Annotated in this window: 51 protein-coding genes and 1 pseudogene (1 of these 52 running past the window's edge); 15 read left to right on the top strand and 37 right to left on the bottom strand. The window is 70.7% G+C overall.

The annotated features are described in order from the left end of the window. Positions 1–881, top strand: partial view of a TDT family transporter gene (locus EST92_RS06950; protein ID WP_129280058.1) — the 3' portion only. It extends 268 nt beyond the left edge of the window; only the last 881 of its 1,149 coding nucleotides appear in the window; its start codon lies off the left edge, out of view; the stop codon is at positions 879–881. 72 nt (positions 882–953) lie between these two features. Here EST92_RS06950 and EST92_RS06945 read toward each other — a convergent pair whose 3' ends face one another. The 3 genes from EST92_RS06945 to EST92_RS06935 all read right to left on the bottom strand — a co-directional run bounded on the left by EST92_RS06945 (position 954) and on the right by EST92_RS06935 (position 5,532). Next, positions 954–1,418, bottom strand: a complete 465-nt coding sequence (locus EST92_RS06945; protein WP_129280057.1) for a hypothetical protein — start codon at positions 1,416–1,418, stop codon at positions 954–956. A 297-nt stretch (positions 1,419–1,715) separates the two neighbouring features. Then, the gene (locus EST92_RS06940) at positions 1,716–4,316 is read right to left on the bottom strand and encodes an ABC transporter permease/substrate binding protein (protein WP_129280056.1); all 2,601 of its coding nucleotides are present in this window, start codon (positions 4,314–4,316) and stop codon (positions 1,716–1,718) included. Beyond that, positions 4,309–5,532, bottom strand: a complete 1,224-nt coding sequence (locus EST92_RS06935; RefSeq protein WP_129280055.1) for a glycine betaine/L-proline ABC transporter ATP-binding protein — start codon at positions 5,530–5,532, stop codon at positions 4,309–4,311. Before EST92_RS06935 ends, EST92_RS06940 begins: the two co-directional genes overlap by 8 nt. 226 nt (positions 5,533–5,758) lie before the next feature. Here EST92_RS06935 and EST92_RS06930 point away from each other — a divergent pair, with 226 nt between their 5' ends. From EST92_RS06930 to EST92_RS06915, 4 genes are all read left to right on the top strand, one after another. Then, positions 5,759–6,673, top strand: a complete 915-nt coding sequence (locus EST92_RS06930; RefSeq protein WP_129280068.1) for a 5'-3' exonuclease — start codon at positions 5,759–5,761, stop codon at positions 6,671–6,673. A gap of 48 nt (positions 6,674–6,721) precedes the next feature. Beyond that, positions 6,722–7,588: a siderophore-interacting protein gene (locus EST92_RS06925; protein WP_129280054.1), complete on the top strand. Its 867-nt coding sequence runs from the start codon at positions 6,722–6,724 to the stop codon at positions 7,586–7,588. Positions 7,589–7,891: 303 nt separating this feature from the next. Next, a complete protein-coding gene (locus EST92_RS06920) occupies positions 7,892–8,530 on the top strand; it encodes a helix-turn-helix domain-containing protein (RefSeq protein ID WP_129280053.1) in 639 nt (212 codons plus the stop codon). 2 nt (positions 8,531–8,532) lie between these two features. Further along, a complete protein-coding gene (locus EST92_RS06915) occupies positions 8,533–9,267 on the top strand; it encodes an SRPBCC domain-containing protein (RefSeq protein WP_129280052.1) in 735 nt (244 codons plus the stop codon). Positions 9,268–9,368: 101 nt separating this feature from the next. On the opposite strand, the gene EST92_RS06910 is transcribed toward EST92_RS06915, so the two are convergent. After that, entirely contained in the window at positions 9,369–9,725 is a 357-nt protein-coding gene (locus EST92_RS06910; RefSeq protein ID WP_129280051.1) for an L-rhamnose mutarotase, read from the bottom strand. A 77-nt stretch (positions 9,726–9,802) separates the two neighbouring features. Then, entirely contained in the window at positions 9,803–12,619 is a 2,817-nt protein-coding gene (locus tag EST92_RS06905; protein WP_129280050.1) for a DEAD/DEAH box helicase, read from the bottom strand. Between the two features lie 268 nt (positions 12,620–12,887). Between EST92_RS06905 and EST92_RS06900 the strand changes: the two genes are divergently transcribed. Further along, the gene (locus EST92_RS06900; protein ID WP_129280049.1) at positions 12,888–13,175 is read left to right on the top strand and encodes a hypothetical protein; all 288 of its coding nucleotides are present in this window, start codon (positions 12,888–12,890) and stop codon (positions 13,173–13,175) included. 169 nt (positions 13,176–13,344) lie between these two features. Here the strand turns inward: EST92_RS06900 and tatC are convergent, their stop codons facing one another. From tatC to EST92_RS06850, 10 genes are all read right to left on the bottom strand, one after another. Continuing rightward, a complete protein-coding gene (gene tatC, locus EST92_RS06895) occupies positions 13,345–14,304 on the bottom strand; it encodes a twin-arginine translocase subunit TatC (protein ID WP_129280048.1) in 960 nt (319 codons plus the stop codon). 60 nt (positions 14,305–14,364) lie between these two features. Beyond that, the gene (gene tatA / locus EST92_RS06890) at positions 14,365–14,652 is read right to left on the bottom strand and encodes a Sec-independent protein translocase subunit TatA (protein WP_129280047.1); all 288 of its coding nucleotides are present in this window, start codon (positions 14,650–14,652) and stop codon (positions 14,365–14,367) included. A 213-nt stretch (positions 14,653–14,865) separates the two neighbouring features. Further along, on the bottom strand, positions 14,866–15,069 hold the full coding sequence (locus EST92_RS06885) for a hypothetical protein (RefSeq protein WP_129280046.1): 204 nt from the start codon (positions 15,067–15,069) through the stop codon (positions 14,866–14,868). Positions 15,070–15,085: 16 nt separating this feature from the next. Next, the gene (locus EST92_RS06880) at positions 15,086–15,346 is read right to left on the bottom strand and encodes a hypothetical protein (protein ID WP_129280045.1); all 261 of its coding nucleotides are present in this window, start codon (positions 15,344–15,346) and stop codon (positions 15,086–15,088) included. A 41-nt stretch (positions 15,347–15,387) separates the two neighbouring features. Further along, a complete protein-coding gene (locus EST92_RS06875) occupies positions 15,388–16,338 on the bottom strand; it encodes a WYL domain-containing protein (protein WP_129280044.1) in 951 nt (316 codons plus the stop codon). Positions 16,339–16,359: 21 nt separating this feature from the next. Beyond that, positions 16,360–17,328: a WYL domain-containing protein gene (locus EST92_RS06870; protein ID WP_129280043.1), complete on the bottom strand. Its 969-nt coding sequence runs from the start codon at positions 17,326–17,328 to the stop codon at positions 16,360–16,362. 139 nt (positions 17,329–17,467) lie between these two features. After that, complete coding sequence (locus EST92_RS06865; protein ID WP_129245379.1) at positions 17,468–17,842, bottom strand: FKBP-type peptidyl-prolyl cis-trans isomerase; 375 nt, start codon at positions 17,840–17,842, stop codon at positions 17,468–17,470. A gap of 68 nt (positions 17,843–17,910) precedes the next feature. Continuing rightward, complete coding sequence (locus EST92_RS06860; RefSeq protein WP_129280042.1) at positions 17,911–18,900, bottom strand: FKBP-type peptidyl-prolyl cis-trans isomerase; 990 nt, start codon at positions 18,898–18,900, stop codon at positions 17,911–17,913. A gap of 135 nt (positions 18,901–19,035) precedes the next feature. Continuing rightward, positions 19,036–20,397: a Pup--protein ligase gene (gene pafA, locus EST92_RS06855; protein ID WP_129280041.1), complete on the bottom strand. Its 1,362-nt coding sequence runs from the start codon at positions 20,395–20,397 to the stop codon at positions 19,036–19,038. Positions 20,398–20,406: 9 nt separating this feature from the next. Beyond that, on the bottom strand, positions 20,407–21,666 hold the full coding sequence (locus tag EST92_RS06850) for an MFS transporter (protein WP_129280040.1): 1,260 nt from the start codon (positions 21,664–21,666) through the stop codon (positions 20,407–20,409). 121 nt (positions 21,667–21,787) lie between these two features. On the opposite strand from EST92_RS06850, the gene EST92_RS06845 reads away from it, so the two are divergent. Beyond that, complete coding sequence (locus EST92_RS06845) at positions 21,788–22,897, top strand: LacI family DNA-binding transcriptional regulator (RefSeq protein ID WP_174243942.1); 1,110 nt, start codon at positions 21,788–21,790, stop codon at positions 22,895–22,897. A 45-nt stretch (positions 22,898–22,942) separates the two neighbouring features. On the opposite strand, the gene prcA is transcribed toward EST92_RS06845, so the two are convergent. The 6 genes from prcA to arc form a co-directional block, all read right to left on the bottom strand. Then, positions 22,943–23,788: a proteasome subunit alpha gene (prcA, locus tag EST92_RS06840; protein ID WP_129280039.1), complete on the bottom strand. Its 846-nt coding sequence runs from the start codon at positions 23,786–23,788 to the stop codon at positions 22,943–22,945. A 66-nt stretch (positions 23,789–23,854) separates the two neighbouring features. Further along, positions 23,855–24,700, bottom strand: a complete 846-nt coding sequence (gene prcB, locus EST92_RS06835) for a proteasome subunit beta (protein WP_129280038.1) — start codon at positions 24,698–24,700, stop codon at positions 23,855–23,857. Then, the gene (locus tag EST92_RS06830) at positions 24,652–25,059 is read right to left on the bottom strand and encodes an endonuclease VII domain-containing protein (protein ID WP_129280037.1); all 408 of its coding nucleotides are present in this window, start codon (positions 25,057–25,059) and stop codon (positions 24,652–24,654) included. Before EST92_RS06830 ends, prcB begins: the two co-directional genes overlap by 49 nt. 35 nt (positions 25,060–25,094) lie before the next feature. Beyond that, positions 25,095–25,313, bottom strand: a complete 219-nt coding sequence (locus EST92_RS06825) for a ubiquitin-like protein Pup (protein WP_129245392.1) — start codon at positions 25,311–25,313, stop codon at positions 25,095–25,097. A 189-nt stretch (positions 25,314–25,502) separates the two neighbouring features. Further along, entirely contained in the window at positions 25,503–27,014 is a 1,512-nt protein-coding gene (dop, locus tag EST92_RS06820; protein WP_338059680.1) for a depupylase/deamidase Dop, read from the bottom strand. A gap of 276 nt (positions 27,015–27,290) precedes the next feature. After that, entirely contained in the window at positions 27,291–29,057 is a 1,767-nt protein-coding gene (gene arc / locus EST92_RS06815; protein WP_006607621.1) for a proteasome ATPase, read from the bottom strand. 249 nt (positions 29,058–29,306) lie between these two features. Between arc and EST92_RS06810 the strand changes: the two genes are divergently transcribed. Beyond that, positions 29,307–29,600 (top strand): ferredoxin, encoded by a 294-nt coding sequence (locus EST92_RS06810; protein ID WP_129245397.1) that lies wholly within the window; start codon positions 29,307–29,309, stop codon positions 29,598–29,600. Positions 29,601–29,645: 45 nt separating this feature from the next. Here EST92_RS06810 and EST92_RS06805 read toward each other — a convergent pair whose 3' ends face one another. From EST92_RS06805 to EST92_RS06795, 3 genes are all read right to left on the bottom strand, one after another. After that, positions 29,646–30,221, bottom strand: a complete 576-nt coding sequence (locus EST92_RS06805) for a hypothetical protein (RefSeq protein ID WP_129280066.1) — start codon at positions 30,219–30,221, stop codon at positions 29,646–29,648. 249 nt (positions 30,222–30,470) lie between these two features. Next, positions 30,471–31,439, bottom strand: coding sequence for a tRNA (adenine-N1)-methyltransferase (locus EST92_RS06800; protein ID WP_129280036.1), 969 nt, complete (start codon positions 31,437–31,439; stop codon positions 30,471–30,473). A gap of 91 nt (positions 31,440–31,530) precedes the next feature. Continuing rightward, positions 31,531–32,790, bottom strand: coding sequence for a site-2 protease family protein (locus EST92_RS06795; RefSeq protein ID WP_129245401.1), 1,260 nt, complete (start codon positions 32,788–32,790; stop codon positions 31,531–31,533). Between the two features lie 176 nt (positions 32,791–32,966). On the opposite strand from EST92_RS06795, the gene EST92_RS06790 reads away from it, so the two are divergent. Further along, positions 32,967–33,962, top strand: coding sequence for a RecB family exonuclease (locus EST92_RS06790; RefSeq protein ID WP_129280035.1), 996 nt, complete (start codon positions 32,967–32,969; stop codon positions 33,960–33,962). A gap of 68 nt (positions 33,963–34,030) precedes the next feature. After that, positions 34,031–34,702: a response regulator transcription factor gene (locus tag EST92_RS06785; RefSeq protein ID WP_129280034.1), complete on the top strand. Its 672-nt coding sequence runs from the start codon at positions 34,031–34,033 to the stop codon at positions 34,700–34,702. A gap of 93 nt (positions 34,703–34,795) precedes the next feature. Here the strand turns inward: EST92_RS06785 and EST92_RS06780 are convergent, their stop codons facing one another. From EST92_RS06780 to metH, 5 genes and pseudogenes are all read right to left on the bottom strand, one after another. Further along, a complete protein-coding gene (locus EST92_RS06780) occupies positions 34,796–36,394 on the bottom strand; it encodes an ABC transporter substrate-binding protein (protein WP_129280033.1) in 1,599 nt (532 codons plus the stop codon). Positions 36,395–36,484: 90 nt separating this feature from the next. Next, complete coding sequence (locus EST92_RS06775) at positions 36,485–38,092, bottom strand: ABC transporter substrate-binding protein (RefSeq protein WP_129280032.1); 1,608 nt, start codon at positions 38,090–38,092, stop codon at positions 36,485–36,487. A 362-nt stretch (positions 38,093–38,454) separates the two neighbouring features. Next, positions 38,455–38,670 (bottom strand): annotated as a pseudogene (locus tag EST92_RS06770) (HAD hydrolase-like protein); the annotation flags it as partial. Positions 38,671–38,672: 2 nt separating this feature from the next. Continuing rightward, entirely contained in the window at positions 38,673–39,332 is a 660-nt protein-coding gene (locus tag EST92_RS06765) for an HAD family phosphatase (protein ID WP_129280031.1), read from the bottom strand. Between the two features lie 216 nt (positions 39,333–39,548). Then, a complete protein-coding gene (metH, locus tag EST92_RS06760) occupies positions 39,549–43,058 on the bottom strand; it encodes a methionine synthase (protein WP_129280030.1) in 3,510 nt (1,169 codons plus the stop codon). A gap of 261 nt (positions 43,059–43,319) precedes the next feature. On the opposite strand from metH, the gene EST92_RS06755 reads away from it, so the two are divergent. The 5 genes from EST92_RS06755 (at position 43,320) to EST92_RS06735 (ending at position 49,176) form a co-directional block, all read left to right on the top strand. Next, entirely contained in the window at positions 43,320–44,084 is a 765-nt protein-coding gene (locus EST92_RS06755; protein ID WP_129280029.1) for an IclR family transcriptional regulator, read from the top strand. Between the two features lie 230 nt (positions 44,085–44,314). After that, the gene (locus EST92_RS06750; RefSeq protein WP_129280028.1) at positions 44,315–45,103 is read left to right on the top strand and encodes an MIP/aquaporin family protein; all 789 of its coding nucleotides are present in this window, start codon (positions 44,315–44,317) and stop codon (positions 45,101–45,103) included. 49 nt (positions 45,104–45,152) lie between these two features. Next, positions 45,153–46,715, top strand: a complete 1,563-nt coding sequence (glpK, locus tag EST92_RS06745; RefSeq protein ID WP_129280027.1) for a glycerol kinase GlpK — start codon at positions 45,153–45,155, stop codon at positions 46,713–46,715. A 2-nt stretch (positions 46,716–46,717) separates the two neighbouring features. Continuing rightward, positions 46,718–48,322: a glycerol-3-phosphate dehydrogenase/oxidase gene (locus tag EST92_RS06740; protein ID WP_129280026.1), complete on the top strand. Its 1,605-nt coding sequence runs from the start codon at positions 46,718–46,720 to the stop codon at positions 48,320–48,322. Between the two features lie 182 nt (positions 48,323–48,504). Beyond that, positions 48,505–49,176, top strand: coding sequence for a FadR/GntR family transcriptional regulator (locus EST92_RS06735; protein WP_129280025.1), 672 nt, complete (start codon positions 48,505–48,507; stop codon positions 49,174–49,176). Between the two features lie 58 nt (positions 49,177–49,234). Here EST92_RS06735 and EST92_RS06730 read toward each other — a convergent pair whose 3' ends face one another. The 8 genes from EST92_RS06730 to EST92_RS32005 form a co-directional block, all read right to left on the bottom strand. Continuing rightward, positions 49,235–50,026, bottom strand: a complete 792-nt coding sequence (locus tag EST92_RS06730; RefSeq protein ID WP_129280024.1) for an SDR family oxidoreductase — start codon at positions 50,024–50,026, stop codon at positions 49,235–49,237. A 174-nt stretch (positions 50,027–50,200) separates the two neighbouring features. Beyond that, entirely contained in the window at positions 50,201–51,058 is an 858-nt protein-coding gene (locus tag EST92_RS06725) for an amidohydrolase family protein (protein ID WP_129280023.1), read from the bottom strand. A gap of 23 nt (positions 51,059–51,081) precedes the next feature. Then, a complete protein-coding gene (locus EST92_RS06720) occupies positions 51,082–52,083 on the bottom strand; it encodes an aldo/keto reductase (RefSeq protein WP_129280022.1) in 1,002 nt (333 codons plus the stop codon). Between the two features lie 8 nt (positions 52,084–52,091). Next, positions 52,092–53,126, bottom strand: coding sequence for an ABC transporter permease (locus EST92_RS06715; protein ID WP_129280021.1), 1,035 nt, complete (start codon positions 53,124–53,126; stop codon positions 52,092–52,094). Next, a complete protein-coding gene (locus tag EST92_RS06705) occupies positions 53,123–54,811 on the bottom strand; it encodes a sugar ABC transporter ATP-binding protein (protein WP_216849078.1) in 1,689 nt (562 codons plus the stop codon). Before EST92_RS06705 ends, EST92_RS06715 begins: the two co-directional genes overlap by 4 nt. Further along, the gene (locus EST92_RS06700) at positions 54,811–55,842 is read right to left on the bottom strand and encodes a sugar ABC transporter substrate-binding protein (protein WP_129280020.1); all 1,032 of its coding nucleotides are present in this window, start codon (positions 55,840–55,842) and stop codon (positions 54,811–54,813) included. The genes EST92_RS06705 and EST92_RS06700 overlap by 1 nt, the downstream gene beginning before the upstream one ends. A gap of 52 nt (positions 55,843–55,894) precedes the next feature. After that, positions 55,895–56,563 (bottom strand): ABC transporter, encoded by a 669-nt coding sequence (locus tag EST92_RS32010; protein ID WP_254068578.1) that lies wholly within the window; start codon positions 56,561–56,563, stop codon positions 55,895–55,897. Beyond that, positions 56,560–57,567 carry an ATP-binding cassette domain-containing protein gene (locus EST92_RS32005; RefSeq protein WP_254068576.1) on the bottom strand — a complete coding sequence of 336 codons (1,008 nt, stop codon included), beginning with the start codon at positions 57,565–57,567 and terminating at the stop codon, positions 56,560–56,562. The genes EST92_RS32010 and EST92_RS32005 overlap by 4 nt, the downstream gene beginning before the upstream one ends. Between the last annotated feature and the right edge of the window lie 104 nt (positions 57,568–57,671).

Below are 57,671 nucleotides of genomic sequence, written 5' to 3'. Positions count from 1 at the left end.
ACCAGGCGCGCCGCGATCTGCTGGACCCCGCGGTCGCCCCCTTCCACGGCTGTACGGCGATGGCACTGCTGGCGGTGGGCGGCGGCACGCTGGCCGTGGGCCGGGAGGTCATCGGCGCACCCGCCGCCCTCGCCGCGGACGCCGTCCTGTGGAGCCTGGGCACCCTCGTCGGCCTCACGGCGGCCGCAGCGATCCCGTATCTGATGGTGACGCGGCACCGCATCGACGCCGGCAGCGCCTCCCCCGTCTGGCTGCTGCCGCTGGTCGCACCCATGGTCTCGGCGGCGCTGGGCCCCGCCCTGGTGCCGCATCTGCCGGCCGGCCCGTGGCAGCAGACCCTGCTGTACGCCTGCTATGCGCTGTTCGGGATGTCCCTGCTGGCCACGCTGCTCGTGCTGCCGCTCGTGATGTCCCGGCTGCTCCATCACGGCCCGCTGCCCCTCGCCCTGACCCCCACGCTGTTCCTCGTCCTGGGCCCGCTGGGCCAGTCCACCACCGCCGTCACCAACCTCGCCCATGTCGCGCCCGGAGTCGTGGACGCCTCCTTGGCGCCCGCGATGGACGCCTTCGCGGTGCTCTACGGCGTCCCGGTGATGGGCTTCGCCCTGCTCTGGCTCGCGCTCGCGACGGCGATGGTGGTCCGCGCCGTCCGCAACGGCATGGGTTTCACGATGACCTGGTGGGGCTTCACCTTCCCGCTGGGGACCTGTGTCACGGGGGCCGCGGGACTGGCCCGGCAGACCGGGCTGGGCGTCTTCGACGGGCTCGCGGTGGCCCTCTACGCCCTGCTCGTCACGGCGGTGGCGGTGGCCTTCACCCGCACCGCTCTCGGGCTGGCCCGCGGACACCTGCCGGCGCCGCCCCGGCCGGTCACCCCGTAGCCGCCGTACGCCCGGCGGTCATCCGCCCCACGGTAGGCGCCCGTCACCGGCCCGGCCGCGGACCGCCGCCCGTCAACCCGTCCCCGGGGAGCGCCCGTTGGCGGTGCGGCGGAGCCAGTACGCCGCGCCCCCGGCCAGGGCGAACAGCGCCAGACCACCCACCGCCTGACCGGCGTCGACCCCCTCGACCCGGCCGTCCCGCACGGTGACGGTCTCGGTGAACCGCGCCCGGCCCGGCCCGCATTCGACGGTGACCGGGTAGCGGCCCGGGGCCGTCCCCTCGGCGACCCGGGCATCGGCGGCCATCCCGCGGCGTCCCGGCCGCAGCGCCACCGACCCGAACAGCGGCGAGGCCACCCGCGCCCCGGTGGCCGCGGCACACCGGCTGCCGTCGCTGATGCGCACCCGTTGCCCGGCCACCATGGGGTCCGGCTCGACATGGGCCGACGCGGCGGGCGCGGCGGGCGCGGCGGGCGCGGCGAGGCCCAGGACGGTGACGCCGAGCAGGGCGGCAGCGGCGGTGTACGCAGGCTTCACGATCCTCTCCTTCGGCGTCCGCGACCGCTGCGGCCGTGGGCAGACCACGGCGACCGCCAAGGAAATACCGTCATATACCAGAGCGAATCACCAGTCCCGTTCCGTCGCGCAGCAAACGCGGCCGGTCGGGTGAGCCGTGCGGAGATCTCGCCGTACCGGCCGCGTTTGGGACCGGCGGCGGCCCGCGGCGGCCCCGCCGAACGGGTCACCGGCACCGGCCGTGCGAGAGGCCCCGCCGCCCGGCCGGTGCCGGGGACGGGGCCCACCGCGGGAGCGTGCCGGGCACGCCCCGCTCGCCTACTTCACCGGCGCCATCTTGTCGACGATGCCCGGATGGTCACCGATCCACTTCTCGACGCCCTTGTTCTCGTTGCCCTTGCCGGCGTCCTGGATGTCCTTCTCCAGGCTGCCGAGCTCCTCGGCGTTCATCTTCCAGTTCTTCAGCCAGCCGGCGAACTCCGGGAACTTCTTCGGGAAGCTCTTGGTGCCGAGCGTCTTGATCTGGTTGTTGGCGCCCCAGGTGCCCTTGGGATCCGCGAGCTTGGTGAGCTTGTACTTGCTGTAGGCCCAGTGCGGCGACCACAGCACCACGGCGACGGGCTCCTTCTTGTGGTACGCCCGGTCCAGCTCGGTCAGCATGGCGCTGGTGCCGGCCGAGGTGATCTCGAAGTCCTTCAGGCCGTACGCCGGGGCGACGGTGTCCTTGAGGCGCTTCATCTCGCCGGTGCCGGGCTCGATCCCGATGATCTTGCCGCCGAACTCGTCCTTGTGCTTGCGCAGATCGTCGAGCGTCTTGACGCCCTTGACGTAGGACGGGACCGCGATCTCCAGCGAGGTCTTGTCGTACCAGGCCCCGACGTCGACGAGATCCTTCTTGTACTTGTCCCAGTACTGCTTCTGCGCCACCGGTAGCCAGCCGTCGGTCTCCACATCGATCTGGCCCGTGGACAGCCCGGTCCACATCGGCCCGATGTCGAGGTTGCGGATGTTCGGCTTGTAGCCGCGCTTTTCCAGGACGTTCTTCCACAGGTACGTGGTGGCGATGCCCTCGTCCCACGCGGGGTAGCCGATGTTCGGGGCCTTGCCGGCATCCTTGCCCTTGGCGTAGGAGGCGTCCGCGGACGGCGCGACCTTGTCGACCAGGCCCGGGTGCTTCTTGAGCCAGGTGCGCACACCGTCCTGCTCATGGCCCTCACCGGCGCTCTTGATGTCGTTCTCGAGGCTGGTGAGCTGCTTCTCGTCCAGATGGAAGTTCTTCATCCACTTGGCGACCTGGGGCTCGTCCTTGGCGAAGCCCTTGCGGCCCAGCAGATGCAGGCTGTCTCCGGAGCCGAAGGAGCCCTTGGGGTCCTTGAGCTTGGTGAGCTTGTACTTGTCGTACGCCCAGTGCGGCGACCACAGCGTGACCGCGACCGGCTTCTTGGCGCGGATCGAGCGGTCCAGCTCGCTGAGCATCGACGCGGTGCTGGACTCCTGGACCTTGTACTCGCCGCCCAGGCCGTAGTCCTTGAGGACCTTGTCCTTGAGGATCTTCATCTCGCCGGCGCCCGGCTCGATACCGGTGATCTTGCCGCCGAACTGGCCGCCCTTGCCCTTGAGGTCGTCGAGGGACGTGATGTCCTTCATGTACGACGGGACCGCGATCTCCAGCGAGGTCTTGTCGTACCAGGCTCCGAGGTCCTCCAGCTTGTCCTTGTACTTCTTCCAGTACGAGGCGTGGGTGGTCGGCAGCCAGGCGTTGGTCTGGACGTCGATGTCACCGCGGGCCTGCCCGGCGAACAGCGGACCGGCCTCCAGCGCCTGGACCTTGGGCTTGTAGCCCCGCTGCTCCAGGATCTCCTTCCACAGGTAGGTGGTGGCCTTGCCCTCGTCCCAGTTGACGTAACCGAGGCTGATCGGCCGGCCGTTGCCGCCGCCGGACGATCCGCCCGACTTTCCGAAGTAGCTCATCCCGCCGGCGAGCAGCGCGAGCACGACCACACCGACCATCGCCACGGAGGTGGCGGGCCGCCAGTGCAGGAACTTCATGCCGCCCAGCGCCGCCTGCGCCTTGGCCAGCGCGCGCCGGCCGAGCGGGGAGACCCGCTGGTTGAGCGCGCCGGTCATCCGGTCCAGGTACATGGCGAGGATGACGACCGCGAGTCCGGCCTCGGCGCCCAGCGCCACATCGACCGAGCTGATCGCGTTGTAGACCGACGAGCCGAGACCGCCGCCGCCGACCATGCCGGCGATGACGACCATGGACAGCGCCAGCATGATGACCTGGTTGATACCGGCCATGATCGTGGGCAGCGCCAGCGGCAGCTGCACCCGGAAGAGCGTGCGCCGCGGGTGGGTGCCGAACGCCTCGGCCGCCTCGACCAGTTCCTCGTCGACCTGCCGGATGCCGAGCTCGGTCATCCGGACCGCGGGCGGCATGGAGAAGACGATGGTGGCGACGATGCCGGGCACGACGCCGAGGCCGAAGAAGAGGATGCCGGGGATGAGGTAGACCATCGCCGGCATCGTCTGCATCAGGTCCAGGACCGGGCGCAGCGCCCCGCCGACGACCCGGCTGCGGGCCGCCCAGATGCCGAGCGGCACGGCGACCACGATGGTGATCAAGCAGGCCACCAGCACCAGGGAGAGCGACTCGATGGTCGGGCCCCACTGTTCGACCGACTTGATCAGCGCGAAGCCGAGGAAGGTCAGCAGGGCCGCCGGCAGACCGCGCAGCCACCAGGCGAGGACCGCGAGGATGCCGGCCAGCAGCAGCGGTTCGGGCCCGGACAGGACCGTGTGGATGACGTCGTAGAGGCCGTTCAGCACCTTCGTAATGAGGGTGAAGAGCCAGTCGAGGTGGTCGCGCAGCCAGTTGACGGCACCCTCGGCCCAACTGCCTATCGGGATCCTAGGCATCGGCGCTCACCTCGTCCTCGGGCGCGTCGTTCCCGGGCGCGGCCGGGGAGTCCTCCGCCGCCGTGCCCGTGGCGGGCTGCTTGTCGAGCCGCGCCGCCGTGGCGGGCGCGCCGGTGGCCTGGGAGGGGACGCCGGAGGCCGGCTCCCGGTCCGCGCCGTCGCCGAGGACGGCGAGCAGCCGCTCGGCCGGTACGGCGCCGGCCAGTTCACCGTGCGCGTCGGTCACGGCGACCGGAACGGTGCTGGTCGAGCAGGGGGCGAACAGCTCGGCGAGCGGGGTGTCGATACCGACCGTCGCGGGCGCGGCGGCCCGGAACTCCGCGGCGGTGCCGAGCGTCCGGCCGTCGGGGCCCGTGGCACCCAGTACGGTGCCGACCTCGGCCATCACCGCGCCGGCGGTGAGCACCCGGCTGCGGTCGACGTCCTGGATGAAGGACGCCACATAGTCGTTGGCGGGCCGCAGGAGGATGTCCTCGGCGCTGCCGATCTGCACGATCCGGCCGTCCCGCATCACCGCGATGCGGTCGCCGAGGCGCATCGCCTCGTTGAGGTCGTGGGTGATGAAGACAATGGTCTTCTTCAGGGACTTCTGCAGTTCCAGCAGCTGGTCCTGCATGTCCCGCCGGATCAGCGGGTCGAGGGCGCTGAAGGACTCGTCCATCAGCAGCAGATCGGCGTCGGTGGCCAGCGCCCGGGCCAGGCCCACGCGCTGCTGCATACCGCCGGAGAGCTCGTCGGGCCAGGACTTCTCCCAGCCCTTGAGCCCGGTGAGTTCCAGCGCCTCGGTGGCGCGCCTGGTGCGCTCGGCGCGCGGTACGCCCTGCACGTCGAGGCCGTAGGCGGCGTTCTCCAGCACGCTGCGGTGCGGGAAGAGCGCGAAGTGCTGGAAGACCATGGAGATCTTCTCGGAGCGGACCTTGCGCAGCTCCTTGTCGCTGAGCGACGTGAGGTCCTGGCCGTCGAACCGTACGGTTCCCGCGGTGGGCTCCAGCAGCCCGTTGAGGGTGCGCAGCAGTGTGGACTTGCCGGATCCGGACAGGCCCATGACCACGAATATCTGGCCCTCGTCCACCTCGATCGAGGCGTCGATCACCGCCGCGGTGGTGCCTTCGTCCCGCAGTTCCTCACGACCGGCACCGTCCCGGAGCCTGCGGACCGCTTCCTCGGGTCTTCTGCCGAACACTTTGTACAGGTGCTCGGCTTGCAGCCTGGCCACATATGCCTCTCTTGTCGCACGAGAAACGACCTGTCACCCCCACGGACAGGTCGTGGAGCGACACGGGGTCGGCCCGCCTTACCGGTGGAATATTTGAATCCGCTACCGGTCAGCTCCGCGTGCGCGTCTGCCCGCCTTTATCTGTCCCAAACACAGCGGTGTTTTAGATCACATCTGTGTGACGTATGGGGCATACGGCATCATGCGGGATGTGACTCGACGCCTGATGCTCCTCGACACCGCCTCGCTCTACTTCCGCGCCTATTTCGGGGTACCGGAATCGGTCAGGGCCCCGGACGGCACTCCCGTGAACGCGGTACGCGGACTGCTGGACTTCATCGCCCGCCTCGTCCAGGACCACCACCCCGATGACCTGGTCGCCTGCATGGACTTCGACTGGCGCCCGCAGTGGCGGGTCGATCTGATCCCCTCGTACAAGGCCCACCGGGTCGCCGAGGAGGCTCCCGCCGGGTCCGCGGAGCCCGACGAGGAGGAGATCCCCGACACCCTCTCGCCGCAGGTCCCGGTCATCGAGGACGTCCTGGACGCCCTGGGCATCGCCCGTATCGGAGCGGCCGGCTACGAGGCCGACGACGTCATCGGGACCCTGACCGCCCGGGCGACCGGCCCGGTCGACATCGTCACCGGCGACCGCGACCTCTTCCAGCTCGTCGACGACCGGCGCGGCATCCGCGTCCTGTATCCGCTCAAGGGCGTCGGCACCCTCCAGGTCACCGACGAGGCGCTGCTGCGCGCGAAGTACGGCGTGGACGGCCCCGGTTACGCCGACCTGGCGCTGCTGCGCGGCGACCCCAGCGACGGCCTGCCCGGCGTACCGGGCATCGGCGAGAAGACCGCCGCCAAGCTGCTGGACGCCTACGGAGACCTGGCGGGCATCCTGGCCGCCGCGGCCGACCCGACCTCGAAGGTGACCCCCGTCCAGCGCACCCGGCTGCGGGAGGCAGGCCCGTACCTGGCGGTCGCGCCGAAGGTCGTGAAGGTGGCCACCGACGTGCCCGTCCCGGCCGTCGACCACACCCTCCCGGCCGAGCCGGCCGACCCCGAGCGGCTGGAAGCACTGGCCGCGCAGTGGGGTCTGGGCGGGGCGCTGCAGCGGCTGCTCCTCACACTGCGCCGGTGAACTGTTAAGTTAGGTAAACCTAACCATCACGCGTCAGGGGAGACCGCCGTGGCCACAGAGCGTCCGTCCCGCAAGAAGCCCACCGTGCACCGCGCCCGGGTACGGCGCACGGAGCGGCTCACCCCGCACATGGTCCGCGTGGTGCTGGGGGGTGAGGGGCCGGCGGAGCTGGCGGAGTTCTCGGCGGGCGAGTACGCCGACCACTACATCAAGCTGATCTTCCCGGTGCCCGGCGTGCAGTACCCCGAGCCGTTCGACATCGCACAGATCCGCGCCGACTTCCCGCGCACCCGGTGGCCCAGGACCCGTACCTACACCGTCCGGGCCTGGGATGCCGGCAGCCGTGAACTGACCGTGGATTTCGTGGTGCACGGCGACGAGGGCCTGGCCGGACCGTGGGCGGCCGCGGCACAGCCGGGCGACGAGGTCCTGTTCCTCGGCCCCGGCGGGGCCTACGCCCCGGACGCCGACGCCGACTGGCATCTGCTGGCGGGGGACGAGAGCGCCCTGCCGGCCATCGCGGCCTCGCTCGCCCGGATGCCCTCGGGGGCGCAGGTGCACGCCTTCATCGAGGTGGCGGGCCCGCAGGAGCGCCAGGACCTGACGGCCCCGGCCGACGCCGAGATCCACTGGCTGTACCGCGGCGACGCCCCCGTCGGCCGCGAACTGGTCGCGGCCGTCAGGGCGTTGGAGTTCCCGGCCGGCCAGGTCCAGGCGTTCGTGCACGGCGAGGCCGGCTTCGTGAAGGAGCTGCGCCGGCTGCTCCGCGTCGAGCGGGACGTCCCCCGCGAGGCGCTGTCCATCTCCGGCTACTGGCGCGCCGGCCATGACGAGGACGGCTGGCAGGCCTCCAAGCGCGACTGGAACCAGCAGGTCGAGGCCGAGCAGGAGTCCCCGGCAGCGACGGCCTCCTGACCTACGGGGCGGCAGCCCCGGCACGACGCGCCCCCCGCAGGCGCAGGCGTGGGTCACCCGCTTCCCCACGGGCCCGGAGCAACTCGACGTCAGCTCCGGGCCCTTGGCGTGCCGTGTGGGACTCGTGGCGCCGCCCCTCCCGGCCCGTGGCGCGCCCTTCCGGGCCTGGGGCGCGGCCCCTCGCCCGGCCCTCGCCGCCCACATCGCCCCCGTGCCACCACCAGGCCACCCGAGGTCACCCCTCCCTTCTCCGACAACATTCCATTCCTTGACAACAAAGTTTTTCGGTCGCACTCTGGTGGGGTGATCGATGTAGCAGTGATCGACGATCCGGCCGCCGCCGGGGTCTCGCTGGATCCGGTACGGGCGCGGCTGCTGGCCGTGCTCGCCGTGCCGGGTTCGGCGACGACGCTGGCCGCGCAGGTCGGCCTGTCCCGGCAGAAGGTCAACTACCACCTGCGGGCCCTGGAGCGGCACGGCCTGGTCGAGCTGGTCGAGGAGCGCCGCAAGGGCAACGTGACGGAGCGGATCGTGCAGGCGACAGCCGCGTCCTATGTGATCTCGCCCGCCGCGCTGGCCGCGGTCGCGCCCGACCCCGGCCGGGCGCCGGACCAGCTCTCCGCCCGCTGGCTGCTGGCCCTCGCGGCCCGTCTGGTGCGCGAGGTGGGCGAGCTCATCACGCGCGCGGCGAAGGCGCGGCAACGGCTGGCGACCTTCGCCGTCGACGGTGAGATCCGGTTCGCCTCGGCCGCCGACCGGGCCGCCTTCGCCGAGGAGCTCGGCGCGACCGTGAACCACCTCGTCGCCAAATACCACGACGACGGCGCGGCGGGCGGGCGCAAGCACCGGCTGATCGTCGCCCTGCACCCCAGCATCACCCGTGCCGCCGACGAACCCGCGCCGGACCCGGCACACCGGCCCACCGCACCGACCGAGGAGTAGGCATGCCCAGAGAGTTCGAGATCCGCCGGGAGGTCGTGCTGCCGGCCGCCCCCGAAGACGTCTTCGCGGCCGTCACCACCGGTACGGGGGCGTGGATGTTCCCCAAGGAGAAGGTCGCCGGCGTCGGGGGCAGCGACGCGGCGGACGACGCGGTCACCGTCTGGGAACCGCCGCACCGCTTCGAAGTCCGGATGGACGGTGAGGACGGCTGGTTCAACGCGCTGGAGTACGTCATCGAGGCCCGCGACGGCGGCACCGCCGTACTGCGGTACGTCCACAGCGGCGTGCTGAGCGACGACGACTGGGACGGCCAGTACGACGGCGCCTCCCTGCACACCGACTTCTACCTGCACACCCTCGGGCAGTACCTGAGGCACTTCACCGGCCGGCCGGCCGCCTTCGCCGACGTCCAGGGCCCGGCGGCATCGCTCACCCCCGACGGGTTCGAGCGGCTGCTGCGCGCCCTCGGCGTCACCGCCACGACGGCGGTGGGCGACCGGCTGCGCCTCGAACTGCCGGGCACGGCCCCGCTGGACGCGGTCGTCGACTACCGCACCGAGTACTTCCTCGGCCTGCGCACCGACGGCGGGCTGTACCGCTTCTTCGGGCGCAACGCCTTCAAGGCGCCGGTCGGCCTCACGCTCCATCTGTTCACCGGCGACACCGACGCCGAGAAGGCCGGACGGGCCTGGCAGAGCTGGCTGGACGGGGTGTACACGGCGGACGCCGCGGGCTGACCGCCCGCACCCGCGGCCCTGCCGCCGGCCCTCCATCGGCCCCCGCGGCGTGCGGCGTAGCGTTCGGCCGACGTCCCCGCCCGGGCAACACCCCGGGCGGCTCAGTCCTGGTGGAAGACCTCCCGCATCGGTGTCCACCACTCCCCCGGCACGGCTCCCGCGGTCTGTTCCTGGCACGGTTCGGTGAGCCGCCACCATCGCCGGGTCACGGGATCGGCGGCCATCGCGGCCATGTCGGCGGCGTAGTCGTCCCCGACGTACTCGGCGTACGAGAACAGCAGATCGCCCTCCAGGAAGATCGAGTAATTGCGGAGGTGGCAGGCGGTGATCGTGGCCAGTACCTCCGGCCAGACCTCCGCGTGCAGCCGCAGATACTCCGCACGGTGTTCCGGGCGCAGCCTGATGAGCCTTCCGAGGCGCCGCACCGGGGCGGCGCCCTCGTCGCTTGTCATCGTCATGGCGGCATCCTTCTCCCACCGCCCCGGCCGTCACACCCCGTCGCCCGCAGCTGCCTGCCCAGGACAGGCCGGCCGGCTCAGCCGACCGACGAATACGCCACCACGCCGCGCAGCACCCCGTCCATGGCGCGGCGGGCCGTGCGCGCCACCGTGCCCTCGGGCGGGGCCGCCGCCGCGATCTGACCGAGTATGTCGATCAGCTGCTTGCACCAGCGGACGAAGTCGCCGGCGGGCATCTCCGCGTCGCGGAGGACCTCGTCGAGCCCGAAGCCGGAGGCCCAGCGGTAGGCGGCCCAGGCGAAGCCGAGGTCCGGTTCGCGCTGGCCGACGCCCTCCGCCTGGTTGATCCGGTGAGTCTCCTCCAGGGCGTCCAGGCGGCCCCAGATACGGACCATCTCGCCCAGGGCCTCCCGGGCCCGGCCGGCCGGCAGCTTGGGCGCCACCGCGTCGTCCGCCTGGCGCGCCTCGTACACCAGCGCCGAGGCGCAGGCCGCCAGCTCCGCCGGGCCCAGCCCCTCCCAGACGCCCTCGCGCAGACACTCGCTGGCCAGCAGATCCAGTTCGCCGTAGAGCCGGGCGAGCCGGCGGCCCTCGTCGGTGACGGTGTCCCCTTCGAGGTAGTCGAGCTCGGTCAGCAGGGCGCAGATCCGGTCGAAGGTGCGGGCGATGGTATTCGTCCGTCCCTCGATGCGGCGCTCCAACTGGCGGGTGTCGCGCAGCAGTCGGTGGTAGCGCTCCGCCCAGCGGGCGTGGTCCTCGCGCTCGTCGCAGCCATGGCAGGGGTGCGCGCGCAGGGCCGTACGCAGCCGGGTGATCTCCCGGTCGTCGGCCGCCGCCGACCGGGGCTTGCGATGCCGCGACGGGACGAGGTGGCCGGCCTTCGTGCGCAGCGCGGACGCCAGATCGCGGCGCGACTGCGGACTGCGGGCGTTGAAGGACTTGGGGATGCGCATCCGGTCCAGCGCCTCCACCGGCACCGGGAAGTCGATCGAGGCCAGCCGCTTGACCTGCCGCTCGGCGGTCAGCACGAGCGGCCGCGGGCCGTCCTGCGCGTCGAAGCCGCGGTGGCCGTTCGTCCGCCCCGAGGGCATCCCGGGATCGAGGACCAGCGCCAGGCCCGCGAACTTGCCGGTGGGCACATGGATGACATCACCGGGCTTCAGCTTCTCCAGCGCCGCCGCGGCCGCCACCCGCCGCTGGGCCGCGCCCTGCCGGGCCAGCTCCGTCTCACGGTCCTTCAGCTCCCGCCGCAGCCGGGAGTATTCCGCGAAGTCGCCGAGGTGGCAGGTCATCGAGCCGCGGTAGCCCGCCAGCCCTTCCTCGTTCTTCTGCACCTGCCGCGAGATCCCGACCACCGACTTGTCGGCCTGGAACTGCGCGAAGGACATCTCCAGCAGCTCCCGCGAACGGTGGTGGCCGAACTGGGAGACGAGGTTGACCGCCATGTTGTACGACGGCTTGAAGGAGGACCGCAGCGGATAGGTACGCGTCCCGGCGAGCCCGGCGACCGCCCCCGGGTCCATCCCCCGCTGCCACAGCACGACCGCATGGCCCTCGATGTCGATGCCGCGGCGCCCGGCCCGGCCGGTCAGCTGGGTGTACTCGCCGGGGGTGATGTCGGCGTGCTGCTCGCCGTTCCACTTCACCAGCTTTTCCAACACCACCGACCGCGCGGGCATGTTGATGCCCAGCGCCAGCGTTTCGGTGGCGAAGACGGCCTTCACCAGACCCTTGACGAACAGCTCCTCGACGACCTCCTTGAACGTCGGCAGCATGCCGGCGTGATGCGCCGCGATGCCCCGCTCCAGGCCCTCCAACCACTCGAAGTAGCCCAGCACATGGAGGTCGTCGTCGGCGATCCCGGCCGTCCGCGCCTCCACTGTCCGGCGGACCTGCTCGCGGCCCTCCTGGTCGTTGAGCCGCAGGCCCGAATACAGGCACTGCTGGACGGCGGCCTCGCAGCCGGCCCGGCTGAAGATGAAGGTGATCGCGGGCAGCAGGCCCTCGTTGTCGAGGCGGTCGATGACCTCGGGCCGGCTCGGCGTCCAGATCCGGGACCGCTGCCGCCGCTCGCGCTCGCGGTCCGCCTCGCGCATCGTGCGGCCCCGGCGCTTGTCCCGGCCGAACGTCGGCCGGGAATTCTCCATCCGCGCCAGCCGCTCCAGATCGGGGTTGACCTCGCGGCGCCCGCCGTTCTGCCCGTCCCGCTCCTCGAACAGGTCGTATATCCGGCGGCCGGCGAGGACGTGCTGCCACAGCGGCACCGGGCGGTGCTCGGAGACGATCACCTCGGTGTCGCCCCGGACCGTGTCCAGCCAGTCGCCGAACTCCTCGGCGTTGGAGACCGTCGCCGACAGTGACACCAGCGTCACCGACTCCGGAAGATGGATGATCACCTCTTCCCAGACGGCCCCCCGGAAGCGGTCGGAGAGGTAGTGCACCTCGTCCATGACCACATAGCCGAGGCCGACCAGCGACTGCGAGCCGGCATAGAGCATGTTCCGCAGCACTTCGGTGGTCATCACGACCACCGGGGCTTCGGAGTTGACGCTGTTGTCGCCGGTCAGCAGACCGACCTTGCCGGCGCCGTAACGCTTGACCAGATCCTGGTACTTCTGGTTGGACAGCGCCTTGATGGGCGTGGTGTAGAAGCACTTGCGGCCCTGCTCCAGGGCCAGGTGGACGGCGAATTCGCCGACGATCGTCTTGCCGGATCCAGTGGGGGCCGCGACCAGCACGCCCTTGCCGGCCTCCAGCGCCTGGCACGCCTCGACCTGGAACGGATCCAGGCCGAAGTCGTACATCTCTCGGAAAGGGGCGAGTGCGGTGGCCTGCTCGGCCGCCCGGAGCTTGGCGGCGGCATAGCGCTCAGCAGGGGACATGTCCTCGGTCATCGTGTCTACGAGCCTACCGGCCACCTCTGACAACGACGCGATCTTTATGTCGGCCCTTTACCCGGCCCGGCCGCGGCCCCGGATACCAGGGTCCTGCACCCGCCGGTGGGGCGTGAAAACCGGTTGTCCCACCCACGAGAGCCCCATACGGTGATCTTGATCATTCCGCCTGCCGTGGGATCTCCCGTACGGCGCCCCACGACCAGGAGCGCCGCCGGCCGGCGGAGGACCGGGGCCGCACAGGCTCTGCGATACCGAAGGGGGAACGATGAACAAGCTGAAGGCAGCAGCGGTGGCGGCGACGCTCACCGTGACCGCGGTGGGGATTCCCATGGCGACGGCCGGCCCGGCCGCGGCCGCGGGTGTGAACAAGTGCGTCAAGGCGACCTGGCACCCGAGCAAGAACTCCGTGGACATCTACAACGGCTGCAACAAGGCGATCAAGGTACAGATCGCCGAGCGCTGGTGGCCGGACAGCGACTGCTACACGATCCGCTCCAAGGGCGAGCTCCACTACACGGGCACCGGCCAGCTACAGGGCATCAAGTACTGCTGAACTGGAGCCGGCCGGCGTAGACCCGTCTCCGCACGACCCCAGGACGGGCAGATCACAGTGAAGGGGTGGGGAGCCGCATCCGGCTCCCCACCCCCTTCTCTTCTTCTCTTCGTCTTCTCCGGTTCTCCAGCCGACCAGGGTGAACGGCTTTCGGCCCGCCGTCGTCGCGTCAGGTGACGTCGTCGAAGCCGCCGCGCTTGCCGTCGTCGCCCCGCGCCTGCTCCGGCAACGCCGCCGGTGCCGCCACCCGCTCGATCTCACCGATGTCCGCGGGCGTCAGATCAAGCTCGGATGCCTCGTCATCGGCCGGGCCCGCCGCGCTCCGTCGCGTCCGTCGGGCGTCATTGACCATGGCGACCCCGACCGCGCCGAAGTACAGCGCCACGATCGGAACGGCCAGGGCGAGCATGGTCAGCGGGTCGGTACTCGGTGTCGCGATCGCCGCGAAGACCGTGATGCCCATGACCATGGCCCGCCACCAGCCCAGCATGCGCCTGCCGCTGATGACCCCGGCGAAGTTCAGCATCGCCAGCAGCAGCGGCAGCTCGAAGGACAGGCCGAAGACGACGACCATGCGCGCGATCAGGTCGAGCAGCTTGTCCAGCGGGAGCAGGTTCCCGATACCGACCGGCGTGAAGTCGAGGAGCACCTTCGCCGTGGTCGGCAGCACCCGGTACGCAAAGTAGCCGCCGACCACGAACAGCGGGAAGCCCACACCCACGAAGCTGAGCGCGTACTTCTTCTCATGCCGGTGCAGACCCGGCGCGAGGAACGCCCAGAGCTGGTAGAGCCACACAGGCGCGGAGATGATGAGGCCCGCCACCAAGGAGACCTTCAGCGCGAGGGTGAAGGGGCCGAGCAGGTCCATCATCACGATGCTGGCGCACCGCGAACCGTCACCCTGCTTGGCGAGCTCGGTGAAGAGCGCGTTGCAGCCCACCGACTGCAGGACCGGCTTGGTGAAGAAGTTGATGATCTCTTCGTAGAAGAAGGCCGAGGCGACCGTCGCGACGACGATGCCCAGCATTCCCTTGGCCAGCCGGTTGCGGAGTTCCCGCAGGTGCTCCACGAGGGGCATCCGCCCCTCGGGATCCTTCACCTTGTTCTTTTGGGGGGCAGACTTGAGCAACCCACGTCCTCATCTCATGCAACGGGCAGCGGCCGGGCCGCTGCCGCAGACAAACCTCGGTCAGCGCTGCACGGTGTGATCGTTCTCTGCTACCGGCCGGGAGCTGCTCACGTCACCGGGCGCCGCCTTGATGGTGCGGGGCGCCTGCTGCGAGTCGGGGTGCGGCGGATCGGAGGGGGCCTCCTGCTGCTGTCCACCCTCGGACTTCATCGCCTTCGCCTCGCTCTTGAGGATGCGGGCGGACTTACCGAGCGAGCGAGCCATGTCGGGAAGCTTCTTGGCGCCGAACAGCAGGATCACGACGACCAGAATGAGAATGATCTCGGGAGCACCGATCTTTCCGAACATAAGCGTTTACCTTCTCACCGAGGCGGTTGGGATGGGACTACCTGACTTGGCCGGACATCCGTCCGCCCGCCGTACTTGCAGCGATCGTAACGTTCGCGGGTAAACGCAGGGCAACCCCTGCGCGCAATCCCGGCAGCCGGCGCCGCCTCGTGGACCGGCACTGACGAACAGCCTACCGCCCGCAGGAACGACTGATCGGGCGATGCACGCGTGCTACTCCGTTTCCCGCCGACGTGCCGCCGACGCCAACGGCAAGGCCGCCCGCTCAAGGTCCGCACTGGCCCGCTGGATCTGCTCGGAGGCCGCACCGACCTGACGGGCCAGCCGCCGTACCTCCGCGAAGACGCGGACGGCCAGGACGCCGAGCACGGCGATCCCGGCGAAGCCGAGGGCGATTGCGATCATGGGCCAGAGCATGGGACGAGCCTATCGGTCAGCCCGTGTGCAGCCGCAGCGTGCGGACCCCGCCGCCGGTGAGCAGCTCGACGATCCGCTCGCCGGCCGGTCTGCGCACCGCGCGCCGGCAGTCGGGGCAGGTGAAGGAGTAGAAGGTGGTACGGCTGCTGGCGCCGATCGCCAGCCGGAAGGCGTCCGAGGCGAGCTCGAAGCAGCCCCGGCAGTCCGGGCAGGCGGCCTTGAAGAGCACCGGCGCGGCCCGGCCCGCCAGGCCGGCGGTCACCTTCGTGGTCCTCATCCCTCGCTGCCTCCTCCTTCTCCCCGCGGTGGCCGCGGGGCTCACTCGCCGTACGCCGCGAGTGCCTGGTCGGCGGCCTGCCGTGCGCTGTCCGCGAGCGCCTGCGGCGCGACGATCCGGCCGTCCCCGCCCAGCCGCAGCGCCAGCCGCCGCAGCGAGGCCGGGTCGGGGGTGCGCAGGGTGATCCGCAGACCGCCGTCGGGCAGCTCCTCGGCGCTGTCGTGCGGGTAGTACTCGGCGACCCAGCGACCGCCGGGCCCGACCTCGATGGACACCTCGGGGTCCTCGGCCGCGGGCTGCACCAGGCCCTCCGAGAGATCACGCAGCTCGACCGGCGGCGGATCGGCCGGCGCGTCCAGCAGCTTGATCTCGGCGACCCGGTCGAGCCGGAAGGTGCGCCGGGCCTCCGAGAGCCGGCACCACGCCTCCATGTACGTATGGCCGACGGCGAACAGCCGGATCGGGTCGACCTCGCGCTCGGTCAGCTCGTCGCGCGCCGGGGAGTAGTAGCGCAGCCACAGCCGGCGCCGCTCGGCGATGGCGCGGTCGACGTCGGCGAAGACCCCGCCCTCGGACTCGAAGGTGACCGAGAGCCGGGAGCTGGCGCCGGCCGCCTCACCGGCCGCCGCCTCCAGCTTGGCGGTGGCCCGCAGCAGCGCCTGCCGGTCGCCCTCGCGCAGTCCGGGCAGGGTGGCCACCGCCCGGGCCGCGACCAGCAGCGCGGTCGCCTCATCGGCGGCCAGCCGCAGCGGCTCGGCGACATCGTCGGGGTTGTGCCACCAGATGCGGTCGCCGTCGGTGTCGATGTCCAGGAGGTCGCCGCCGCGGAAGCTCGTCCCGCACATCGGCAGGACGTCGAGGTCGGCGATCAGTTCGTCCTCGGTGATGCCGAAGGCGCGGGCGACATCGCCGACGCGGGCGCCGGGGCGCTCGCGCAGGTACGTCACCAGTGACAGCATCCGGCGGGTCTGGTCGATCGCGTTCGTAGCCATGGAGTCTGCGTCCCGTCCCTCTCAGCCCTTGGCCACGGCACGCAGCCGGTCGATGACCTCGGCGCGCAGTTCCGCGGGTTCCAGTACGACCACGTCGGGCCCGAACTCCACGAGCCAGGCGTCGAGTCCATGGCCGCTGGGGATCTCCAGCTCGTCCCAGCCGTCGCCCAGCGCGCGGACGGTGAGCGCACGGGCCCGCAGCGGATAGCCGTGCTCGGCCCGGAGTTTGATCCGGGCGGTGCCGGTGGCGGTCTCGCCGGCCCAGCTCTCGACGGTCTCGCGGACGGTGACGTGATCGGGCACCGGCGCGGTGAACTTCCCTTGCCGGGAACGGACCTTGCCGGTGATCCGGGAGAGCCTGAAGACCCGCTCCGCCTGGCGCTCGCGATCCCAGCCGGCGACGTACCAGTGGCCCCGCCAGCACTCCAGGATCCAGGGTTCGACCTGCCGCTGCTCGGGGTGCGCGGCCGTGGACTTGCGGTAGTCGAAGACGACCGGCCGGCGGTCCCGGCAGGCCAGCATCAGCGGCTCGAAGGCGGCCTCGTGGGCGGGGATCCGCGGCTCCAGCGCGCTGTGCGGCTGCCCGGCGTCGTAGTCCGCGCCCTCCCCGGCCAGGGGCATACCGGCCGCGCGCAGCTTCTGCAGGGCACCGGAGGCGGCGCCGGCCAGCCGGGCCTGCTGCCAGATCTTCGCGGCCAGCCCGAGGGCGGCGGCCTCCTCGGCGTCCAGGGTGATCGGGGGCAGGCGGTTGCTGTCGCGCCGGGCGAGATAGCCGACGTCGCCCTCGATGCCCTCGACGGTCTCGATGACCAGACCGAGCTCCCGCAGATCGTCCTTGTCCCGCTCGAACATGCGGTTGAAGGCATCGTCGTTGCCGGCCTCGATATAGGCCTCGATGGACGACCTGAGCTCGCGCTTGGTCAGCGGGCGTCGCGTCCCCAGCAGGCACAGCGCCAGGTTCATCAGCCGCTCGGCCTTGGCAATGGCCATCGACGCCCTTTCTCGTTGTACTCCCGATCGTTGACCGTACCGCTCGCGATGCTCAGGGCAAAAGCCGAGAGCCCGTGCCGCGATGGCACGGGCCCTCGGATACGTCAGCCGTGGCCCCGCGGGGCGAGCGGCAGCGGCCTCAGACGGAGACGAGGTCGCAGACGAAGATCAGCGTCTCGCCCGGAGCGATCAGGCCGCCACCGGCGCCACGGTCGCCGTAGGCGAGGTGCGCGGGGATGGTCAGCCGGCGGCGACCGCCGACCTTCATGCCCTGCACGCCCTGGTCCCAGCCTGCGATGACCTGGCCGGCGCCCAGCTGGAACTGCAGCGGCTTGCCGCGGTTCCAGCTCGCGTCGAACTCCTCGCCGGTGCTGAAGGACACACCGACGTAGTGGACGGAGACGGTGTCCCCGGCCTTGGCGACCGGCCCGTCGCCCTCCTTCAGGTCCACGATCTCGAGCTCGGTGGGAGCCGGGCCGTCAGGAAAGTCGATCTCGGGCTTGTCGATGCTCACGGATGTGCTCCTACTTACGAATCTTTACGATTACCGGGCCAGTCTTGCAGATCTTGCGGGCGCCGCCGTCAGACCGTGCCGACGATGTCGACCGAGAAGACCAGGGTGTTCTTGTCCAGCCCGCTCTGCGGCTGACCGGCGTAGGCCAGCTTCGGCGGGATCACGATCTCGACCCGGTCACCCACGTGCTTGCCGACCAGCGCCTTGTCCCAGCCCTGGACGACCTGACGGGCGCCGATCTGGAACGCGGTCGCGCCACCGTGGTCCCAGGAGGAGTCGAACTTCTTTCCGTCCTCCCACTTCACACCGGTGTACTGCGCGATCAACCCGTCGCCGGCCTTCACCTCGGGCCCCTTGCCCTTGATCAGGACCTGCTGCTTGAGGTCCTTGGGCGGCTGCTCCCCCTTGGGCACGGTGATCTTCGCGGCCTTCTCGTCCGCGGCCGTCACCTCGGGCATCCCGCTCTCCGGCGCCGCCTGCTTGCCCTCGGCCTTCGCCTTCTTGTCGAGCTTCTTCGCCCCGACGACATCGATGACCCACACCAGGCCGTCCTGCGGCTTGATGCCGAGCTGCGGGTTCAGACGGGGGCCGACCAGCTCCTTCGCGGTGCCCTCGACCTCGAAGCGGCTGCCGACCTTCTGCCCGGCGGCCGCGGCCAGCACCTTCGCCGGCAACTGCTGCTGCTGGGCCTGATCGGTGACCTCGCTGACGATCTGGGCGCGCGGGCCACCGGGCTTGGCGCCGGGCTGCCGCATCCAGCTGCTGCCGAGGTTCTGGCCCTTCATCGACTGCGCCGACCAGTCCAGCCGGACCAGATCACCCTTCTTGACGGTGGCGCCCTTGCCCTCGGTGAGGGTCTTGGTGACGGCCTTGTCGGCCGGTTTGGCGCCCTTGGGCACCGTGATCTTGGGCTGCGCCCCCGGCTTGCCGTCGACCTTGGCGACCGGTTCGCCCGCCGAGCTCTTGCCGTCGTCGGACCCGCAGGCGGCGGTGAACAGCAGGACGGGCACGGTCAGCGCTGCTGCGGCGGCGCGACAGGTGTTCTTCATGAGGTTCATCAGTCCAACTCGGGCTCGTGGGGTGAGTGGGCAATGCCCGCCACTCTACGACCTGTGCCGCCGTGCACCTGGCGCAACAAGGCAATGTGCCGGGAGCCGCTTCGGCTCCCGGCACACCTCCGCATTCCCCGCGGGTCACATTCCGGCGATCAGCTTTTCCACCCGGTCGTCGACGGACCGGAACGGGTCCTTGCACAGGACCGTGCGCTGCGCCTGATCATTGAGCTTGAGGTGCACCCAGTCGACCGTGAAATCACGGCGTTGTTCCTGCGCACGGCGGATGAAGTCGCCGCGCAGCCGCGCACGGGTGGTCTGCGGGGGCACCGACTTGCCCTCGAAGATCTTCAGGTCATTGCAGATCCGCGCGGCCTGACCCTTCCGCTCCAGGAGGTAGTAGAGCCCCCGGCGGCGGTGGATGTCGTGATACGCGAGGTCTATCTGCGCCACCCGTGGGTGGGACATGGTGATGTTGTTCTTCGTCCGGTACCGCTCGATGAGCTGATGTTTCATCACCCAGTCGATCTCGGTCGAGATGCGGTCGAGCTCCTGGTCCCGGATCGCCTCCAGCGTCCGGCCCCACAGCTCCAGCACCTTCTCGACGAGGCCCGTACGGATGCCGCGGCGGTCGCAGAAATCCACGGCCTTGTCGTAGTACTCCTGCTGGACCTCCAGCGCCGAGGCCTCCCGCCCGCTGGCCAGCCGCACCTTGCGCTGCCCCGTGATGTCGTGGCTGACCTCACGGATGGCCCGGATCGGGTTCTCCAGGGTCAGATCGCGCATGACCGTGCCCGCCTCGATCATGCGCAGCACGAGGTCGGTGGCACCGACCTTCAGCATCATGGTCGTCTCGGACATGTTGGAGTCGCCGACGATGACGTGCAGCCGCCGGTAGCGCTCGGCGTCCGCATGCGGTTCGTCACGCGTATTGATGATCGGCCGGGAACGCGTGGTCGCCGAGGAGACGCCCTCCCAGATGTGCTCCGCGCGCTGGCTGACGCAGTAGACAGCACCCCGGGGGGTCTGCAGCACCTTGCCCGCGCCGCACAGCAGCTGACGGGTGACCAGGAACGGAATGAGGATGTCCGCGAGCCGGGAGAACTCACCATGACGGGCGACGAGATAATTCTCGTGACATCCGTAGGAGTTACCCGCCGAATCGGTGTTGTTCTTGAACAGATAGACGTCGCCGGCGATTCCCTCCTCATGCAGGCGGCGCTCGGCGTCGACCAGCAGGCCTTCGAGAATGCGCTCGCCGGCCTTGTCGTGCGTGACCAGCTCGGTCACGTTGTCGCACTCGGGAGTTGCGTATTCCGGGTGCGAACCCACGTCCAGGTACAGGCGGGCGCCGTTCCGCAGGAAGACATTGCTGCTGCGGCCCCATGACACGACACGGCGGAAGAGGTAGCGCGCCACTTCGTCAGGCGACAGTCGGCGCTGTCCCCTGAACGTGCACGTGACGCCGTACTCGTTCTCCAGCCCGAAAATGCGGCGGTCCATGACTGAACATTACGCCTGACGGCCTGCTCTGAAACCGGGTTCGACAGCCCCGTTTCGATCATTTTCCGTCGTGCCCGCATCAGCCGTACGCTGCACGGGATCCCCGAGGAATCGCTTCGTCGACAAAAGGACCAGCAGTGCGGCGAGCCCGCCGGCACCGGCCACCGCGAAGCCCGCCACCGCGCCGCCCCGCTCGACCGCCGGCCCCACCACCGAGGCGCCCATCGCCGAGCCGACCCCGAACGTCGTCACCAGCCACGAAAACGCCTCCGTCACGGTGCCCTTGGGGGCATGCCGGTCCACGACCACGAACGCGCAGGCCAGCGCCGGTGCCAGAAACACCCCGGCGACCCCGGTCAGCACCGTCATCCCGACCACGTCCGGGACCATCACCAGCGGGAGATACCCCAGCGCCAGCAGTCCGATCAGCAGCCGCAGCCGCCCCTCCGGCCGCCCCGGCCACTGGCGGGCGCCGTAGACCACCCCGCCGACCAGCGCACCGGCACCCAGCGCGGAGAGCAGCCAGCTGGAGATCATCCCGCCGCCGTGCTCCTCGGCGTACGCGACCGCCGCCACCGCGATCGACCCCAGCGCCAGCCCCACGAAGAAGAACGACCCGATCAGCACCAGCAGCCCCGCCGAGCGCAGCGCTCCCAGCCAGTGCGCCTCGCGCGGGGCGCTGCGCCACTTCCGGGACGGCTCCGAGACCACGACGGAGAGCGCCCCGAGCACCCCGATCAGGTTGATCACCAGCAGCGCGGCCCGCTCCGACCAGACCGCCACGCACAGCGTCACCAGCAAGGGGCCCACCGCGAACATGACTTCCTGCGCGACCGCGTCCAGCGCGTAGGCGGCATGCACCCGGTCCGCGCGCCGCAGGACGCCGGGCCACAGCGCCCGCAGACCGCCCTCCAGGGGCGGGGTGAAGAAACCGGCGATCACCATGGCGGCATAGGCGAGCCACAGCACGTCCAGGCCGACGACCGTGAGCAGCGCCGCACCGAGCGCCGAGAGGACCGAGGCGGGCAGCATCACCCGCGGCTGGCCCCAGAGGTCCACGGCCCGGCCGAGGAGCGGCTGGCCCAGCGCGTTGCACAGGCCGTAGACCGCGGAGAGCGCGCCGGCCAGGGCATAGCTGCCGCCCTCGGCCCGCACGAAGAGGACCACGGCCAGCGCCGCGGTGGCGTTCGGCAGCCGCCCGGCCAGCGTCCCGGCCAGGAGCCGGGCGGCGTGCCGGGTTCTGAGCAGCTCCGCATATCCCGCGGCCATCCTCGCCCCTTTCCGTCCGGCCCGACCGGACGTGTTACGTATAACTTCCGGCGTTATACGTATCATGACGGCACGCCGCGGTCCACCCCGCAACGGCCGAACACGAGGAGCGACACACCCGGTGACCAGCAACGAGGCCACGCCCCCCGGTGCACGTCCCCGCGCCACCGGAGCGGCCGGCGGCGCGCGTCCGAGCAGGCCGCGCATCACCAGCCGGGACGTCGCTCGCCTCGCCGGCGTCTCGCAGGCCGCCGTCTCCCTCGTCCTGGGCGACAAATGGCACGGCCGGGTCTCCCCCGGCAAGGCGGAGGCCGTCCGCGACGCCGCCCGCGAGCTGGGCTACCGCCCCAATCTCGCCGCCCGCAGCCTGCGGATGGGCCGCACCCGCACCGCGCTCCTCGTCGTCCCCGCCCTGACCACCGAATTCTTCGCCCGCGTCTACACCGGCGCGGCCCGGGTGGCCGCCGACCACGGCTTCGGGGTGGTCCTCTACCCCTCCCCCGAGGGCATCGGCCCCGCCCGCGACCCCTTCGACTCCGCCGCGGCCACCCTGGACGGCGTGATCGCCTCCTCCATGGCCGCCGACGCCCTCGCCCCTCTCCGGGAGGCCGGTCTACCCCTGGTCATGCTGGACAGTGCCCCCGACGACCACCGGGCCACCGCCACCGTCAACCTCGATATCGCGGACGGCATACGGCAGCTGACCGCCCATCTGGTCGCCCTCGGGCACCGCCGCGTCACCCATCTCGCGGCCGACGTGCGCTCCTGGACGTTCAAGGTCCGGGCCCGTGCCGTCACCGAGGCTCTGCACGCCGTCCCTGGGGCACAGCTGCGGCGCCTGCCGACCGCCCTCCACATCGACGCCGGGCTGCGGGCCGCACACGCCGCCCTGACCGGCCCCGGCCCCCGCCCCACGGCGCTGCTCTGCGACGACGACATCATCGCCGCGGGCGCCTGCAAGGCCGTACGCCGGCTGGGCCTGCGGATCCCCGAAGACGTCTCCGTCACCGGATTCGACGACCTGGCCCTGGCGGTGGCCGTCGAGCCGGAGCTGACCACCGTACGGCTGCCCGCCGAGGAGTTCGGCGAGGCCGGGATGCGGGCCCTGATGGCGGTGCTCGACGGCCATCCGGCCCCGGCCCCCGCCCTGCCCGTGGAGCTGGTCACCCGCGGCTCCACCGCCCCGCCCGCGGACGCCCCCGGCAACGCCGCGCGCCCCGGCGGGCGATGACCCACCGGGGCGCGCGCTCCGGGTCTCCCTCCCGGAATCCCTGCTTCAGAGCAGCGGGCCGGACTCCCCCTCGGAGTCGCCCTTGCCGGTCGCTCCCTTGCCCTTGGTGCTCTTGTCGGACGCCCCGGCCTCGCCGGCACCGGCGTCCTCGTCCGCATCCGCGTCCGCCCCGTCCTCGGCGTCCGCGGTGGCGTGCTCGTCCAGGAGCCGCGAGAGCTGCCGCCCCAGGATCCGCTTGAACTTGCGCTGCTGCGGCCGCGTACGGTCCAGCGTCGCGACCTCCAGCTGCTCGGCGGTCAGGGTGCGCTCACCGCCGTTGGTGTCCCGCGACAGCGACTCCACCGCCAGCTTGAGCGCCTCGGCGAGCGTCATACCGTCGCGGTGACGCTGATCGAGGTAGCTGCTGATCTGGTCGGCGTTGCCGCCCACCGCCACCGACCCGTGCTCGTCCACGATCGAGCCGTCGTGCGGCAGCCGGTAGATCTGATCCTCCTCGGGGGCACTGCCCACCTCGGCCACGATCAGCTCGACCTCGTACGGCTTCTCGGCGGCGCTGGAGAAAATCGTGCCGAGCGTCTGGGCGTAGACATTCGCCAGGCCCCGCGCGGTCACGTCCTCACGGTCGTACGTATAGCCCCGCAGATCGGCGTAGCGCACGCCGCCGATCCGCAGATTCTCGAACTCGTTGTATTTGCCGACCGCCGCAAAGGCGATCCGGTCGTAGATCTCGCTGACCTTGTGCAGGGCGCGGGAGGGATTCTCGGCGACGAAGACCACGCCGTCGGTGTACTGCAGCACCACGACGCTGCGCCCGCGCGCGATGCCCTTGCGGGCGTACTCGGCGCGATCGGCCATGGCCTGCTGGGGTGAGACATAGAACGGCGTCGACACCGGCTATCCGTCCCTTCCTGTCAAAAGCTCTCTCACTGGCGAATGCATTGCGGACCATCCGTCCCGTCAGAGCAGCGCCGCGCGCGGGCCGTCGGGCTGTTCCATTCGGCGCTCGTGCACGGTCCGGGCGATGTCCGAGATCTCCGTGTCGGACAGCTTCCGGAAGCCGTCTTCGGTGATCACCGTGACGATGGGGTAGATCCGCCGCGCCATATCGGGCCCGCCCGTCGCCGAGTCGTCGTCCGCGGCGTCATAGAGCGCCTGGACGACGGCGGTGGCCGCCTGATCCTCCGTGAAGTCTTCCCTGAAAAGCTTCTTGAGGGCACTGCGCGCGAACACCGAGCCGGAACCCGTCGCCGCGAAACCGTGCTCCTCCGAGCGCCCGCCGGTCACGTCGTAGGAGAAGATACGGCCCTTCTCGCGGTCGAGGTCGTAGCCGGCGAACAGCGGCACCACGGCCAGGCCCTGCATGGCCATCCCGAGGTTGCTGCGAATCATCGTCGACAGACGGTTCGCCTTGCCCTCCAAGGAGAGTTGGGCACCCTCGACCTTCTCGAAGTGCTCCAGCTCCAGCTGGAAGAGCTTGACCATCTCCACCGCGAGACCGGCCGTGCCCGCGATGCCGACCGCCGAATACTCGTCGGCCGGGAAAACCTTCTCGATATCACGCTGCGCAATGACATTGCCCATCGTCGCCCGCCGGTCACCGGCGAGCACCACGCCCCCGGGGAACGCCGCGGCCACGATCGTCGTGCCGTGCGGCGCCTCGATGGCACCCTGCACCCGCGGCAACGGGCGGTTGCCCGGCAGCAGATCGGGCGAGTGCGCGCCGAGAAAGTCCATGAACGACGAGGAGCCAGGCGTCAGGAAGGCAGCTGGTAGACGCCCGATGCTTCGAGTGTTGGCTTCCACACGTTTCCTTCCGGATACTCGGCCGCCCGTCTCAAGACGTCCGGCCGATCCTTGAATTGACCCAAGGCTGCGTTACAGCTGAAGCACAGTACGCCTCGGACCTTACCCGTCTCGTGGTCGTGATCCACATGCACAGGGTCGGCAGCCAGGCAGATCACGCACATCCCGCGCTGTTCCTTGAGCATCGCCTCGCGTTCGGCTTCGCCGAGGGCGTATTGACGCGTGAGGGGGGTGGACGTCGGCCGCGCCCTCCCGGCAATGCCGCCGCACCCCTCACGGTGCGACCGCAGAGGGACGAAGGCCGCGCGCAGCTTCTCCTCACCACACCACGCGCGGCGCTTCGCCGCTCCGTCACTCACCCACCCCGAGCCTTCGTTTCACAGGCAAAGAGCGCCTATTGCCCGCCCTTTTGCACAAAGGACCGGACAAAGTCCTCGGCATTTTCCTCGAGAACGTCATCGATCTCGTCCAGGACGGAGTCGACGTCGTCGCTCAGCTTCTCCTGGCGTTCCTTGAGGTCGTCCGTGGCCTGCGCGTCCTGTGTCTGCTCCTCGACCTCTTCGGTGGAACGCGTGGCCTTGGCCTGTCCGCCGCCGCTGTCCTTGGTCGCCATGTCCCTCACCCCGCTCGGTTCGCCCCGCTCGATGTGACCTTCAAGATCCGACCCTACAAGCAGGGTCCGACATCGGCCCTGCACTTGCTGCAACGCCCGGGAGTCACCTCGATGATTCCCGCACCGCGGCATTTTCAGCCCCGGATCGGCTGCGGATCGCCGGGAATTTTGTCGTGACCCTGTCGTGGTTCAGCGGCCGGACAGCGTCCTCACCAGCTCTTCCGCGGTGCGGCAGCGGTCCAGGAGCTCCTTGACGTGCTTCCGGGTCCCGCGCAGCGGCTCCAGCGTGGGGACCCGTTGCAGGGAGTCACGACCGGGCAGGTCGAAGATGACCGAATCCCACGAGGCGGCCGCGACGTCGTCCGCGTACTGCTCCAGGCAGCGGCCGCGGAAGTAGGCCCTGGTGTCCTCTGGAGGCTTCTGCTCGGCCCGCTCGACCGCCGGCTCGTCCAGGAGCCGCTTCATCTTGCCGCGGGCCGCCAGACGGTTGTACAGGCCCTTGTCGGGGCGTACGTCGGCGTACTGCAGGTCGATGAGGTGCAGGCGGGCGGCGTCCCAGTCCAGACGGTCGCGGCGGCGGTAGCCCTCCATCAGCTCCCGCTTGGCGACCCAGTCCAGCTCGCCGGACAGGCTCATCGGGTCGTTCTCCAGCCGGCCGAGCACGTCCTCCCACCTGGTCAGGACGTCCTTGGTCTGCTCGTCCGCATCCGCTCCATAACGGTCCTCGACGTATTTGCGGGCCAGCTCGAAGTACTCCATCTGGAGCTGGACGGCCGTGAGGGTGCGGCCGGTGCGGAGCGTGATCAGGTGTTGCAGGGTGGGGTCGTGTGAGACCTGGTGCAGGGTGCGGACGGGCTGGTCGACGGCCAGATCGACGGCGATGAAGCCGTCCTCGATCATGGAGAGCACCAGCGAGGTGGTGCCCAGCTTCAGATACGTCGAGATCTCGGAGAGGTTCGCGTCCCCGATGATCACGTGGAGCCGGCGGTACTTCTCCGCGTCCGCGTGCGGTTCGTCGCGGGTGTTGATGATGGGCCGCTTGAGGGTCGTCTCCAGGCCGACCTCCACCTCGAAGTAGTCGGCGCGCTGGCTGAGCTGGAAGCCGTGCTCGTGGCCGTCCTGGCCGATACCGACCCGGCCGGCGCCGGTGATCACCTGACGGGAGACGAAGAACGGCGTCAGGTGCCGCACGATGTCCGAGAACGGGGTCTCCCGCTTCATCAGGTAGTTCTCATGGGTGCCGTAGGAGGCGCCCTTGTTGTCGGTGTTGTTCTTGTAGAGGTGGATGGGCTGGGCGCCGGGGACCTGGGCGGCCCGTTCGGCGGCCTCGGCCATGATCCGCTCGCCGGCCTTGTCCCACAGCACGGCGTCGCGCGGATTGGTGACCTCGGGGGCGCTGTACTCGGGGTGGGCGTGGTCGACGTAGAGCCGCGCGCCGTTGGTGAGGATCACATTCGCCAGGCCGATGTCCTCGTCCGTGAGCTGGCTGGCGTCCGCGTTCTCCCGTGCGAGGTCGAAGCCGCGGGCGTCCCGCAGCGGGTTCTCCTCCTCGAAGTCCCAGCGGGCACGGCGTGCCCGGTGCATCGCGGCCGCGTAGGCGTTGACGACCTGGGATGAGGTGAGCATGGCATTGGCGTTCGGGTGGCCGGGGACGGAGATCCCGTACTCCGTCTCGATTCCCATTACTCGCCGTACGGTCATGCGGCCCTCCTAGCCCGGCGGCGCCCCTGGACAAGGGCGGCGCTCAAGTACCGCGGTGCCTCCGGTCCCTGTGCGTGCCCCACGCCCGCACAGCGTGATGTCGCGGTACCGAAGAGCCTAGAACGCCTTAGCGGCGCTGGGGAGATCATTACAGTCATTGCTCCAGTCCGGTTTTACCTGGTTCATCGCGCTCTTATGGGGAGCGGTTCCGGTGCTCCCGGAAAAGCGTCCGGCTGCGGACGCCCCGTGCAGGACATCCGCAGCCGGAGAGCGGTGTTACAGGTATTGGCCGGTATTCGCCACCGTGTCGATGGAGCGACCTGTGTCCGCGCCCTGCTTTCCGGTGACCAGCGTGCGGATGTATACGATCCGCTCGCCCTTCTTTCCGGAGATCCGAGCCCAGTCGTCCGGGTTGGTGGTGTTGGGCAGGTCCTCGTTCTCCTTGAACTCATCCACGCAAGCCTGGAGGAGATGGGAGACCCGCAGACCCTTCTGATTGTGTTCGAGGAAGGCCTTGATGGCCATCTTCTTTGCGCGTCCTACGATGTTTTCGATCATCGCACCGGAGTTGAAGTCCTTGAAATAGAGGACTTCCTTGTCACCATTGGCGTAGGTGACCTCCAGGAAGCGATTCTCCTCGGATTCCGCGTACATCTGCTCGACCACCGACTGGATCATTCCGCTCACTGCGGCCTTCCGCGATTCGCCGTGTTCGGCGAGGTCGTCGGAGTGCAGCGGAAGGTTTTCCGTGAGGTACTTCGAGAAGATGTCCTTGGCGGCCTCCGCGTCCGGGCGCTCGATCTTGATTTTCACGTCGAGACGGCCGGGGCGCAGGATCGCCGGGTCGATCATGTCCTCGCGGTTCGAGGCGCCGATCACGATCACGTTTTCCAGGCCCTCGACGCCGTCGATCTCGGAGAGCAGCTGGGGGACGATGGTGTTCTCCACGTCCGAGCTGACGCCGGAGCCGCGGGTGCGGAAGAGGGAGTCCATCTCGTCGAAGAAGACGATGACGGGGGTGCCCTCGCTCGCCTTCTCCCTGGCGCGCTGGAAGACCAGTCGGATGTGCCGCTCCGTCTCGCCGACGTACTTGTTGAGCAGCTCGGGGCCCTTGATGTTGAGGAAGAAGCTCTTCCCCGCGGGCTGCCCGGTCACCTCGGCAACCTTCTTGGCAAGGGAGTTGGCGACCGCCTTGGCGATGAGGGTCTTGCCGCAGCCGGGCGGGCCGTAGAGCAAGACACCCTTGGGCGGGCGGAGTTCGTGCTCCTTGAAGAGGTCGGGGTAGAGGTAGGGGAGCTCGACCGCGTCCCGGATCAGCTCGATCTGGCCGCCCAGACCGCCGATCTTGGTGTAGTCGATGTCCGGAACCTCTTCGAGGACGAGTTCCTCGACCTCGCTCTTCGGAATGACCTCGTAGACGTAGCCGGAGCGGGGCTCCAGGAGCAGGGCGTCGCCGGGGCGGATGGTGATGTCCAGCAGTGGCTCGGCGAGCCTGACCACCCGCTCCTCGTCGGTGTGCCCGATCACCAGGGCGCGCTCGCCGTCCTCCAGGATCTCCTTGAGGGTGACGATGTCGCCGGCGCTCTCGAACCTCATGGCCTCGACCACGTTGAGCGCCTCATTGAGCATGACCTCCTGGCCACGCCTGAGCTCCTCGGTGTCCACACTCGGGCTGACATTGACCCGGAGCTTTCGGCCTCCGGTGAAAATGTCGACGGTGTCGTCCTCGTTCGCCTGCAGGAAGACACCGAAGCCGGCCGGCGGCTGCGCGAGCCGGTCGACCTCCTCCTTGAGTGCGACGATCTGGTCGCGGGCCTCGCGGAGAGTATTGGCGAGACGCTCGTTCTGTGCCGAGACGCCGGCCAGGTTGGTCTGCAGCTCGACGATCCGCTCTTCGAGAATCCTCGTGTGACGCGGAGAGTCGGCGAGCTTGCGTCGCAGGACGGCGATCTCCTGCTCGAGATAGGCAACCTGGCCGGCGGGATCTTCAGACCCTCGCCCCGGCCGGATGCCGCGGTTGATGTCGTCGTCGTGGGCTGCCACGGTCCTCACCTCCTCCAAGGAGCTGGACGCTTCCTGACCCTACCTGGGCCGGTGCAGGTTGAAACCCCTAGATCGAAAAGACTGTCGGGGCGTGTCCGATCTTCACCCTTGCGCACGTCCTCACGCCAAGGGAATACCCACCCAACAACATCGGAAAGCGAGCGGTTGTATCGTCGAGTCGGTCAACACCCGTCAGGGCTGGCGCCACTTAGACAAAAACGGTTCACGTACGCAGGAACGGCAGGCGAGATGACCGCACAGGACGAAGCCCCAGAGCTGGAAGTATGGATCGACCAGGATCTGTGCACCGGGGACGGCATCTGTGCGCAGTATGCGCCCGAGGTCTTCGAGCTCGACATCGACGGGCTGGCCTACGTGAAAAGCCCCGCTGACGAGCTGCTGCAGGACGAGGGGGCCACAACGCCGGTCCCGCTGAAGCTGCTCGCCGACGTGCGGGACTCGGCGAAGGAGTGCCCCGGGGACTGCATCCACGTCCGCCGGGTCAAGGACGGCGTCGAGGTCTACGGCCCGGACGCGGAGTAGCCGGCGGGGTGCGGAACGCGCCCGCCGACCACATCATGTGACAGATCACGCACGCGCGGTGCTCATGGCGGCGGGGAGTTCGCTCTGAACGAACTTCCCGCCCTTCCATTGCCACTTGAGGCTCTTGTGCGTGTCCGGGCAGCAGCGCGGCACCTCGCGGGTGGAGTAGCCCAGGAACGCCGCCGAGATCGCGCCATGCCTGACGGTGAGGGTTTGGGCGGTGAGCTGCTGGGCGGGCGCGACGAGGGTGGCCACGACCCGTGGTGCCGTGCCGGCCCTGGTCGGCTGGGCAAGGACGTAGACGCCGGTGGGCGGGGTGCCGGTCCCGCTGTGGCAGCGGACCGCCGCTACCGTCTCGGTCGTCCCGTCGCCGTCGAGGTCGGCGGAGGCCTTCTTCACCACGTCGAGCCGGTAGGGGCCGCAGTCCACCGGAAAGGTCACCTTGGCGGGGTCGGGGGCGGCCGCGGGGTGCCGGCCGGTGGTGGCGCCGCTGGAGGTCGTGGCCGTGGCGTCGGCGGGCTGGAGGAAGGACGCGGCCGCGACGACCGCCGAGAGGGCGGTGGCGGTGGCGAGCCAGTGCATGGGGCGCGGCTGGGTGTGCAAGAGGTCCTGGCCTGCCATGGGCTGCACGCGGGGTAACTCCTGTGAGGTGCTGTGGCGGTGGGAGTGCCCAGCATCGTTCCACAGCAGGCGATACCAAGGAACCGGCCGGACGGGAGTTTTCCGTGCCGATCCGGAGGAGTTTTCCGTGGGGACCCCGGGGGGGAAACGCAACGGCGCCGCCGGCGGTTCCCCGGGCGGGAACTCGTCGGCGGCGCCTGCGGATTCGGTGGCCGGTTCCGGTCGGTCGGCCGGGGCCGGTGACGTCGGTCAGCCGCGCTCGGCGGAGCCGTCTCCGGACGCCGCGGAGCGGTCCTTGGCCGGTACGGCCTTCTCCCGTCCGTCCGGCGTCGCCTTGCCACCCGGGCCGGTGTAGTCGTCCCCGTAGGCGCCCTTGGCGGGGCGGCGGCGGCGCAGCGGGGGCTCGACGCCGTCGGCGAGGCGGCGGGCGGTCAGCAGGAAGCCGGTGTGGCCGATCATGCGGTGGTCGGGGCGGACGGCGAGGCCCTCGACGTGCCAGGTGCGGACCATGGTCTCCCAGGCCGACGGCTCGTTGAAGGTGCCGTGCTCGCGGATCGCCTCGACGGTGCGGGCCAGCTGCGTCGTCGTCGCGACGTAGGCGCAGAGGATGCCGCCGGGGACCAGGGCCTTGGAGACGGCCTCCAGGCACTCCCAGGGGGCGAGCATGTCGAGGATGACGCGGTCGACGTCGGCGTCGGAGAGGTTGTCCTGGAGGTCACCGACCGTGAGCGTCCATGCAGGGTGCGGACCGCCGAAGTAGCGCTCGACGTTCTGCGTGGCGATCTCGGCGAAGTCGGCGCGGCGCTCGTAGGAGTGCAGCATGCCGTCGTCGCCGATGGCGCGCAGCAGGAAGCTGCTCAGCGAGCCGGAGCCCACACCGGCCTCGACGACGCGGGCGCCGGGGAAGATGTCGGCCATCGCCAGGATCTGCCCCGCGTCCTTGGGGTAGACCACGGCGGCGCCGCGGGGCATGGACAGGACGTAGTCGGGGAGCAGCGGGCGCAGCGCGAGGTAGGCGACGTTCCCGGTGGTACGGACAACGCTGCCCTCGGGAGCACCGATCAGCTCGTCGTGGGGGAAGGCTCCCTTGTGGGTGTGGAAGCTTTTTCCCTCTTCGAGCGTGAAGGTGTAGTGGCGTCCCTTGGGGTCGGTGAGCTGGACCTGGTCCCCGACCTTGAAGGGCCCGCGACGGCGGGCGGCACCGGTCGGTTCGGACATGTGACCAGCCTACCGGCCCGTTGGGGCGCCGCGGACCAGTGGGCGGCCGCCGGGCGGACCGGGAGGCGGCGGGCGGGCCGTGCGCGCGGGGTCAGGGGCGGCGGGCCATGGCGGAGACGAAGGCGCGCTCGACGTCGGCGGTGGACAGTACGCCGTAGATCTCGCCGGTCTCCTCGACGACGAGGTATTCGGTGGCGGGCGTGGCGCGCAGATACTCCAAGAGGTCCTCGCCGGCGAGCTCGGCGGAGACCCGCATCCCGTCCTTGAGGTCCTGGGCGAGGGTGCCCACGGCGACCCACGGGCGACGGTGGTCGGGGACGCCGACGATGGCGGCCTCGCGGACGAGGGCGGTGGGGTGGCCCTGGCGGTCGACGACGACCAGGGCGCGGGCGCCGGCGTCGTTGGCGCGGCGCAGCCCCTCGGAGAGCGGGGTGTCGGTCTCGACGGGGACGGCACGCCGGGTCAGGATGCGGGCGGTGAGGTCGGGGAGGCGTTCGCGCAGCCGGGCCATGCGCAGGCTGTTGCCGGCGCCGGTCCAGATGATGGCGGCGAGGATCGCGGCGAGCAGGGCGTCGGTGAGCGAGTCGGCGCCGCCGATCTCGGGGCGGGCGTTGCCCAGGGCGCCGGTGTGGGTGAGCAGCGGCAGGCCGAAGAGGACCGTGACGGCGAGGGCGCGGCCGACCCAGGCGGCGGCGATGGTGCCGCTCATGGGCCTGCCGGTGAGCTTCCAGACGACGGCGCGCAGCATCCGGCCGCCGTCCAGGGGCAGGCCGGGCAGCAGGTTGAAGATCGCAACGATGAGGTTGGAGAGCATCAGGCCGGCGAGCAGCACGCCGGGGACCGTGCCCGGCTCGACCAGGTGCATCCCGGCGTAGAAAACGCCGGCGAGGACGAGGGAGAGCAGCGGGCCGACGAAAGCCAGGACGAACTCCCTGCCGGGCGTCTCGGTCTCCTTCTCGATCTCCGAGACGCCGCCGAAGAACTGCAGCTGGATGCGGCGCACGGGGAGCTTGAAGCGGAGCGCGGCCACGGTGTGCGCCAGCTCGTGGACGAGCACCGACGCGTAGAAGGCGACGGCGAAGAAGAGCGAGACGAGATAGCGGGCGGCGCCGAGCTCGGGCAGGACCCGCTCCAGCTGGCCGCCGAAGACCCAGGTGATCAGGGCGGCGACGAGGAACCAGCTGGGGGCCACGTACACGGGCACACCGAAGGGACGGCCCATCAGGATGCCGCCGCCGCTGCCCTTTCTGCCCGGCGTGGGCGCCTTGGGCGGGTCGTGGTGCTCGGGCGGTTCGGGCGGCTGAGGCCGCACGGACTCCTGGGGGTCCTGCGACTTCCCGCTCTGGTCCACGGCGTCCCCTCATCGACTACGGCATTCGCCCCTGTTCGGCCTGGTATCTCGATCATGCAGGGCGAAAGGGTCCAGCGTCGATGGTATGCGGAGTGCCCCGCCCCGACCTGCCGCGGGGCCCTTGCGGCTACCGCGGCGTGAGCGCCTGTCAGTGGCGGGCCGTAGGGTTTTGCGGCATGGGATGGAGCGCGGAGCAGACCGGGGCGGTCACGCAGGACGGGCCCGGCGGGCCGGGGACGGAGACCGCCGGGGCGCCGGCGGAGGCCACCGGAGCAGGAACGGAGGACCGGGAGGGGCCGCGGCCGCCGGTGGCGCTGTCGCCGTCGCGGGCCGGCGATTTCATGCAGTGCCCGCTGCTCTACCGCTTCCGGGTGATCGACCGGCTGCCGGAGAAGCCGAGCGCGGCGGCGACGCGTGGCACGGTCGTCCATGCCGTGCTGGAGCGGCTCTTCGACGCTCCGGCGGCGGAGCGTACGGCGGCCGGGGCGCGGGCGATGGTGCCGGCCGAGTGGGAGAAACTGCTGGCCAAGCGGCCGGAGCTGGCCGAGCTGTTCGCGGACGACACGGCGGACGGCAGCACGGGCGACACCGCGGGCGAGCGGCTGGCGACCTGGCTGGCGGAGGCCGAGGCGCTGGTGGAGCGGTGGTTCGCGCTGGAGGACCCGACGCGTCTGGAGCCGGCCGACCGTGAGCTGTACGTGGAGACGGTGCTGGATTCGGGGCTGCGGCTGCGGGGGTTCATCGACCGGGTGGATGTCGCGCCGACGGGCGAGGTGCGGATCGTCGACTACAAGACCGGCAAGGCGCCGCGGCCGCAGTTCGCCGAGGGTGCGCTGTTCCAGATGAAGTTCTACGCGCTGGTGATGTGGCGGCTGCGCGGTGTGGTGCCGCGGCGGCTGCAGCTGGTCTATCTGGGCAGCGGCGATGTGGTGACGTACGACCCGGGGGAGGCCGACCTGCGGGGCGTGGAGCGGAAGTTGCTGGCGCTGTGGGAGGCCATCCAGCGGGCGACGGCGACCGGCGACTGGCGACCGCGCCCGACCAAGCTGTGCGGCTGGTGTGACCACCAGGCGCACTGCCCCGAATTCGGCGGCACTCCCCCGGTGTATCCGCTGGAGGTGCGCCCGGCGGACGGTGCCGTGGTGCCGCAGGGCAGAATGGGAGAGATCTAGGAGACCCGGTCCGGGCGATCAGGGCCCGGCCCGCGATCGCCCGGAGAAGGCCTATCGAAGGAGTGCACGTGGCCATCCGCGTCCTGCTGGTCGACGACCAGCCCCTGCTGCGTACGGGATTCCGGATGATTCTGGAGGCGGAGCAGGATCTGGCGGTGGTCGGCGAGGCCGGGGACGGTCTGCAGGCACTGGAGCAGGTGCGGGCGCTGCAGCCGGACGTGGTGCTGATGGACATCCGGATGCCCCGGATGGACGGGGTGGAGGCGACCCGCCAGATCACCGGCCCGGCGAAGGACGGCCCGGCGAAGGTGCTGGTGCTGACCACCTTCGATCTGGACGAGTACGTCGTCGAGGCGCTGCGGGCAGGGGCCAGCGGCTTTCTGCTCAAGGACGCGCCGGCCGATGAGCTGGTGCAGGCGATCCGGGTGGTGGCGGCGGGCGAGGCGATGCTGGCGCCGAGCATCACGCGCCGGCTGCTGGACAAGTACGCGGGCCAGCTGCCGTCCGGCGAGGAGCCGGTGCCGGACACCCTGCACACCCTCACGGAACGTGAGGTGGAGGTGCTCAAGCTGGTGGCCCGTGGGCTGTCCAACGCGGAGATCGCCGCGGATCTGTTCGTGAGCGAGACCACCGTCAAGACGCATGTGGGGCATGTGCTGACGAAGCTGGGCCTGCGGGACCGGGTGCAGGCGGCGGTGTACGCGTACGAGAGCGGGCTGGTGCGGCCCGGCGCGCAGTAGCGGCCGGCCGCACGACACGACACGACAGACGAACGACGGCGGGGCCGGCCCGGGAGTTCCCGGACCGGCCCCGCCGCCGTGTGCTAGGGCGTGTCAGGCCTCGGAGGGCTTGCTGATCTCCCAGAACCGGAAGACGGTCGAGGAGTCCAGGGTCCATTCCAGGCCGGAGATGCCGTCACGGGCGACCGCGTACTGCTTGCCCTGCCATATCGGTATGACCGGCACGTCCTGGGCGATGATGTTCTGCAGCTCCCGGAAGTCGGACTTGGTGGCGCCGCGGTCCGGCTGGTCGGCCGTCTTGGGCAGCAGCCGGCCGGTGATGGTGGGCGAGCTGTAGTGGTTGGACAGCACGCTGTCCTTGCCGAAGAACGGCTGGGTGAAGTTGTCGGGATCCGGATAGTCGGGGATCCAGCCCTTCACGTAGACGCCGAACCGGCCGGCGGCCACGCCCTTCTCGTACTCCTTGGTGGGCACGCTGCGCACCTTGGCGTCGAACAGGCCGCTGCGGTTGAGCTGTTGGGCGATCTCCTGGAAGGCGGGGACGGTGCCCGGGCCGAACCGGTCGGGGGTGGCCCACAGGGTGAGCGGCACCTTGCCGTGCACACCGGCCGAGCGCAGCGCTTCCTTCGCCTTGTCGGGCTTCGGCTGGTCGCCGTAGGTGTCGAAGAAGGCGGTGTTGTGGCCGGTGATTCCGGCCGGGACGACCGAGTAGAGCGGTTCCGCGGTGTGCTGGTAGACGTCCCGGACGAGGTTCGAGCGGTCCAGGAGGTAGGCGATGGCCTTGCGGACGCCGAGCTTGCCGGCGACCGGGTCCTTGAGGTTGAAGACCAGGTGCATCACCTCGGCGCTGCTGCCCTCGACGACCTGGGTGCCGTGCTGCTGGTGCAGGGAGGCGTTGTCCAGTGCGGCGATGTCCTTCATCGACAGGCCGCGATAGGCCAGATCGACGTCGCCCTTCTCGACGGCCGACTTGAGCTGCTCCGCGCCCTTGAAGAACTTCACGGTCATCCCGGAGTTCTTGGCCTTCGCGGGGCCCTTGTAGGAGCCGTTGACCTTGAAGACGGCCTTGCTGGAGTTGTACTCCTTGAGCGTGTAGATGCCGGACCCGGTGGCCTTGCCGTCGGAACGCAGCCGGTCGGCCGGGTAGTCGGCGTGGTCGACGATGGAGCCGGCGCCCGAAGCGATCTTCATCGGGAAGGTGGCGTCGGGCGTCTTCAGGCGGAAGACCACGGTCTTGGCGTCCGGTGTGTCGACCTTGTCGAGCGCGGAGAACATCACGGCGGGGCCGTTCTTGTCGTTGATGCGCCGGGTGCGGTCGAAGGAGAACTTGACGTCCTTGGACGTCAGCGCGTCGCCGTTGCTGAACTTGAGGCCGTCCTTGAGGGTGCAGCGGTAGACCTTGCTGTCACCGTCGGTGAAGGCACAGCGCTGGGCGGCCTCCGGCTCGGGGGTGGTACCGCCCTTGGGGAAGCTCAGCAGCGACTGGAAGACGTTGTTGAACAACAGCCAGGAATCGGGGTCGTAACCGGCCGCAGGGTCGGTGGCCATGGTCGTGTTCGTCATTCCCATGACCACGGGTACACCGTTGCCGGCAGCTTCCGGGTCGTCCGTGCCGCACCCGGCGAGCGCGAGCAGAGCTGTCGCCAGCCCCGCTCCGATCGGGGCAGCCAGCCGCGGGTCACGCTTCCTCACTAATTGTTCCTCACGTTCTGGGTCGTGCCTGTCGGGCCGCGGTGTGATGGCCGCGGCGGATCTGTACCGCATCGGTCGGATGCGCATGGGTCAGTCGGCCACGCCGCGGCCGAGCTCCCACATCTGCAGCGACGAGGAGGAGTTGAGGGCCCATTCCACGCCGGTGACGTCGTCGCGGGCGGCGACATACTGCTTGCCCTGCCACAGCGGGAGCAGCGGGACATCGTCGGCGAACGTGTCCTGCGCCTGCTTGAAGCCGGCCGCTGCGGCGTTGCGGTCGGTCTGCTGCCGGGTCTCCGGGATCACCTGGGACTCGATCTTGGTGCTGCGGTAGGCGGAGTTGAGGAAGTTCCCCTTGCCGACGAACGGCGCGATGTAGTTGTCCGCGTCCGGGAAGTCGGGGAACCAGCCCATGCCGTAGGCGGTGTACTTGCCGGCCGTGGAGTCGGTGCGGAACTGCTGCCAGCCGTCGATGCCCTTGATGTCGACATCGAAGAGCTTGCTCTGGTTGAGCTGGCGCTGCAGCGTACGGAACTCATGGACGGTGCTGGAGCCGTAGTGGCCGGTGGTGTAGGTCAGCGTGAACTTCACCGGGGTGGAGATGTGCGCCTGCTGAAGCGTCTTGCGGGCGGCCGAAACGCTGGGGTCCCCGTACTTGGTGAAGAACGAGTTGATGTGGCCGGTGAGGCCGGTGGGGACGATCGAGTAGAGCGGGTCCCCGGTGTAGGAGTAGACGTCCCGGACCAGCTGGGAGCGGTTGACGAGTTGCGCCATCGCCTGCCGTACGGCCTTGTCGGACACCGCCGGGTCCTTCATGTTGAAGGCGAGGTAGCGGATCTCCTGGCCGGGCATCTCCTGGAGCACGATGTGGCTGTCGCGGGAGTTCTCCAGGCCCTTGACCTGGGCGGGCGACAGACCGCGGTTCATCAGGTCGATGCCGCCCGTGCGCAGCGCCTTCTCCATGGCGGTGGAGTCGTCGAAGAAGCGCATCTCGACCTTGTCGCTCTTGGGCTTCTCACCGCCCTTGTAGCCGGGGTACCTGGTGAAGATCGCCTTGGCGAGACGGCCGTTCTTGCGCTCGGTCTTGAGCGTGTAGGGGCCGGAGCCGACCACGTCGAAGCCGTTGTACAGACGGGTCTTCGGGTAGACCTCGCTGTCGACGATGGCGGCGGCCGGCGTCGCGAGCTTCTGCGGGAAGGTGGCGTCCGGCTTCTTGAGGTGGAAGACCACCTCGGAGTCGCTGGGTGCCTCGACCTTGTCGATGCCGCTGAGCAGCGACACCGGACCGTTGGCGTTGTTGATGCCGCGCATCCGGTCGATGGAGAACTTCACGTCCTGCGCGGTCAGGGCATGGCCGTTGGAGAACTTCAGTCCGCTGCGCAGGGTGCAGCGGTACTGCTCGTTCTGGGTGTCGCGGAACCCGCAGGACTCGGCGGCCTCGGGCACCGGCGCGGTGCCGGACCTGGGCAGGCGCATCAGCGTCTGGAGGGTGCTGCGCAACACGTTCCAGGCGTCGACGTCGTAGGCCTGTGCCGGGTCGAGAGGGGCGGGCGCTGCCTTGGTTGCCTCGATCTGGGAGGCGACTCCCACGACGATGGGCTTGCCGCCGTCGCCCGCGCCGTCCGAGCCGCCGCAGGCAGCAAGGACGGGGGCCAGGAGTCCGGCCAGCGCCGGCAGCACCAAGGTCTTGCGATTCATCGTCGGCAGGTTCCTTATCAGCGCAGAGGTGTTGCTCGCGTCGAGATTAGTAGGCACGGCCAGCCGCGCTGAGACACAAAGGAGTTGAATCGATATGGCGTATGGATAACGGAGGAGGCCGGATCGATATCCGGACGGGGGAACGATACGCGCGTTGCTCCATCAATCCGGACACTTACCCCCGTAGAAACCCCCCATGGGGCCCCCTGGAGCACCTGTGGGGCCCGCTGTCGATGCCCTGGCGCGTGAGAAACGTCACGCGTTCAGGGATCAACGGTGTCGCTGCAATTCGGTCAGTGCATTCGTCACGGAAAATAAGCGGGCCGCTCCCCTCGGTTCCCGGGGCTTTCTTCGGGACACGCTCAGTGCACGGTCCGGCGGCTTTCCGTGATGAGTGTTCGGAGAAATGGGAGATCGACTTCTTCCAGCGACGGGACGATCGTGCGGCCCGCGGCCGGCGGGACCGGCGCCACCGACGGCACCGCGACGACCGGGCAACCCGCCGCCTCACCTGCCGATACACCGGTCAGGGTGTCCTCGATGACCGCGCAGCACGCCGGGTCCACGCCCAGCCGCGCGGTCATCGAGGACACCCTGACCGGTGTATCGGCAGGTGAGGCGGCGGGACCGGCGCCACCGACGGCACCGCGACGACCGGGCAACCCGCCGCCTCACCTGCCGATACACCGGTCAGGGTGTCCTCGATGACCGCGCAGCACGCCGGGTCCACGCCCAGCCGCGCGGCGGCCGTCAGATACGGATCCGGATGCGGCTTGGTGCGCGTCAGGTCGTCGCCCGCGAGGGTCAGCCGGAAGTTCTCGGGGCCGAGGGAGTACAGCATCTGGTCGACGATGGCGCGGTGCGAGGCGGAGACGAGTGCGGTCGGCACGTCATGGGCGGCGAGTTCGGCCAGCAGCCTGCGGGCACCGGGCATCAGCGGCACGCCGCGGCCGATCCGGGCCAGGAAGGCGGCGTTGAGCAGCACGCTGAGCTCGGTCAGGCTGATGTCGACACCGGTGACCTGGATGAGATAGCCGGCACTGCGGGTCATCGGGCCGCCGACCACGACCTCGCGGTGGGCGTCGTCGAGGATGTGCCCGAGCTCGGCGAAGACTTCCGCCTCCGCCTCCCACCAGAACCCCTCGGTGTCGACGAGGGTCCCGTCCAGATCGAGGAATACGGCCTGGAGGGTCGCGGCTTCGGCCGTTCGGGTGCCGACTGCGGGGATGCTGCTGGTCATCCATCCACCTCCGTTGCCACGTCCCCAAGGGACGCAAGGGCCGGTCGCCCTCCCCGGCGGGGGAACGACCGGCCACTACCGGACCGACAAGTGTACGACGGTGCGCGCCGGAATGCGCGGTGCTCCTGGTCACGGACGTCCGGGGACGGCCCTGACCTGTGCATACGGCGCCACCGCACAACGCCCGATGGTCCCGGTCGCCCGGGATCCGGCCGGCTACCGTGCGTTGAAGTACTTGGCCTCGGGGTGGTGGATCACGATGGCGTCGGTGGACTGCTCGGGATGGAGCTGGAACTCCTCGGAGAGCTCGACGCCGATCCGCTCCGGCTGGAGCAGGTCCGCGATCTTGGCGCGGTCCTCCAGGTCGGGGCAGGCCCCATAGCCCAGCGAGAAGCGCGCGCCGCGGTACTTGAGCGCGAACATGTCCTCGACGTCGTCCGGGTCCTCGCCGCCGAAGCCCAGCTCGGCGCGGACACGCGCGTGCCAGTACTCGGCGAGTGCCTCGGCCAGCTGGACGGACAGGCCGTGGAGTTCGAGGTAGTCACGGTAGGAGTTGGCCTCGAAGAGTTCGGCGGTGGCGGCGCCGATCTTCGAGCCGACGGTGACGACCTGGAGCCCCACGACATCGGTCTCGCCGGACTCCTCCGGGCGGAAGTAGTCGGCCAGGCAGAGGCGGCGGCCGCGGCGCTGGCGGGGGAAGGTGAAGCGGGTGCGCTCGGTGCCGTCCTCGTTCAGCAGGATCAGGTCGTCGCCCTTGGAGTGGCAGGGGAAGTAGCCGTGGACGACCGCGGCTTCGAGGAGGTTCTCGGTCTGCAGCTTGTCCAGCCAGCCCCGCAGCCGTGGCCGGCCCTCGGTCTCGACCAGCTCCTCGTACGTCGGGCCGTCGCCGGTGCGGGCCTGCTTGAGACCCCACTGGCCCTTGAACAGCGCGCCCTCGTCCAGCCAGGACGCATAGTCGGCGAGCTGGATACCCTTGACCACCCGGGTCCCCCAGAACGGCGGCTCCGGGACCGGGTTGTCGACGGCGACGTCCGAACGCACCGCGCCCTCGGGCTCCTCGATCTCCGCCACCGCGGTGTCCCGCTTGGGAACGCGGCGCTGCTTGAGTTCGGGGAGGGCGGCGCCGGGCACGCCGCGCTTGACGGCGATCAGGGCGTCCATCAGCCGCAGGCCCTCGAACGCGTCGCGGGCGTAGCGGACCTCGCCTTCGTAGATCTCGTGGAGGTCCTGCTCGACGTAGGCGCGGGTGAGGGCGGCGCCGCCGAGGATCACGGGGAAGTCGGCGGCCATCTTGCGCTGGTTGAGCTCCTCCAGGTTCTCCTTCATGATCACCGTGGACTTCACCAGCAGCCCCGACATGCCGATCACATCGGCGCGGTGCTCCTCGGCCGCCTCCAGGATCGCCGCGACCGGCTGCTTGATCCCGAGGTTGACGACGTTGTAGCCGTTGTTGGACAGGATGATGTCCACGAGGTTCTTGCCGATGTCGTGGACGTCCCCGCGGACGGTGGCCAGCACGATCGTGCCCTTGCCCTCGTCGTCGGACTTCTCCATGTGCGGTTCCAGATACGCCACCGCAGTCTTCATCACCTCGGCCGACTGCAGCACGAACGGCAGCTGCATCTGGCCGGAGCCGAACAGCTCGCCGACGACCTTCATCCCCTCCAGCAGGGTGTCGTTGACGATGTCCAGCGCGGGGCGGTCCTGCAACGCGGCGTCGAGGTCGGCCTCCAGGCCGTTCTTCTCGCCGTCGATGATCCGGCGCTGCAGGCGCTCGTCCAGCGGCAGCGCGGCCAGCTCCTCGGCCTTGCCCGCCTTGAGCGACTTCGCCGTCGCGCCCTCGAACAGCTCCATCAGCTTCTGCAGCGGGTCATAGCCCTCGGCGCGCCGGTCGTAGATCAGGTCCAGGGCGGTCGTGACCTGCTCCTCCTCCAGCCGCGCGATCGGCAGGATCTTCGAGGCGTGCACGATCGCCGAGTCCAGGCCGGCCTTGACGCACTCGTCGAGGAAGACGGAGTTCAGCACGATCCGGGCGGCCGGGTTGAGGCCGAAGGAGATGTTCGAGAGCCCGAGCGTGGTCTGCACCTCGGGGTGGCGCTTCTTCAGCTCCCGGATCGCCTCGATGGTGGCGATCCCGTCGCCCCGGGACTCCTCCTGGCCGGTGCAGATCGTGAACGTCAGGCAGTCGATGAGGATGTCCGACTCCTGGACGCCCCAGTTGCCGGTCAGGTCCTCGATCAGCCGCTCGGCGATGGCGACCTTGTGCTCGGCGGTGCGGGCCTGGCCCTCCTCGTCGATGGTCAGCGCGATCAGCGCCGCACCGTGCTCGGCGGCCAGCGCGGTGACCTTCGCGAAGCGCGACTCCGGCCCGTCACCGTCCTCGTAGTTGACGGAGTTGATGACCGCGCGGCCGCCGAGCTTTTCCAACCCGGCCTGGAGGACGTTCAGTTCCGTGGAGTCCAGCACGATCGGGAGGGTGGAGGCGGTGGCGAACCGCCCGGCCAGCTCCTCCATGTCCGCCACGCCGTCGCGACCCACGTAGTCGACACACAGGTCGAGCATGTGCGCGCCCTCGCGGATCTGATCGCGGGCCATCTCGACGCAGTCGTCCCAGCGCCCGTCCAGCATCGCCTCACGGAACTTCTTCGACCCGTTGGCGTTGGTCCGCTCGCCGATCGCCAGATACGAGGTGTCCTGACGGAACGGCACCGTCTGGTAGAGGGAGGCGGCGCCCGGCTCGGGGCGCGGCTCGCGCGCGGGCGGGACGGTGCCGCGCACCCGCTCGACGACCTGCCGCAGATGCTCCGGGGTCGTGCCGCAGCAGCCGCCCACCAGCGAGAGGCCGTACTCGGCGACGAAGGTCTCCTGGGCATCGGCCAGCTCGCCGGCGGTCAGCGGATAGTGCGCACCGTTCTTGCCCAGCACGGGCAGGCCCGCATTGGGCATGCAGGCCAGCGGGACGCGCGCGTGCCGGGCCAGGTAGCGCAGGTGCTCGCTCATCTCGGCCGGGCCGGTGGCGCAGTTCAGGCCGATCATGTCGATGCCCAGCGGCTCCAGCGCCGTCAGCGCCGCCCCGATCTCCGAGCCGAGCAGCATCGTGCCGGTCGTCTCTACGGTCACCGAGCAGATCACCGGGAGGTTGCTGCCGGTGGCCTGCAGGGCACGGCGGGCGCCGAGCACGGCGGCCTTGGTCTGCAGCAGATCCTGCGTGGTCTCCACCAGCAGCGCGTCCGCACCACCGGCGATCATGCCCTCCGCGTTCTGCTGATAGGCGTCGCGCAGCGTCACGTACGGGGCGTGCCCCAGCGTCGGCAGCTTGGTCCCCGGGCCCATCGAGCCCAGGACGTAGCGCTGCTGTCCGGTCGAGGCCGTGAACTCGTCCGCCACCTCCCGTGCGAGCCGGGCACCGGCCTCGGACAGCTCGAAGACCCGCTCGGGAATGTCGTACTCGGCCAGCGCGGCGAAATTCGCACCGAACGTATTGGTCTCGACGCAGTCGACACCGACCGCGAAATACTCCTCGTGCACCGACCGCACGATGTCCGGCCGGGTGATGTTGAGGATCTCGTTGCAGCCCTCCAGCTGCTGGAAGTCCTCCATGGACGGATCCTGCGCCTGCAGCATGGTGCCCATCGCGCCGTCCGCGACCACCACCCGCGAGGCCAGGGCCTCACGGAACGAGTCGACGCGGGACGTGCTGATGGGCGATGGCGTGTTCGAGGCCATGGAGATGCTCCCGTGGTTGCGACGGCTGTCGGCTTTGCACCCTCCTTCAGAGGGCGCACCCGGCCAGCGTAGCTGCCGGTCCGGTACACGTGTTCCCCGTTCCACGCCCTGGACAGCACTGCTCCACCCCACTGCGGCACCTTCCGCGTCCGTTGGCAGACTCGTTGCTTCTCTGACCAACTCGCGTCACTTCCCTGACTCCAGTCGGCATGGGCCGATATCGTTCAGCATTGTCGAACCGCACACTTCGGAGGTTGCCCGATGGCACGCACCATCCAGTCGCTGGAGCGCGCTGCAGCGATGCTGCGGCTGCTCGCAGGAGGGGAACGGCGGCTGGGACTCTCCGACATCTCCTCCTCACTGGGACTGGCGAAGGGCACCGCCCACGGGATCCTGCGGACGCTGCAGCAGGAGGGCTTCGTCGAGCAGGACGGCACCTCCGGCCGCTACCAGCTCGGGGCGGAGCTGCTGCGGCTGGGCAACAGCTACCTGGACGTGCACGAGCTGCGGGCCCGCGCCCTGGTCTGGACCGACGACCTGGCCCGCTCCAGCGGCGAGGCCGTCTACCTGGGCGTCCTGCACCAGCAGGGCGTACTGGTCGTCCACCACGTCTTCCGGCCCGACGACAGCCGGCAGGTGCTGGAGGTCGGCGCGATGCACCCGCTGCACAGCACCGCGCTGGGCAAGGTGCTGTGTGCGTACGACCCGGTCGCGCACAGCGAGGTCGTCGAGGCGGAGCGGGAGGCCATCACCCCGCGCACGGTGACCGGCCTGGGGGACTTCGAGGGGCTGCTGGATCTGACCCGGGCGCGCGGCTGGGCCGCGGACGTGGAGGAGACCTGGGACGGGGTGGCCTCGGTGGCCGCGCCGATCCACGACCGGCGGCGGATGCCGGTGGGTGCGGTGGGCATCACGGGGGCGGTGGAGCGGGTCTGCAACGACGGCGAATTGCGGCCGGAAATCGTCGCCGCTGTGAGGGATTGCGCACGCGCCGTGTCCCGGGATCTTGGCGCCGGGCGATTCTGACCGTTTTCACCCGTTAAGTTCACCTAAGTTTTTGGCCACGGAACCCTTGACGGGGTGCTACGGGTGAAGAAAACTGCCGTTCATCGGTCGGCATTGTCGAACACCTAACGGCAATATTCGCTATGGTGGGGCATCGCCGCGGACCGATCACCGCCCTCTCGGAGGGCGCGGACCACCGGACGGGACCCGGGGGTTCGTTATTCCCTGGACGAAGGACAAAGGAGTCGCGGGTGTCCAGCTCCGACATCTTCATCAGCGAAACCATCGGTACCGCTGTTCTGATCTTGCTCGGCGGTGGCGTCTGCGCCGCCGTCACATTCAAGCGCTCCAAGGCGTTCAACGCCGGATGGGTCGCCATCGCCTTCGGGTGGGGCTTCGCCGTCCTCACGGGTGCCTACATCGCCGCGAAGTCCGGCGCCAACCTCAACCCCGCGGTCACCATCGGCCTCGCCATCAAGGGCGGGATCGAATGGAGCCAGGTGCCGGTCTACTTCGCCGGCGAGATGTTCGGCGCCATGATCGGCGCCGTCCTGGTGTGGATCGTGTACTACGGGCAGTTCCGTGCCCATCTGACGGACCCCGAGGTACTGGCCGATCACACCAGCCATGAAGGCCTGGTCGACCAGGCCACCGCGCCGAAGGCCGGCCCGGTACTGGGCATCTTCTCCACGGGCCCGGAGATCCGGCATGCCGTGCAGAACCTGGCCACCGAGATCGTCGCCACCGTCGTGCTGGTGCTGTCGATCCTGACGCTCGGTCTGAGCGACAACGGAAAGGGCGTCGGCGTCATCGGCACGCTGCTGGTCGCGCTGGTCGTCACCGGCATCGGTCTGTCGCTGGGCGGCCCGACCGGGTACGCCATCAACCCGGTCCGCGACCTCGGCCCGCGCATCGTGCACGCGCTGCTGCCGCTGCCGAACAAGGGCGGTTCAGACTGGGGTTACGCCTGGATCCCGGTCGTCGGTCCGCTGATCGGCGGAGCCCTCGCCGGAGGCATCTACCAGGTGGCGTTCGCCTGAGCCGCCTGACCGCCCCGTCCGCCCGCACAGACTTCTTGGAGCACACACCATGAGCGACACCCCCACCACCTCCTCCCACGGGCACGGCACTGCGTCCCACGGGCACGGCCCGTTCATCGCGGCCATCGACCAGGGCACCACGTCCAGCCGCTGCATCGTCTTCGACAAGGACGGCCGGATCGTGTCGGTCGACCAGAAGGAGCACGAGCAGATCTTCCCGAAGCCGGGCTGGGTCGAGCACGACGCCACCGAGATCTGGACCAACGTCCAGCACGTCGTCGACAGCGCCGTCCACAAGGCCGGGCTGACCGCGGCCGACGTCAAGGCCATCGGCATCACCAACCAGCGCGAGACCACCGTGCTGTGGGACCGGACCACCGGTGAGCCGGTCCACAACGCCATCGTCTGGCAGGACACCCGCACCGACGCGCTCTGCAAGGAGCTCGGTCGCAACGTCGGCCAGGACCGCTTCCGCCGCGAGACCGGTCTGCCGCTGGCCTCGTACTTCGCCGGTCCGAAGATCCGCTGGCTGCTCGACAACGTCGAGGGCCTGCGCGAGCGCGCCGAGCGCGGCGACATCCTCTTCGGCACCATGGATTCCTGGGTCATCTGGAACCTGACCGGCGGCGTGGACGGCGGCGTGCACGTCACCGACGTCACGAACGCCTCGCGCACGATGCTGATGAACCTGCACGGCCTCCAGTGGGACGAGAAGATCCTCGCCTCGATGGACATCCCGGCCGCGGTGCTGCCGGAGATCAAGTCCTCCTCCGAGGTCTACGGCCGCGCCACCGGCGGTGTGCTGGCCGGCGTCCCGGTCGCCTCGGCGCTCGGTGACCAGCAGGCCGCGCTGTTCGGCCAGACCTGTTTCGAGCAGGGCGAGGCCAAGTCCACGTACGGCACCGGCACCTTCATGCTGATGAACACCGGTCACGAGCCGGTCAATTCGTACAACGGGCTGCTGACCACCGTCGGCTACCGCATCGGCGACCAGGAGCCGGTCTACGCCCTGGAAGGCTCCATCGCCGTCACCGGCTCGCTCGTCCAGTGGATGCGCGACCAGATGGGCCTGATCAACAGCGCGGCCGAGATCGAGACCCTGGCCAGCACGGTCGAGGACAACGGCGGCGCGTACTTCGTGCCGGCCTTCTCCGGCCTGTTCGCCCCCTACTGGCGTTCGGACGCGCGCGGTGTCATCGCGGGCCTGACCCGCTATGTCACCAAGGCGCACATCGCGCGTGCCGTGCTCGAGGCCACCGCCTGGCAGACCCGCGAGATCACCGACGCCATGACCAAGGACTCCGGCGTCGAGCTGACCGCGCTCAAGGTCGACGGCGGTATGACCTCCAACAACCTGCTGATGCAGACCATCTCGGACTTCTTGGACGCTCCCGTGGTGCGCCCGATGGTCGCCGAGACCACCTGCCTCGGCGCTGCCTACGCGGCCGGACTGGCCGTCGGCTTCTGGTCCAGCACCGACGAGCTGCGCGCCAACTGGCGCCGGGCCGCCGAGTGGACCCCCCGGATGGATGCGGCCACCCGTGACCGCGAGTACAAGAGCTGGCTCAAGGCCGTCGAGCGGACCATGGGCTGGATCGAGGACGAGGAGTAAACATGAGCACCCTGCAGAGCGTCCCGGCACTCGGGACGCACCCGGCCAGTGGTTCGCACGCGAGCCGCGCCGAGACTCGGGAGCAGCTTTCCAAGGCGACGTACGACCTCCTGGTGATCGGCGGCGGCATCCTGGGCATCTCCACCGCCTGGCACGCCGCACAGGCCGGACTGCGGGTGGCCCTGGTGGATGCCGGTGACTTCGCCGGCGCCACCTCCTCCGCCTCCTCCAAGCTGCTGCACGGCGGTCTGCGCTACCTGCAGACCGGCGCGGTCAAGCTGGTGGCGGAGAACCACTTCGAGCGGCGTGCGGTGTCCCGCCAGGTCGCACCGCACCTCGCCAATCCCCTGACCTTCTACCTGCCCGTCTACAAGGGCGGCCCGCACGGCGCGGCCAAGCTGGGCGCGGGCGTCTTCGCCTACTCGGCGCTGTCCGCGTTCGGCGACGGCGTCGGGCACGTCATATCCCCGGCCAAGGCGCAGCGTGACGTGCCGGAGCTGCGGACGGACAACCTCAAGGCCGTGGCCGTGTACGGCGACGACCAGATGAACGACTCCCGGATGGCCCTGATGACCGTCCGTGCGGCGGCCGCGGCCGGCGCCACGGTCCTCAACCACGCCGAGGTCACCGGCCTGCGCTTCAGCCAGGGCCGGGTCACCGGCGCCGAGCTCAAGGACCGGATGGAGGGCGAGGAGTTCGGCGTCAACGCCCGCCTGGTGCTCAACGCCACCGGCCCGTGGGTGGACCACCTGCGCAAGATGGAGGACCCGAACGCGGCCCCCTCCATCCGGCTGTCGAAGGGCGCGCACCTGGTCCTCAAGCGCACCGCCCCCTGGAAGGCCGCGCTGGCCACCCCGATCGACAAGTACCGCATCACCTTCGCCCTCCCCTGGGAGGACATGCTGCTGCTGGGCACCACGGACGAGGAGTTCGAGGGCGACCCGGCGGATGTCGCGGTCACCGAGAAGGACACCGCCCAGATTCTGGACGAGGCCGCCTTCTCCGTCCGCGACCAGCAGCTCTCGCGCGATCTGATCACGTACTCCTTCGCGGGTCTGCGGGTGCTGCCCGGCGGCCCCGGCGACACCTCCAAGGCCAAGCGCGAGACGGTCGTCACCGAGGGCAGCGGCGGCATGCTGTCGGTGGCCGGCGGCAAGTGGACGACCTTCCGGCACATCGGCCGTACGGTCATGAGCAAGCTCGCCGCGCTGCCCGGCCGGCCGCTGGCCGAGGACATGGAGCCGATCGCGCATCTGCCGAAGAAGCTCCCGCTGCCCGGTATCGCCAACCCGAACGCGGTCGCGCACCGGCTGCTCGTCGACGGCGGTACGCCCGGCCCGCGGATGGCCCCGGAGACCGCGCGGCACCTCGCCACCCACTACGGCTCGCTGTCCTTCGACATCGCCCGGCTGGCGAACGAGAACCCGGCGCTGGCCGAGCGCATCCACCCCGACGCCCCGGAGATCTGGGCGCAGGTCGCCTACGCGCGCGATCACGAGTGGGCCGAGACGGTCGACGACGTGCTGCGCCGCCGCACCACCCTGATGATCCGCGGACTGGACACGGAGGACGTCCGGGCGAAGGTCAAGGACATGCTGGCGGGCTGACACCGGTCGGCCGTGGCCGGGAGCGGCTGACGGCACACCAGGACGTGTGCAGCGAGTGACGATGGGGCGGTCCACGGGGCCGCCCCATCGCCGTACGGCTGGGGCGGCCCGACCAGTCATAATGGCCTCAGACATCGGATGTCTGTGGGCGTGAACCGGGCGGGTCCAGCGGGGAGGTCGGCATGGCGGTCACCGACGAGGCGATCGAGAAGATCAAGGGCATGATCGTCTCCGGCGCGCTGCGGCCGGGCGACCGGCTGCCGAAGGAGAGCGAGCTGGCGGCCGAGCTCGGCCTGTCCCGCAACTCCCTGCGGGAGGCGGTGCGCGCGCTCTCCCTCATCCGCATCCTGGACGTGCGCCAGGGCGACGGCACCTATGTCACCAGCCTGGACCCCACCCTCCTGCTGGAGGCGATGAGTTTCGTGGTGGACTTCCACCGCGACGACACGGTGCTGGAGTTCCTCGCCGTCCGCCGGATCCTGGAGCCGGCCGCCACGGCCATGGCGGCCGACCGGATCCCGGCGGAGGAACTGGACGCCCTGGAGGCCCAGTTGAACGCGTTGGGGCCGGCCCCCTCGGTCGAGGATCTGGTCGCCTGCGACCTGGAGTTCCACCGCGGCATCGTGGCGGCCTCCGGCAACTCCGTGCTGTGCTCCCTGCTGGAGGGGCTGTCCGGGCCGACCACCCGGGCCAGGGTCTGGCGGGGGCTGACGCAGAAGGACGCGGTGACACGCACCCTCACCGAGCACCGGGCGATCCTCGGTGCGCTGCGCGACCGGGACGCGGAGGCGGCGCGGGCCTGGGCGACGGTGCACATCGCGAGCGTGGAGCAGTGGCTGCGCGCCTCGCTGTGAGGCGGGTGCCCACGCCCGGCCCGCGCCCGGCCCACGCCCGGCCCGCCCGCGCCCGCCGTCAGGCCGCGAAGCCGCCGTCCACCGCGATCGAGGCGCCCGTGATGTAGCGTCCGCCGTCGCCCGCCAGATGGGCCACCGTCGCCGCGACGTCCGCGCCCCGGCCGTACGCCCCCAGCGCGGTGAGCCCCGCCTGCATCGCCGCGCTGTCGCCGTCCGCGGGGTTCATGTCGGTGTCGATGGGCCCCGGGTGCACGAGGTTGGCGGTGATCCCGCGCGGCCCCAGTTCCCGGGCCAGGGTCCTGGTCAGGCCGGTGAGCGCGGCCTTGCTGGTGGCGTAGAGGCTGCCGCCGGGGAAGGCGACCCGCTCGGCCATACAGCTGCCGATGGAGATGATCCGTCCTCCCTCGGGCAGATGCGCCGCCGCGGCCTGCGCCGCCAGGAACGGCGCCCGGACATTGGTCCACAGCACCCGGTCGACATCGTCGAGGGCGATGTCCTCGAACGGCCCGAGCACGCCGATGCCCGCGTTGTTCACCAGGATGTCCAGCCGCCCGAACCGGTCGACGGCGCCGGCCACCGAGGCCCGCACGGCTTCCGCGTCGCCACTGTCGGCCCGTACCGCCCAGGCCTGTCCCCCGGCCCGCTCGATCTCCTTGACCACCTGCGCGGCCAGGTCCTGCCCGCTCCGGAAGGTCAGGGCCACCGCCGCGCCGTCGGCGGCCAGCCGCAGCGCGATCGCCCGGCCGATCCCCCGGCTGCCGCCGGTCACCAGCGCCACCTTGCCGGCCAGCGGCCGGACGCCGTTCCCCGCCACCGTCGTCTCCGTCAGCACCGTCGCCGTCATCGTCATCACCTTCGTATCGAGTCGTCCGTGGCCGGGCGCAGCCGTGCGGAATGCCGTGCTTCCGTAGCCGTGCTTCCGTGGCTTCCGCAGGGGCGGCGCCGTGTCGCGGGGGTTGCTCCGCGGTACGACTCGATCTTCCGGCGCGGCGGGCGCCGTGGCTGGCGGAATCCGGACGCCGTGTCAGCGGCCCGGGAACTCCGCTGCCGGCGGCGCCCCGACCCCGTAGACCCGCCCGGCCGTTCCCCCGAAGACGTCCGACCGTTCCGCCGCCGCGAGTTGTCCGGTGGCCGCCTCCGCGAGCGCGACGACGTCCTCGTAGCCGGCGGCCAGGGTGCACACCGGCCAGTCGGAGCCGAACATCACCCGGCCGGGGCCGAAGGCGTCCAGGACGTGCCGGGCGTAGGGCAGGATCTGCTGCGGCCGCCAGGCGTCCCAGTCGGCCTCGGTGACCAGCCCGGACAGCTTGCAGCTGACGTTCGGCAGCGGGGCGAGGGCGGTGACGGCGTCCGCCCACGGCTGCCACTCCCCCGAGGCGACCGGCGGTTTGCCGGCGTGGTCGAGTACGAACGCCAGCTGGGGCAGGGCACGTACCGCGGTGTGCGCGGCGGGCAGTTCACGCGGGGTGACCAGCAGGTCGTAGACCAGTCCGGCGTCGGCCAGGACGCCCAGGCCGCGCAGCACGTCGGGGCGGGTGAGCCAGTCGGGGTCCGGTTCGTCCTGTACCTGGTGCCGGATGCCCACCAGCCCCGCGGGCAGCGCCGTCAGCACCTCGGCGAGCGCCGGATCGCGGAGATCGGCCCAACCGACGACGCCGGTGACCGGCCCCTCCCCCGCCGCGAGGGTGAGCAGTTCGGCGGTCTCCTCGTACGAGGACGACGACTGGACGAGGAGCGTGCCGTCGACGCCGTGCGCGGTCAGATGCGGGATGAGGTCGGACAGCGCGTAGCTGCGGCGGATCGGATCGGCCCAGGGGCCGTCCATCCAGGGCTGTTCGCGCCGGCTGAGGTCCCACAGGTGGTGATGGGCGTCGATACGCATCGGGGCGCGCTCCGGGATCGGGCTCAGTCGTTCAGGGGCAGCGGCAGATCGGGGTCGAGCAGACCGCGGGCGACGAGCGTATGCCAGAGCGCGTCCGGGATGTCATGGGTGAACAGCCGGGCGTTCTCGGCCATTTCGGCCGGTGTGGCGGCGCCGACCACGGCCGCGGCGACGGCACGGTGCCCGAAGGGGAAGCGGAGCGCCACCGCTTTGAGGGGCACATCGAACTCCCCGCAGACGGACGCAAGTTGACGGGCCCGGTCGAGCACGGGGGCAGGCGCCGGTGCGTAGTTGTAGGGCGCGCCGGGTGACGGGTCGGCCAGCAGACCGGAGTTGTAGACGCCGCCGACGACGACCGAGGTGCCGCGGCGGACGCAGACCGGCAGCAGGTCGTCGACGGCGGTGCGCTCCAGCAGGGTCCAGCGGCCGGCGCAGAGCACCACGTCGACGTCGAGGTCGGCGACCAGACGGGCGAGCACATCGCTGTGGTTCATGCCGAACCCGATGGCCCGGACCGTCCCCTGGGCGCGCAGCTCGGCAAGGGCCGGGAAGCCGGTCTCGTACACCTCGCGCAGCCGGCCCTCGACGTCGTGCAGCAGGACGATGTCGACGGCGTCCACCCCGAGCCGGGTCAGCGACCCTTCGAGCGTGGCACGGATGCCGTCGCGGGAGAGGTCCCACATGCGGGCCCGCGCGGGGGTGTCCACGAAGCCCTCGCCCGCCGCGCGCTCCCCCGGGGCGAGCGGCCGCAGCCGGCGGCCGACCTTGGTGGAGAGGGTGCAGCGGACCCGGTCGTGGTCCCGCAGCGCCCGGCCGAGGCGCTCCTCGGAGAGGCCCACGCCGTAGTGGGGCGCGGTGTCGAAGTAGTGGGCGCCGGTGGCGAGGGCGGTGCGGACGACCTCGCGCGCCTGCGCCTCGGGGACGGCGCGGTAGAGGTTGCCGAGCGGCGCACAGCCCAGCCCCAGGGGCGGGACGGTGACGCCGCTGTGCCCCAACTCCCGTGGCCCGTAGGGGGGATAGCGCATGGCGGCGCTCAGTCCTGCTTCTCGCCGCTGGTGAAGCGGGAGATGACCAGGGCGACGATGATGATCAGGCCGTTGAGGAACTGCGTCCACAGGGGCGGCACCCCGGCCAGCGTCATCACATTGATCACGAGCTGGAGGGTGAGGACCCCGGTGAGCGCGCCGAAGAGCGTGCCACGGCCGCCCTTGAGGCCGATGCCGCCGATCACCGCGGCGGCGAAGACCTGGAAGATCCAGCCGTTGCCCTGGCTCGCGGACACCGCGCCGTAGTGGCCGGTGTAGAGAATCCCCGCGAAGGCGGCGAGCACCCCGCCGAGCGTCAGCACGGTCCAGGTGAGGCGGTCCACCCGGATGCCGGCCGCGCGGGCCGCCTCCGGGTTGCCGCCCACCGCGTACAGCGCCCGCCCGTGCCGGAGACAGCCCAGAGCGGCGCCGCCGAGGGCGAAGAGAACGAGGCAGATCCATACGGCGGCCGGGATGCCCAGCCAGTCGGCCTTGCCCAGATAGGCGAAGGAGTCGGGGACGTCGCCGATGGACTGGCCCTCGGAGATGCCCACTTGCAGTCCGCGCAGCATGGTCAGCATGCCGAGGGTGGCGATGAAGCCGTTGACCCGCAGGGTGAGGATCAGGAAGCCGTTGGTGGCGCCGACGGCCGCGCCCACGGCCAGGCAGAGCGGGACCGCCGTCCAGGAGGGGAGGAGCCCCAGCCCGGCGAAGCGGGCGCCGTGTGCGGGCGTCACCAGCCACAGGGCGAGTACCGGGGCCAGGCCGATGGTCGACTCCAGCGACAGATCCATCCGCCCGCTGATCAGGATGAGCGCCTCACCGAGCACCAGCAGGCCCAGCTCGGTGGACTGCTGGACCACGCCGATGAGGTTGTCCCCGGTGAGGAACGCGGGCGAGACGATGAAGCCGATGAGGCCCAGCACGAAGATCACCGGCACCAGGGAGAGGTCCCGCCAGCGGCCCGGGCCGATCCGGGGCCGGCGGCGTGGTGCGGCGGTGCCGGGACGCCGGGTGGCCGGCGGCGAGGCGGTCTCGGTCATGGGGCGGTCCCTTCCGTTCCGTCTGTGGCGGGGTGGGCCGGTGCGGCGGGCTGACCGGTGTCCGGTGCGGCGGGTCCGGCCGGTGCGGCGGGTCCGGCCGGTGCGGCGGGTCCGGCCGGTGCGGCAAAGCGGTCCGGTGCGGCGGTCCGGCCGGTGTCCGGCGAACCGTCCGGGCCGCCGGTGGCCGTCATGCCCTCCATGGCGGCGACCAGTTCGTGGTCGTGCCAGCCGGCCGCGAACTCGGCGGTCACCCGGCCGTGGAAGACCGCCAGCACCCGGTCGCAGATCCGCAGGTCGTCCAGCTCGTCGGAGACGATCACGACGCCGCTCCCCCGGTCGGCGACCTCCCGTACGACGCCCAGCAGCGCCTCCTTGGACCGGACGTCGACGCCGTTGGTGGGCCGGACGGCCACCAGCACCGCGGGATCGCGGGCCAGCGCACGGGCGACCACCACCTTCTGCTGGTTGCCGCCGGAGAGTCCGGACACCGGCTGGCCGGGCCCGGTCGTCCTGATGTCCAGTGCGGCGATCATCCGGCGGGCGAACTCGCGGGTCCGGGAGGGCAGGACCGTGCCCAGCGGGCCGAGCCGGCCGGTCACGGTCAGGGTGGCGTTCTCGGCGACGCTGCGGCCCGGGACGAGTCCCTCGCGGTGCCGGTCCTCGGGGACGTAGCCGATGCCCGCGTCGAGGGCGTGCGGCACGCTGCCGGTGCGGACCGGCCGCCCGCACACCGTGAGCCGGCCGCCGTCCGGGGCGCGCAGCCCGGCCAGGGTCTGCCCGATCGCGGTGCCGCCGCCGGCCGCGCCGCCCGCGAGCCCCACCACCTCGCCGCCGCGTACGGTCAGATCGAGCGGAGCGAAGTGCCCGTCGACGGCCAGCCCTTCGGTCCGCAGCACCGCCTCCCGCAGGGTCCGCGCGCCCGCCCGCGGCTGCCGCGCGGCCGCCGCCTCCTCCCCCGTCATCGCCGCCACCAGCGCGTCCTCGGCCAGTGCGGGGACCGGCGCGGTCAGTACGTGCCGGGCGTCCCGGAAGACGGTGACGGTGTCGCACAGCTCGTGGACCTCCTGCAGATGGTGCGAGATGAACAGGAAGGCCACCCCCTGGTCGCGCAGCTCGCGCAGCTTGCCGAAGAGCCGGGCGATGCCGCGGGCGTCCAGCCGCGCGGTGGGCTCGTCGAGGACGAGCAGCCGGGCGCCGCACGACAGCGCCCGGGCGATCTCCACGAACTGCCGCTGCTCGACGCCGAGATCCTTGATCCGGGCGGCCGGGTCGGCCTCGACGCCGTACTCGGCGAGCAGTGCCCGGGCCCGCTCCCGCAGCGCCCGCCAGCGGATGGTGCGTCCGCCCGGGAAGCGGCCCAGGTAGAGGTTCTCCGCAACGGTCAGCTCCGGCACGGTCATCGACCTCTGGTGGACGCAGGCGACTCTGCGCCGCCAGGCGGCGGTGTCGCCCCAGGCGGGTGCGGGCACACCGTCGAAGGTGACGCGGCCGGCGTCCGGGCGTGCCATACCGGTCAGCACGGACACCAGCGTCGACTTGCCGGCGCCGTTGCGGCCGACGAGGGCGTGCGCCTCGCCGGGCCGTACGGTCAGCCGGACGCCGTCGAGGGCGACGGTGGGGCCGTAGCGTTTGACGATTCCCTCGGCGTGCACGGCCGCCGGCCGCTCGCCGGTCTCCGCGCCCATTACTGCTTCTTCTCCAGCTGATTGGCCCACAGCGCCTTGTCGTCGACGTTGCCCTTGGTGACCAGGGGGGCGGGCAGCTGGTCCTCCAGGCCGTTCTTGATCTTCACGATGGTCGAACCGTGGTCGGTGGGCCCCGGCCGGAACACCTTCCCGGCCAGGGCGGCCCGGGCGTAGTACAGCGCGTACTTGGCGTAGAGGTCGGCGGGCTGGGAGAGGGTGGCGTCGATCTTCCCGGCGCGGATCGCGTCCAGCTCGTCCGGTATGCCGTCGTTGGAGACGATGGTGAGGTGCCCGTCGGTGCCGGCCGGCCTGAGCAGCTTCTTCTGTTCCAGGAGGGCGAGCGTGGGCTGCAGGAAGGCGCCGCCGGCCTGCAGGTAGATGCCGTCGAGGTCCGGGTGCTGGGCGAGCAGGCTCTGCAGCTTGCCGGAGGCGACGTCACCCTTCCAGTCGGTGGCCAGCTCGTGCACGGTGATCCCGGGGTACTTCTGTCGCATGCAGGCGGCGAACGCCTCGGACCGGTCCCGGCCGTTGACCGAGCTGAGGTCGCCCTGGAGTTCGGCGACCCGGCCCCTGCCGCCCAGGCGTCGGCCGAGGTACTCGCAGGACTTCTCGCCGTAGGCGCGGTTGTCGGCGCGGACGACCATGTAGACGCTGCCCTCGTCGGGGCGGGTGTCCACGCTCACCACCGGGATCTTCTTCTCCGCCAGGCGCCGCAGCTCGGCGGAGATGGCGCCGGTGTCCTGCGGGGCCATCACGATCGCCTTCGCCCCCTGGCCGGTCAGCGCCTGGACGTCGGCGACGACCTTGGCGATGTCGTTCTGCGAGTTGGACAGCGGCAGCGCGGCCGGGCCGCCGTGGTCCAGGTCCTTTTCGAGGTACTGCTGGTAGGAATTCCAGAAGTCGGTGTCCGTACGGGGCACATCGATGCCGATCCTGCCGCCCGCGGTGTCGCTGCCGCGGTTGCAGCCGGTGAGCACGGCGGTGGCGAGCACCACGGCACAGGCGGCCGCGCCGGTGGTACGCAGTCTCATGGGTGGTCCTTCGGTCGTGGTGTGCGTCCCCCCACCCCCGAACCCACCCCCTTCAGCTGCGGCGGGAGGTGAGGGCGCAGGCGGCGGCGGTGGCAGCGGCCGCGATCAAGGCGGTGGCGGCGAGCGGCAGCCAGGGGGCGAGGACCGTGCCGTGGGCGGAGCCGGTGACCATGCCGGACAGGGCCGCGTTGGCGGGCGAGGCGCCCAGTACGAGCAGCAGCAGGGCGGCCGTCAGGCTCGCCGGGATGCCCCAGGCGGGGCTGCGCAGCACCGGCCAGTTGCTCAGCGCGCCGATCGCGATGCCCATCAGCAGGCACGTCAGCGCGGTGAGCAGCCCGGCAACGGCCGCGGGCAGGACCGGGACGGCCACCCGGTGGTCGTTGGAGCGCGGGTCGGCCAGCAGCGCGACCAGGCCCACGCCGACCACCGCGAGCACCAGCGCGGGGCCGGCCGCGGTCAGCACGGCGGCGAGGTGGGCCCGGTCGGGGCCGGCGGCCGCGGCCGCGCAATTGCGGGCGGCCGGCGGCTCGTTGGTGACGCAGATCCGGGTCAGCCATACGGCGACCGGCAGCAGACCGCCGGCGGCATAGCCGAACGAGCCGAGGATCGGGCTGCCGCCCTGCACACCGATGGCCAGCCAGGCGGCGTAGAGGATGACCGGGGGCAGCCAGCGGTGCGAGCCGATGAGCAGGGCCGCCTGGTAGCGGAGGAGAGCGGTCACGGGAGGGGCGCCTCGTCGGGTGCGGGGGTGGGGTGGTCTTCGGCGCCGGGGGCGGCGGTGTCGGGCGCGGAGGTTCCGGAGACGGCGGTTCCGGAGGTGGCGGTTCCGGAGGCGGCGCCGTCGTCCGACTCACGGGCGGCGGTGACCGCGCGGATGTGCCAGGGCGGGCGTGCGGTGAGCAGGGCGCGCAGTACGGCGTCGGAGTGGACGGCCGGGACCGTCAGCAGGGTCGTACCGTCCGGTCCCGGCGAGATCTCCGTTCCGCCGGGCAACTGTGGCGCTCCGGCGGGTGCCCGGTCCGGCCCGGCGGGCAGCACGCTGCCCGGTGCGCCCTCGGCCTCGATGGTCATCCGGGGACCGCTGACAGCCACCGGGCCCGCCGTCGGAGCGTGCGCGTCCTGGGCCAACACCCGCCCGTCCTCGACCCGGTAGCGGGCGTCGGCCGCGCCGGCCAGCCGCCGCGGGTCATGGTCGACGAAGACGACGGTGCCGCCGTCCGCGACCCGCTCGGCGACCGCCCGGTCGAGCACCTCACGCGCGCTGCGGTCCAGCCCCGTCCAGGCCTCGTCGAGCACCAGGAGCCCGGGCTCGGCGAGCAGCGCCTGGGCGACGGCCACCTTCTGGCTCGTCCCCATGGACAGCTCGGCCATCGGGGTCCGCGCATGCCCGGCCGCCCCGAAGCGGTCGAGCCACTCGGTGGCGCGGCGGGCCGCTTCGGGACCGCGCAGGCCGTGGATGCGACCGAGGTGGGTGAGGTAGCCGACGGCGGTGAAGGGCAGGGCGACCGGGAACCGTTCGGGCACATACGCGCTGCGCCGACGGCCGGTGATCCTTCCGGCGCTGGGCCGGTCGATCCCGGCCAGCAGCCGCAGCAGCGTGGACTTCCCGCTGCCGTTGGCCCCCTCGATACGCAGCAGCGCCGCCACGGGCACGTCGAGTTGCACCTCCCGCAGCACCCAGGGGCCCCGCACTCCGTAGCGCCGCCCCACCCCGTCCAGCCTCATGCGTTCCGGCCCCCCAGTCTCCCGGCGACTCCCGCCGCGCCCTCACCGCGCCGTCCCCGGCCGACCGCTCGTCCGACAGCAGCACCAGCACCGCCCGCGCCGCC

This window comes from Streptomyces sp. TM32, from assembly GCF_004122755.1.
GTDB lineage: Bacteria > Actinomycetota > Actinomycetes > Streptomycetales > Streptomycetaceae > Streptomyces > Streptomyces sioyaensis.
The sequence above is the reverse complement of the archived record's forward strand: the minus strand, read 5'-3'. Positions and strand labels throughout refer to the sequence as shown.

Excerpts from the sequence above, each read along its gene's own strand:
- EST92_RS06705 (WP_216849078.1), bottom strand. The coding sequence starts at position 54,811 with ATGGGCGCGGAGACCGGCGAGCGGCCGGCGGCCGTGCACGCCGAGGGA.
- tatA (WP_129280047.1), bottom strand. The coding sequence starts at position 14,652 with ATGTTCGGAAAGATCGGTGCTCCCGAGATCATTCTCATTCTGGTCGTC.
- EST92_RS06800 (WP_129280036.1), bottom strand. The coding sequence starts at position 31,439 with ATGTCCGAACCGACCGGTGCCGCCCGCCGTCGCGGGCCCTTCAAGGTC.
- EST92_RS06730 (WP_129280024.1), bottom strand. The coding sequence starts at position 50,026 with ATGACGATGACGGCGACGGTGCTGACGGAGACGACGGTGGCGGGGAAC.
- EST92_RS06720 (WP_129280022.1), bottom strand. The coding sequence starts at position 52,083 with ATGCGCTATCCCCCCTACGGGCCACGGGAGTTGGGGCACAGCGGCGTC.
- EST92_RS06885 (WP_129280046.1), bottom strand. The coding sequence starts at position 15,069 with ATGCTCTGGCCCATGATCGCAATCGCCCTCGGCTTCGCCGGGATCGCC.
- EST92_RS06940 (WP_129280056.1), bottom strand. The coding sequence starts at position 4,316 with ATGCCTAGGATCCCGATAGGCAGTTGGGCCGAGGGTGCCGTCAACTGG.
- glpK (WP_129280027.1), top strand. The coding sequence starts at position 45,153 with ATGAGCGACACCCCCACCACCTCCTCCCACGGGCACGGCACTGCGTCC.
- EST92_RS06910 (WP_129280051.1), bottom strand. The coding sequence starts at position 9,725 with ATGACGATGACAAGCGACGAGGGCGCCGCCCCGGTGCGGCGCCTCGGA.
- EST92_RS06725 (WP_129280023.1), bottom strand. The coding sequence starts at position 51,058 with ATGCGTATCGACGCCCATCACCACCTGTGGGACCTCAGCCGGCGCGAA.
- metH (WP_129280030.1), bottom strand. The coding sequence starts at position 43,058 with ATGGCCTCGAACACGCCATCGCCCATCAGCACGTCCCGCGTCGACTCG.
- EST92_RS06875 (WP_129280044.1), bottom strand. The coding sequence starts at position 16,338 with ATGGCTACGAACGCGATCGACCAGACCCGCCGGATGCTGTCACTGGTG.
- EST92_RS06790 (WP_129280035.1), top strand. The coding sequence starts at position 32,967 with ATGGGATGGAGCGCGGAGCAGACCGGGGCGGTCACGCAGGACGGGCCC.
- EST92_RS06810 (WP_129245397.1), top strand. The coding sequence starts at position 29,307 with ATGACCGCACAGGACGAAGCCCCAGAGCTGGAAGTATGGATCGACCAG.
- EST92_RS06870 (WP_129280043.1), bottom strand. The coding sequence starts at position 17,328 with ATGGCCATTGCCAAGGCCGAGCGGCTGATGAACCTGGCGCTGTGCCTG.
- EST92_RS06900 (WP_129280049.1), top strand. The coding sequence starts at position 12,888 with ATGAACAAGCTGAAGGCAGCAGCGGTGGCGGCGACGCTCACCGTGACC.
- EST92_RS06905 (WP_129280050.1), bottom strand. The coding sequence starts at position 12,619 with ATGACCGAGGACATGTCCCCTGCTGAGCGCTATGCCGCCGCCAAGCTC.
- EST92_RS06700 (WP_129280020.1), bottom strand. The coding sequence starts at position 55,842 with ATGAGACTGCGTACCACCGGCGCGGCCGCCTGTGCCGTGGTGCTCGCC.
- EST92_RS06850 (WP_129280040.1), bottom strand. The coding sequence starts at position 21,666 with ATGGCCGCGGGATATGCGGAGCTGCTCAGAACCCGGCACGCCGCCCGG.
- EST92_RS06755 (WP_129280029.1), top strand. The coding sequence starts at position 43,320 with ATGGCACGCACCATCCAGTCGCTGGAGCGCGCTGCAGCGATGCTGCGG.
- EST92_RS06860 (WP_129280042.1), bottom strand. The coding sequence starts at position 18,900 with ATGAACCTCATGAAGAACACCTGTCGCGCCGCCGCAGCAGCGCTGACC.
- EST92_RS06735 (WP_129280025.1), top strand. The coding sequence starts at position 48,505 with ATGGCGGTCACCGACGAGGCGATCGAGAAGATCAAGGGCATGATCGTC.
- EST92_RS06880 (WP_129280045.1), bottom strand. The coding sequence starts at position 15,346 with ATGAGGACCACGAAGGTGACCGCCGGCCTGGCGGGCCGGGCCGCGCCG.
- EST92_RS06715 (WP_129280021.1), bottom strand. The coding sequence starts at position 53,126 with ATGACCGAGACCGCCTCGCCGCCGGCCACCCGGCGTCCCGGCACCGCC.
- EST92_RS32005 (WP_254068576.1), bottom strand. The coding sequence starts at position 57,567 with ATGAGGCTGGACGGGGTGGGGCGGCGCTACGGAGTGCGGGGCCCCTGG.
- EST92_RS06930 (WP_129280068.1), top strand. The coding sequence starts at position 5,759 with ATGCTCCTCGACACCGCCTCGCTCTACTTCCGCGCCTATTTCGGGGTA.
- EST92_RS06915 (WP_129280052.1), top strand. The coding sequence starts at position 8,533 with ATGCCCAGAGAGTTCGAGATCCGCCGGGAGGTCGTGCTGCCGGCCGCC.
- EST92_RS06825 (WP_129245392.1), bottom strand. The coding sequence starts at position 25,313 with ATGGCGACCAAGGACAGCGGCGGCGGACAGGCCAAGGCCACGCGTTCC.
- dop (WP_338059680.1), bottom strand. The coding sequence starts at position 27,014 with ATGACCGTACGGCGAGTAATGGGAATCGAGACGGAGTACGGGATCTCC.
- pafA (WP_129280041.1), bottom strand. The coding sequence starts at position 20,397 with ATGGACCGCCGCATTTTCGGGCTGGAGAACGAGTACGGCGTCACGTGC.
- EST92_RS06740 (WP_129280026.1), top strand. The coding sequence starts at position 46,718 with ATGAGCACCCTGCAGAGCGTCCCGGCACTCGGGACGCACCCGGCCAGT.
- EST92_RS06775 (WP_129280032.1), bottom strand. The coding sequence starts at position 38,092 with ATGAATCGCAAGACCTTGGTGCTGCCGGCGCTGGCCGGACTCCTGGCC.
- EST92_RS06765 (WP_129280031.1), bottom strand. The coding sequence starts at position 39,332 with ATGACCAGCAGCATCCCCGCAGTCGGCACCCGAACGGCCGAAGCCGCG.
- EST92_RS06805 (WP_129280066.1), bottom strand. The coding sequence starts at position 30,221 with ATGGCAGGCCAGGACCTCTTGCACACCCAGCCGCGCCCCATGCACTGG.